Here is a 56,020-nt window from a genome sequence, read left to right as displayed (position 1 = left end):
CACCAAGCGTCGTTGATTTATTTGGGACTGGTGTTGTTCTTCATCACTTTCGTGGTGTTGGCGCTGTCAAAAGTGTTGTTGGCTCGCATGCAGCGCAGCGAAGGGACCAAGTCATGAGCGATCCCCGTTTGGCTAAATTTGCAGCACGTCAGCGTGTCAACCGTGTGGCCTTGTTTTTGTCCATGTCGGCGATGGCGTTTGGCTTGGTGTGGCTGGTTTGGATTTTGTGGGAAACCATCCGCTTGGGTGTGGGCGGTTTGACTTGGGTGGCATTGACCGAGTCCACCCCAGCGCCTAACGATGTGGGCGGCATTGCCAATGCTATTTACGGTTCGTTCTTGATGGTGACATTGGCCACGTTCGTGGGCACGCCCATCGGCATCATGGCTGGCATTTACTTGGCCGAGTATTCACCCAAGAGCCTGCTTGCAAGTGTCACCCGTTTTGTGAACGACATCTTGCTATCAGCGCCATCGATTGTGATTGGCCTGTTTGTCTACACCCTGGTGGTGGCGCGATTCAAGTCTTTTTCGGGTTGGGCCGGTGTGGTGGCCTTGGCGCTGATTGTGATTCCTGTGGTGATTCGCACCACCGAAAACATGTTGCAGCTGGTGCCCTCCGGTTTGCGTGAGGCGGCTTACGCCTTGGGTGCTCCGAAGTGGAAAGTGATCTCCAGCATCACCTTGCGGGCTGCGCGTGCAGGGGTCGTTACAGGTATTTTGTTGGCTGTGGCGCGTATTTCAGGAGAGACGGCGCCCTTGTTGTTCACAGCACTGAGCAACCAGTTCTGGACCTCCAGTTTGTCTGAACCTATGGCCAGTTTGCCCGTGACGATTTTTAAATTTGCCATGAGCCCTTACCAAAACTGGCAAGAGCTGGCTTGGGCTGGCGTGTTTCTCATCACCGTGGCGGTGTTGGGCCTCAATATTTTGGCGCGTGTGCTCACGCGTCAAAAAGACTAATCTTCCAAAGGCGAACCATGGATACCGCAGTTGCGACCAAAGCCAAAATTTCAGTCAAAGACCTGAATTTTTATTACGGCAAATTCCACGCGCTCAAAAACATCAACCTTGAAATTCCCGAAAACCAGGTCACCGCTTTCATCGGTCCTTCGGGGTGTGGCAAGTCCACCTTGTTGCGCACCTTCAACCGCATGTTTGAGCTCTATCCCGAGCAGCGTGCCGAAGGCGTGATTGAACTCGATGGTGAGAACCTGCTCACTTCCAAGCAAGACGTGGCCTTGATCCGTGCCAAAGTCGGCATGGTGTTTCAAAAGCCCACCCCGTTTCCGATGTCGATCTACAACAACATCGCCTTTGGTGTGAAGCTGTTTGAAAACCTCAATGCCAGCGACATGGATGACCGCGTGGAATGGGCGTTGCGCAAAGCGGCCTTGTGGACCGAAGTCAAAGACAAGTTGCAACAAAGCGGCTCGGGTCTCTCGGGTGGTCAGCAACAGCGTTTGTGCATTGCACGTGGTATTGCCATCAAGCCTGAAGTGTTGTTGTTGGATGAGCCTTGCTCTGCCCTGGACCCGATTTCAACCGCCAAAGTAGAAGAGTTGATCATTGAACTCAAGCGTGACTACACCGTGGTCATCGTGACGCACAACATGCAACAAGCGGCGCGTTGCAGTGACAACACGGCGTACATGTACCTGGGGGACTTGGTGGAATTTGGTCAGACCGAACAAATTTTCTTCAAACCCAAGCGCCAAGAGACCGAAGACTACATCACTGGCCGATTCGGCTAATGCTTTTTGGAAGAGATGCACCATGCCTGATAAACACCTGTCCTCCCAGTTCGACAACGACCTCAACAACCTGTCTTCTCGCGTCATGGAGATGGGCGGATTGGTTGAGTCGCAAATTCGACAAGCCATCCATGCCTTGTCACATTTCAGTGCCGAGGTGGCTGAAGATGTGTTGCATCAAGAAGCACGTGTCAATGCACTGGAAGTTGAAATCGACCGCGACATCTCATCCATCATTGGTCGCAGGCAGCCTACTGCGCGCGATTTGCGTTTGCTGATGGCCATGTCAAAAACCACTGCTAACCTGGAGCGTGTGGGTGATGAGGCTTCGAAGATTGCACGCATGGTCAAGTCCATCATCGATGGGGGTACTCCCCGCACCTTGCCTTCGACCGATTTGCGCATGTGTGCAGAGCTGGCGTCGGGCTTGCTGCGCAAAGCACTGGATGCTTTTGCCCGTTTGGATGTGCCTGCTGCTGTCAGCATCTTGCGTGAAGACGATCAGATTGACCAAGAGTTCGATGGCTTTGTTCGCAAGCTCATCACCTACATGATGGAAGACCCGCGCACCATCTCCGCCAGCTTGGATTTGTTGTTCATTGCCAAAGCCATTGAGCGGATTGGCGACCATGCCAAGAACATTGCAGAGTTCATCATTTACATCGTCAAAGGCGAAGATGTGCGCCACACACCATTGGCCGATGTTGAATCGTCCATGGGTTGAGCAGGACTGATCTGACATGAAAATGGCCCGAGTGTTGGTGGTGGAAGATGAGTCGGCCATTGCCGAATTGATTGCAGTCAATTTGCGCCACCAGGGCATGCTGGCTGTGCTGGCGTCCGATGGTGAGGCTGCCCAAAAAGAAATCGATGAGGTGTTGCCCGACGTCATCTTGCTGGATTGGATGCTGCCTGGCCACAGTGGTTTGGTGTTGGCGCGTCGCTGGCGTGCAGACCCACGCACCAAGACCATTCCAATTTTGATGCTGACAGCGCGTGGCGATGAGCCTGACAAGGTGGCGGGCTTGGACGCTGGCGCAGATGACTACATCACCAAGCCGTTCTCGACCCAGGAGCTGTTGGCACGCATCCGTGCGGTTTTGCGTCGGCGTGCACCCGAACAAGCCAGCGATGTGGTCAAGGTCGGTTTGCTGCAACTCGATGGTTCCACGCACCGTGTGAGTTATCAGGATCAGTCCATCAAGCTAGGGCCGACTGAATTCAAGCTGCTCAATTATTTGATGCACCATGCCGAGCGTGTACATAGCCGCAGCCAGTTGCTCGATCGCGTGTGGGGGGATCATGTGTTCATTGAAGAACGCACGGTCGACGTGCACGTCAAGCGCTTGCGTGAGGCTTTGGGTGAGGCCGGTGCCATGGTGGAAACGGTGCGTGGCGTAGGATACCGAATCACAGCCAAGACCTGATAGGTCTCTGAAGGGTCACGTGTTCTGGCGTTTTTTCAGTCTTCTTTTTCTGCTTTCTTTCGGCGCAGCCCTGGGTTATTTCTGGGGTGGTGCCAAAACGGCGCTCACCGCATGGGCCTCTTTGCTCAGTGGGGCCTTGCTGGCCGGATTGTTGTGGTGGCTGCTCGATGCTTTGCGTGGCTTGCGTGTGGTGTCGTGGTTGCGTCAGGGTGACTTAGACCGAGCTCCGCAAACCATAGGTCTATGGGGCGAAGTGGTGGACCGTACCCGCCGCTTGCTGCGCGAGCGTGAACGTGCTTTGCTGGCCAGCGAGCAACGATTGAAAGACTTTTTGTTGGCCATTCAGGCCTCACCCAATGGCGTGATGCTGTTGGATGACCAAACCCAAATCGAGTGGTGCAACCAAACAGCGGCTGCGCAATTGGGCATCAACACTGAGCGTGATTTGATGCAGCGCATTGGTAATTTGGTGCGCGACCCGGTGTTCATGGCGTACATGAGCACTCCTGAGCCCTGCGAACCGGTGGTCATCGCCGGGCGAGATGACCGCGAGGGGCATCCCGTGCGCATTTTTGTGCAGCGTCATCGGTATGGTGAGGGTAAACAACTCCTGATCACACGCGATGTCACCGCACTGGAGCAGGCCGAAGCCATGCGCCGCGATTTCGTGGCCAATGTGTCACACGAAATCCGTACGCCACTCACGGTGTTGTCGGGCTTTGTGGAGACTTTGCAAACGCTACCCTTGAGTGCACACGAGCAGCAGCGTTATCTCGCCTTGATGGCAACACAAGCACATCGCATGCAAAGCTTGGTGGAAGACCTGCTCACCCTGTCACGCTTGGAAGGTAGTCCGAACCCGGGCTACCAATCCAACCTGAGCGTGTCCCAACTGCTGCGCTTTTGCCAGCAAGAAGCACAAGCTTTGTCGTCTTTGTTGGACGCACAAGGCACGCCCCAAAGTTTGACGTTCTCGGCAGATCCCAGTTTGTCGGATGCCGTTTTGCTGGGCGAGCCACGTGAGCTGCAAAGCGCGCTGTCTAACCTGGTGAGCAACGCGGTGCGTTACACGCCAGCCGGGGGACACATTGACGTCAAGGCGCAGGTATTGCCCGACGCAAGCTTGCGCTTCGCGGTTCAAGACACCGGCCCCGGAATCGCGGCCGAACATGTGCCACGCCTGACCGAGCGCTTTTACCGTGTTGACCGCAGCCGTTCACGCGAATCGGGGGGCACGGGTTTGGGGCTGGCCATTGTCAAACACGTGATGCAGCGTCACGGTGGCCATTTGTCAATTCAAAGTGTGCAGGGCCAAGGGTCATGCTTTACCTTGACTTTGCCGCCAGCACGTTGGCGTCAGCACGCGGCTTAAGAGCGCACCATCAGCGTTGCGTGCGGGTTTGGTAAGCAGCACGCCACAACACACTCAACAGCACCGCAGCCGTCAGACATAAGGCGACGCTGCTGGTTTGCCAAAACGCAATGGGCGACTCAGCCACCAACCAGGACAGTGCACTGCTATCTACCTGGCCGTAGGCCACGGCATAACCGCCCGCCAAGCCCAGTCCCCATAGCAGCAAGGTGTAGGTGAGCAGGGGCAGTACGGTGATGCCATAGCTGCGTAAGGTGAACACACAAAACACCTGCAAGGCATCGGCCAAGTGGTACAGCGCGACCCACAGCAGCAGGGTGCTGGCCAGTGTGGCGACTTGTGGGGACACCGTGTAAAGAGCCGCAATGCCGTCCCGTTGCCAGCCCATCAGGGTGGCCAACAAACACGCCATGCCAACCACCCACACCAGGCCTGTGCGCAAGGCGCGGCGTGCGCGTTGGATGTCTCCTGCACCCAACCAGTAGCTCACACGTGCGCTGCTGGCAATCGACAACGCCAGCGGCACCATGTAGAGCACGGCGGCCATGTTGCTGACGATTTGGTGGCTGGCGGTGGCCACCACACCCAGGCGAGAAATGAACAACGACATCAAGGTGAACGAGGTCACTTCCACCCCAATCGCCAAGCCACTGGGCAGGCCCAGTTGAACAAAGCGCTTGAGTTGCGCCCAGTCGGGGCGTTCCAGGCGTGACCAGATGCGATAGGGGCGGTAGAAGTCTTGCGTTTTGAGCAACCACAGGGCCAAGCCCAGCATCAGGTAATTGACCGCCAGGGTGGCCCAGGCACAACCCGCCAAGCCCATGGGATCGAACCAGCCAGGTATGCCAAGTACCAACACGATGGAGAGTGGCACTTTCACGGCCAACGCGCCCACCTGCACCCAGGTCACCAACTTGGGTTTGCCCAGGCTTTGGTTCAGTGTGCCGTACATGCGAAACAACAGGGAGGCGGGCAAACCCACGGCCACGATAGCCAGGTACTCGCGCACCTCGGCTTGCAGCGTTGCGGGCACCTGGGTCCAGTTGAGCAACGGTCCAGGAAAAAACAAAGCCACCATGCCAATGGCCATGGTGAACGCGCACAGGTAAAGCGCCTGCCGCACAGACTGTCCGACCGCCGTTTGACGGCCTGCGCCATGCAATTCAGCCCACACCGGCAGCAGGGCTTGCAACATGCCCATCAATGAGATGTGTACCGTGATATAGGTGGCCGAGCCCACTGACAATGCCGCCAAGGCGGTGTCGGCAAAACGTCCGGCCACCAGGGTGTCGGTGATGCCAAACGCCATGACAGCCAATTGCCCCACCAGCACCGTGCTGGCGTGACGCACGATGGTGGCTCCTTCGCTGCGACTCATGGTTGGCGATGGAACAAGATCACGTCTTCGTCGTTGTCAGACGGACGACGTATGGTTTGAATGCGCGTCCACTCGCTGAGCTTGACCACCTGGGATAAGCCAGGGCGCAAATCGTTGTCGACCAGCAGCCACTCGCAACTGGCGTGTTGTGGGCGTGAGCTGCTATCTAGGGGTTTGATCTCAAAGCCACCGTGGTAGCGAAAGGCCGTCATTTGACCCGCATCCAGCCCGTAGGCCATCAGACAGTTCGGTGCCGTGCTGCTGACGCGCGCCATCACGGTTTGAATTTGTGCCACCCAGGGTTTGTAGCTGCGGGCAAAGTCAAGCAAGGGCAACCACAAGGTCATCAGCAGCAGCCAGCACAAGGCCGCACCGCCGGCTGGCAACACCACGCTTTTCCACAAGGCATGGCGGTGTTTGCCAACCCGCCACAGCACCAGCCAGGCCCAGGCCAGGGTGGCCATGACAGCCACCACGCAGGCCAGCACACCAAAGCTTGGCACAAAGCCAGGTGCCAGGCGTGCCACGTTGGCCGCAGGTTGCGTTGGCCAACCGGTTTGCATGGCAATCCACACCACCCAAATGACCAAGGCGCAACCTGAGAAGAACAGCAGTGTGAACCAGTCAATGAATGCGCTCATGCTGCGTCGCAGGGTAGGCAAGGCAAACGCGGCCAGGGTGGCCAGAGGGGGGAGTGCCAGCAGCAGCGTGCGGTCCGCAGAAGGCGTGAACAGTGCGGTCACCACGGTCAGGGCGGCAAACCACATAGGCAGCACCACATGGCGGCTCCAGTGCAACGACGTCCAATGGCTACGCCAACGCCACAGTGTCCACAAGGCCAGTGGCCAGACAGGCCAGGTGAACCAGGCCAACAAGCGCAACACACTGCGCCACTCAGACCAGTTGTTGTGCGGGGTTTGCAGACGCCATTGCCAGACGTCCAAAGCACTGGCAATGCATGCCACGGCCAGGCCCATGCCCACCAGCCACAAGGCATGACGGCGTCCTGTTGTGGCCGATGTGCTTTCCAGATCCAGCAAGCACAACAGGCCGCTGCCCGCGGCCATCAGCACAGCAAAGCTGGGCGCGCCACTCAAGGAGAGACCTGACAGGCCCAGTCCCAGGGCAACCAAGCTGTAACGCGGGTGGTAGGGCAGGGCTGCCACACCATAAAACGCACAACTGACAAAAGCCAGTTGCGCCAAGATAGGGCTGGCTTCGTGTGACAACTGCGCCAGGCCAAGACAGGCGATCAAGGCCAGCAAAGCCCCGTCGGCCATGGTGCGGGCGTAATCTTTGGGTTGGGCTTCACCCCCGAAGGCAAAAGCCACAGGTTGGGCTTGTGGACTGAGCGCCAGGTAGTAGGCGCCGTGCCAAGTGGCGGCCATGGTCAAGCCCAGCAGCATGGCGAAAGGAATGCGCACAGCCAGTGCTGCGGACATGCCATGCGGGGCCATTTGGATGGCCCATGCGCCGAGCCAATAGGGCAGCAAGGCATCCAGATCCGGAGCCTGACCCCACAGCATGGGGGTGAGCCAACTGCTGGGGCCATCGACCAAAGCCAGCATTTGGCCAAAGGCCGTGATTTCGTTGCCTTTCCACGGCTCGCGACCAAACAAGCCCGGCACTACAAACGCCAGGCAAAACAGCCACATGGCCAAGCGTGGCAAGCGGCGAACGGCGTGTTGGGCGACGATGGCGGGGGTGGTTTCGGTCATAAAAAAAGGCAGCACCTTGTCGGGCTGCCTTCTTGGAAGTGAGCGAGTGGCTTACTTGGCGGCAGTTTTGCCGTACTTGTTGCGGAAACGTTCCACGCGACCACCCATGTTGTCCACAGATTTCTGTGTACCTGTGTAGAAGGGATGTGATTCGCTGGTGGTATCCAGTTTGAACAAGGGCAGCTCGCGGCCATCGTCCATCTTCACCATTTCTTTGGTGTTGGCGCACGAACGGGTCACAAACTTGAAACCGTTGGACATGTCCACGAAGCAAACTTCGCGGTAGTTGGGGTGAATGCCTTCTTTCATGATCTTCCTTGTCAGCTGCGGTAGCCACGTCAACCTATTTCAACGCACTTTCCGCAAAACGCGATATTGTGCCACAAAAGACAGCAGTTTCAGCGCAACACTCCCAAGGCAAACGGTAGGCTGAACATGCCCAACAGGGTGGAAAGCGTCACCAGTCCAGCCACAAAGGCCCCGTTGTAGCCCATGCGCGTTGCCAGCACATAGCAACTGGATGCCGTGGGCAGTGCTGAAAAGGCCAGCAACACACTGGTTTGGGTGGCGTCGAGCGCAAACCAGTTCGCTAAGCCCCATGCCATGAGCGGCGTCAGCAAGTGACGAATCGCGAGTAATGCGAGGCCTAAGGTCTTGGCTTGTGCCAGCGTGGCGAATTGCATGCCCGCACCTGCGGCCATCAGTCCCAAGGCCAGTGAGGCCGCGCCAATGCGTTGCAAGGTGGGTTCGGTCCAATTGGGGATGTGCAAGCCCACGATGTTGGCAAGCAGCCCTGAGGCGGTGGCGATGACGAGCGGGTTACGTGACAGCTCGCGCACAAAGCCCCGCTGCCCGTGCCTGGCCATGGGCCAGATTGCTCCAATGTTGAAGAGGGGCACACAGACGCCAATCAACACCGCAATCAACAGCAAGCCTTGAGGCCCCGCAATGCGGTCGGCCAAAGCCAGCGCCACAAACGAGTTGAAGCGAAAGCCCACCTGAGCACTGGCCGCATGCAGCCGTGTGTCCATGTGTCGTCCAATCAGCGGCAGCCAAGGCAGGGCATAAGACAAACCGATGCTGCCGACACCCAAGGCGAGGCCCGCCATGATCAGGTGAGAGGCGGCATTCAAGTCCAACGGGCTGCGCACGATGGAGTGAAACAACAAGACTGGAAATAGAAAAAAGTACACCAAACTCTCGACCTGCTCCCAGACGGTGCGGTTGAGTGCGGTGTAGCGGCAGACCAGGTAACCGCAAAGAATCAATGAGAAATCGGGGAAGAGCAGTTGAGCGTAATTCACCCGCCAAGAATAACCGCTTGCAGGTCGGTGTCAGGCGCAGTTGCGGATACGATCAGGGCTATGTTTTGGTATTGCTCAAGGAGTACAGATATGCACAAGCGTCATGGGTTCGGGCTCTTACTTGGTTTCGCAGCGTCTGCTGTGATGGCACAGGCGTATCCCAGCCGACCTATTCAGTTGCAGGTGCCATTTGCGCCTGGTGGTACCACCGACATCATTGCCCGTGTCATTGCTGAGCCTTTGGGCAAAGCTTTGGGCCAAACGGTGGTGGTGATCAACAAAGCAGGTGGCGGCGGCGTGGTGGGGGCCAACGAAACGGCCAAGGCGCCTCCAGATGGTTACTCGTTGGGTCTGGCGACTGTGTCGACCACGGCGGCCAACCCCGCCATCAACACCAAGATCCCTTACAACGCATTGACCGATTTCACGGCCATCATCAACATTGCGGCCACGCCCAACATCATTGCGGTGCACCCGAGTTTTCCTGCCAAAGACTACAAGGGGTTTATTGCCGAAGTCAAACGCTCGCCCGGCAAGTACTCGTACTCATCGTCGGGCACGGGTGGCATTGGGCATTTGCAAATGGAGTTGTATAAAAACCTCAGCAACACCTTCATCACCCACATTCCTTACCGCGGTGCAGGCCCGGCGCTCAACGACACCGTAGCGGGTCAAGTGCCGATGATTTTTGACAACTTGCCTTCGGCCTTGCCTTTCATCAAAGACAACCGTTTGGTGCCCATCGTGGTGGCTGCCCCTCAGCGTTTGGCTGTATTACCGAACGTACCCACGTTCAAAGAAGTGGGCTTGGAGCCGGTCAACCGCATGGCTTATTACGGTATTTATGGACCTAAAGGTTTGCCCAAAGACATCGTGGATAAAGTCAGCGCCGGTGTGAAGAAGGCCTTGGAAGACCCCGCTGTGCGCAAGCGCATCGAAGACACGGGTTCGTTGATCGTGGCCAATACGCCTGAGCAATTTGCGGCCCAGATGAAGGCTGAATATGAGGTCTACAAGCGCGTGGTGATTGAGCAAAAGCTCTCGCTCGATTAACTTGGGCGTTTCTCCGTTGGGAGGGCGTTTGTGGCCGCTGTAGATTCGCAGATCGACACCTTCATCGATGCCCTCTGGCTGGAGGACGGCTTAGCGGCCAATTCTCTGGCCGCTTATCGACGTGATTTAAATGCCCTGTCGCATTGGTTGAGCAAGCGCAGCAGGTCTTTGCTGGCTGCTCAAGAGGCAGACTTACACGATTACTTTGCGGCACGCCACAGCCAGACCAAAGCTACCAGTGCCAACCGTCGCCTCACGGTGCTCAAGCGCTTTTACCGTTGGGCTTTGCGTGAGCGCTTGGTGACGGTCGACCCCACACTCAAGCTGCTGGCGGCCAAGCAGCCGCTGCGCGTGCCCAAGAGTTTGAGCGAAGCCCATGTCGAGAGTTTGCTCAACGCACCCGATGTGAACACGCCATTGGGTGTGCGTGACCGGACCATGATGGAGTTGCTCTATGCCAGTGGCTTGCGTGTGAGCGAGTTGGTAGGGCTCAAAACCTTGCATGTCGGGCTCAACGAAGGCGTGTTGCGTGTCATGGGCAAAGGCAGCAAAGAGCGCTTGGTACCGTTTGGTGAAGTGGCCCGCGAATGGCTGCAACGTTACTTGACACAAGCGCGGCCAGCTTTGCTTAAGCTGCACCAGACCGATGCTTTGTTTGTCACGGTGCGTGGCCAGCATGCAGGCGAGGCCATGACGCGGGTCATGTTTTGGCAACTGATCAAACGCTATGCCGTGTTGGCCGGCGTGCAAGTGCCGTTGTCGCCGCACACCCTGCGCCACGCGTTTGCGACCCATTTGCTCAACCACGGTGCTGATTTGCGTGCCGTGCAGCTGTTACTCGGCCATGCCGACATTTCCACCACCACCATCTACACGCACATTGCGCGCGAGCGCCTCAAAACCTTGCATGCGGCACACCACCCGCGTGGCTGACGTTGGGTGTGTTCACCCCAACAGGTCATTCAGTTCGGTATCGGTAAAGCCCGCTTTTTTACGAGCTTCGGTATTGAACGGTGGTTTGAGCCGAGGTGCTTCGTAGCGCAGCACCAATTCGCCATACAGCGTGACAGGGTCTAGTCCGCGTTGTGCGCACAACCAGCGGTACCAGTGGTTGCCAATCGCCACATGTCCGACTTCGTCGCGCAAGATCACGTCCAGAACCTCCACCGCACGCAAAGCGCCAGGACTGTTGGCTTTGCGTAGCTTACTTTGAATCAGGGGTGTGGCGTCGAGCCCGCGTGCCTCAAGCGTACGAGGTACCAAGGCCATGCGGGCCAACACATCGGCCGCTGTTTTCTCGCACATCTGCCACAAGCCATCGTGCGCATCAAAGTCCCCATACTGGTAACCCAAACTTTGCAGCAAGGTGTGAAGCAGCTCAAAGTGTTGTGACTCCTCAAAGGCCACCTGCATCCAGTCGGTGTAGAAGTTCTCGGGCATGTTGTCGAAGCGCCATACGGCATCCAATGCAAGGTTGATGGCGTTGAACTCAATGTGACACACGGCATGGATCAAACCTGCCAATCCTTGAGGGGTAAAGGGCGAACGTGTGACCACCTGCTTAGGAGGCACCAAGCGCGGTGCCGCGGGACGCCCTGGTAGAAGCTCTTCGGGGGGCAATGCGATGCACTGCGTTGGGTCAAGCACCCAGCTGGGGGACTTTTTCCACAAGCTCTGAACGGCATCCACTTTGTCACGTGGGTGTGCCAAACAAAGGGCTTGGAGGGCATGGGATCTGAGCTGCATCCCTACAATTGTAGAAATTACCCAAACATGCAAAGGATGTGTCATGGCTGTTTATGAATTGGATGCGCTCAAGCCTCACGTGGCTGACTCGGCCTGGGTGGCCGACAACGCACAAGTGATGGGTGACGTCGAGATGGGCGCGCACAGCAGCGTCTGGTACAGCAGCGTGGTGCGAGGAGATTCGGACAAGATCACCATCGGTGAAGGCAGCAATGTGCAAGACGGCAGTGTGCTGCATGCCGATGTGGGCATGCCTTTGACCTTGGGCAAGCATGTGACGGTGGGCCACATGGTGCAGTTGCATGGGTGCACGATTGGCGATGAATCGCTGATTGGCATCGGGGCCATCGTGCTCAACGGCGCCAAGATTGGCAAAAACTGTTTGGTGGGTGCTGGCTCGTTGGTGACCGAGGGCAAAGAATTTCCTGATGGATCGATGATCTTGGGCAGCCCCGCCAAGGCGGTCCGCCAGCTCACCCCTGAGCAAATCGCAGGACTGCGCCGCAGTGCGCAGCACTACATTGACAATGCCCAGCGCCATAAGCTGGGACTGAAGAAAATCGCTTGATGACTCAGCTCCATAAATTTTTGTTTGATGGCTTGCCCGTGCGAGGCATGCTGGTGCAACTCACCGATGTCTGGCAAGAGGTGCTCAAGCGCCGCGCTGCCAATGTCGAGACCGGCGCCTATCCTGAGCCCGTGCGCCACTTGCTCGGTGAGATGACCGCTGCCGCTGTGCTGATGCAAGCCAATATCAAATTCAATGGCGCTTTGGTGATGCAAATTTTTGGCGATGGTCCCTTGAAGCTGGCCGTGGTTGAAGTGCAGCCCGATTTGAGCTTTCGTGCCACCGCCAAAGTGGTCGGTGACATTGGGGACGCCAGCAGCTTGCCCGAGATGGTGAACCAGAACAACGAGGGGCGTTGCGCCATTACCCTGGATCCGAAAGACAAGTTGCCTGGACAACAGCCTTATCAAGGTGTGGTTCCGTTGTTTGGGGATCAACGCGAAAAACTCATGCAGTTCAACCAGGTGCTTGAGCATTACATGCTGCAAAGTGAGCAGCTCGACACCACCTTGGTGCTGGCAGCCGATGACAAAACTGCGGCAGGTTTGTTGATCCAGCGCTTGCCTGTCATGGGCGAGGGCAACTTGTCCGCCCGCTCCACCGCTGCCGATGAAGATGAGATTGGTCGCAACGAAGACTACAACCGAATCGCTATTTTGGCCGCCAGTTTGAAGCGCGAGGAGTTGTTGACCTTGGACGCAGACACCATCTTGCGGCGCCTCTTCTGGGAAGAGCCCGTGGTGCGTTTTGAGCCTCAAACCCCGCGTTTTGCTTGCTCATGCAACCGTGAGCGCGTGAGTCAGATGATTCGCAGCCTGGGCGTGGCCGAGGCGGAGAGTATCTTGGCCGAGCGCGGCGACATTGAGGTGGGCTGTGATTTTTGTGGCCAGCAATACCGCTATGACCCGGTGGATGCAGCGCAAATTTTCACCAGCACAGAACAACAAGTGCCAGGCCCTTCGTCGTTGCACTGAGACCGCATCAGCGAGATTTGTTGCTCAGCAAGTCCATGAACAGCCGGTGCTCGCAGTCCCCATCAGCGCAACGCTCGCAGGGACCGGACCAACGGTTCAGGGCTTGCGGGCGCTGTGGTGTGGCGGCCCACCCAGGCGCTTGGCGTGCAATGCAAAACAAAGCGTTCTCCAGCCGCTCGGCACCCACGCCATAGACCACTTGGTAGGCGATCTGCGCGGTATCGAGTTGGTGGCGAATGCGTTGGTCAATGGCTTCGCGTTCAACCGCTGTGCGCTTATGCCCTGTCGCAGCAGGGTCTGGCAAATCCAAGCCACACAACAAAGTGACGTCGAATGCATGCGCCAGCGGGCGTTGCGTGATATCTGGCGCGTCGAACACTTCCACATGCTGTGGCTGCAGATGGCGTGTCAACGCTTGAGCCAGTTGGGTTTTTCCGGTGCGTGGGGCACCGAGCAAGGCGATCTGCATGCCCTGGACAACTCAGTTACTTCGCGATCTGCACAAAAATTTCATTCGGCTTGACCATGCCGATTTCTGTGCGTGCGCGCTCTTCGACCATCTCGAGGCCATCTTTGAGGTCGTGCAGCTCAGCGCCCAACCGGTCATTGGCCAATTGGGCGGCTGCATTGTTTTGTTTTTGTTCGGCCAGTTGCTGGCGCAAACGCATGACATCGGGCACGCTGCCACGTCCAAACCACATCTGGCCTTGCAGTACCAACAGCAAGGCAATCAGAACCAGGTGGAGGGGGCGTAGCACGCGTGTGACCGTTTAACGCAGGTTGTAGAACGCGGCGCGACCTGGGTACTGGGCAATGTCACCCAAGTCTTCTTCGATGCGCAGCAGCTGGTTGTACTTGGCCATGCGGTCTGAACGGCTCATCGAGCCGGTTTTGATTTGTCCCGCGTTCAAGCCCACAGCGATATCGGCGATGGTGCTGTCTTCGGTCTCGCCCGAGCGGTGGCTGATGACCGCTGTGTAGCCTGCACGCTTGGCCATTTCGATGGCGGCGAATGTTTCGGTCAGGGTGCCAATTTGATTGATCTTGATCAGGATGGAGTTGGCGATGTGTTTGTCGATGCCTTCTTGCAAGATCTTGGTGTTGGTGACAAACAGGTCGTCGCCCACCAATTGCACTTTTTTACCCAGACGTTCAGTCAACAGTTTCCAGCCGTCCCAGTCGCCTTCATGCATGCCATCTTCGATGCTGATGATGGGGTATTTGTCGACCCAAGTGGCCAGCATGTCGGTCCATTGCTCAGCGGTGAGCTGCAGACCTTCACCTTCGAGGTGGTATTTGCCGTCTTTGTAGAACTCGCTGGCGGCGCAGTCCAAGCCAATGGCAATTTGCTCACCGGCGGTGTAGCCCGCAGCTGCAATGGCGTCCAAGATCATTTGGATGGCTGCTTCGTGGCTGGGCACGTTCGGGGCAAAGCCGCCTTCGTCGCCCACTGCAATGCTCATGCCTTTGTCGTGGATGATTTTCTTGAGTGCGTGAAACACTTCTGCGCCGTAGCGAACGGCTTCGCGGAAGTTGGGAGCGCCCACGGGAATGATCATGAACTCTTGCAAGTCCAGGTTGTTGTTGGCGTGTGCGCCGCCGTTGATGACGTTCATCATGGGTACGGGCAATTGGCAACCATTCATGCCGCCAAAGTAGCGATAAAGGGGCAGACCAGACTCTTCAGCAGCAGCGCGTGCCACGGCCATGGACACCGCCAGCATGGCGTTCGCGCCCAAGCGGCTTTTGTTTTCGGTGCCGTCGAGGTCGATCAAAGTTTTGTCGAGGAAGGCTTGCTCAGAGGCGTCCAAACCCAGCACGGCTTCGGAGATTTCGGTGTTGATGTGCTCCACAGCTTTGAGCACACCTTTGCCTAGGTAGCGGCTCTTGTCGCCATCGCGCAGCTCAATGGCTTCGCGGCTGCCGGTCGATGCACCTGACGGTACCGCTGCACGACCCATGGTGCCGGACTCCAACAACACATCACATTCCACGGTGGGGTTGCCGCGGCTGTCCAAAATTTCACGACCAACGATGTCAACGATAGCGCTCATGGGTTTTCTCTCAAAGCTTGAAGTTAAAAATCAGAATCAAATACCGAAATTGTTTTCTAGGAATGGGTGCTTCTTGGTCACACGATCCAAGTCCACCAACGTCTCCAGCAAGGCCTTCATGTGTTTCAACGGCACGGCGTTGGGGCCATCGGACCAGGCCTCGTTCGGGCATGGGTGTGTTTCCATGAAAAGCCCGGCGACGCCAGCCGCAACGCCTGCACGCGCCAGTACCGGCACCATGTCACGGGCGCCACCACTGCTGGTGCCTTGACCCCCTGGTTTTTGCACCGAATGGGTCACATCAAACACCACAGGCGCGCCAGACTTGCGCATCTCTGCCAAGCTGGTCATGTCGGCCACCAGGTTGTTGTAGCCAAAGCTCACGCCGCGTTCGCAGGCCAAAAAGTTATCTTCTGGCAAGCCGGCTTCTCGCGCGGCGTCACGCGCTTTGTCGATGACGTTTTTCATATCCCAAGGGGCTAAAAACTGGCCCTTCTTGATGTTGACGGGCTTACCCGATTGCGCCACGGCACGGATGAAATCGGTCTGCCGACACAAAAAAGCAGGCGTTTGCAACACATCCACCACGCTGGCGACAGCGCTGACTTGCGACGTTTCATGCACATCGGTGAGGATGGGCACTTGAATTTGACGGCGTACTTCGTCGAGGATTTTCAAGCCTGCATCCATGCCTAGGCCACGCTTGGTGTTGCCCGAGGAACGGTTGGCTTTGTCAAAGGAACCTTTGTAGATTAGGGGAATACCCAGGGTCGAACAAATTTCTTTGAGTTGACCTGCGACATCGAGCGACATCTCCAAGCCTTCGATGGAGCAGGTGCCTGCAATCAGAAAGAAGGGCTGGTTCAGACCGACGTCAAATCCGCAAAGTTTCATGGCGTGTCCTGTGTTTGAAGTGCTCAGGCATTGGCCTTGTGTTCAAGAGCCGCTTTCACATAAGCGTTGAACAGGGGGTGGCCGTCCCAAGGAGTGGATTTGAATTCAGGGTGGAATTGCACGCCCATGTACCAAGGGTGAACTGTTTGAGGCAACTCCACGATTTCTGTTAATTGTTCGCGCTGGGTCAAGGCGGAAATCACTAACCCTGCCTGGCGCAAGGTGTCGAGGTAATTCACGTTGGCTTCATAGCGATGGCGATGACGCTCAGTCACCACGTCCCCGTAGATTTGGTGGGCGAGCGTGCCCTTGGCCACGTCTGAGCTTTGTGCGCCCAGGCGCATGGTGCCTCCGAGGTCGGAGTTGCTGTCGCGGGTTTGGATGCTGCCATCGGCGTCTTTCCACTCGTTGATCAAGGCGATCACGGGGTAGGGGCTGTTGGGCTCGAACTCAGTGCTGTTGGCGTCTTTGAGCCCCGCGACGTGGCGTGCGTATTCGATGGTGGCGACTTGCATGCCCAAGCAAATACCGAGGTATGGGACTTTGTGTTCACGGGCGAACTGTGCTGCGGAAATTTTGCCTTCAACGCCGCGCACACCAAAACCGCCTGGCACCAACACACCGTCGAACTTGGCCAGTTGCGACACGTTGTCGGGGGTGATGGTTTCGGAGTCGATGTATTCGATCTTCACACGTGCATGGTTTTTCATGCCAGCGTGACGCAGGGCTTCATTGAGCGATTTGTAGCTGTCAGACAAGTCCACGTACTTGCCCACCATGGCAATGGTGACGTCCTTGGCAGGGTGTTCGACTTCATGAACCAAGTCGTCCCAACGCTTGAGGTTGGCTGGCTGAGCGCTGATGCGCAGCTTGTCGCAAATCAGACGATCCAGTCCTTGCTCGTGCAGCATGCGTGGGACTTTGTAGATGGTGTCCACGTCCCACATGGAGATCACACCCCATTCAGGCACGTTGGAGAACAAGCTGATCTTGGCGCGCTCGTCCTCGGGGATGGGACGGTCGGCACGGCACAACAGACAGTCGGCTTGGATGCCAATTTCACGCAGCTTTTGTGCGGTGTGTTGTGTGGGTTTCGTTTTGAGCTCGCCTGCGGCAGCAATCCATGGCACATAGCTCAAGTGAACAAAGGCCGTGTTGTGTGAGCCCAGCTTGAGGCTCATCTGGCGTGCGGCTTCGAGGAAGGGCAGGGACTCGATGTCGCCCACCGTGCCACCGATTTCCACAATGGCCACATCCACCGCTTCAGGTGTTTCAAAACCTGCGCCGCGTTTGATGAAATCTTGGATTTCGTTGGTGATGTGCGGGATGACCTGAACGGTTTTACCCAAGTAGTCACCACGGCGCTCTTTTTCGAGCACGCTCTTGTAAATTTGACCTGTCGTGAAGTTGTTTGCCTTCTTCATGCGTGTCGTGATGAAACGCTCGTAGTGGCCTAAATCCAGGTCGGTTTCAGCGCCATCGTCCGTCACAAACACTTCGCCGTGCTGAAACGGCGACATGGTGCCTGGGTCTACGTTGATGTAGGGGTCGAGCTTGATGAGGGTGACGGAGAGGCCGCGTGATTCAAGGATCGCGGCGAGAGAGGCGGAAGCGATTCCCTTGCCCAGGGAAGACACTACACCGCCGGTGACGAAGACAAATTGGGTCATGCCAGATCGGGAGTTGAATCTCCCGGTAGGTGGAAATCGAAATTATAGGCGCTCTGCTACATTGCGACCCATGTCTGATCTGTCAAACAAACATATTGTGTTGGGCCTGAGTGGCGGCATTGCCTGCTACAAAGCGGCGGAGCTGTGTCGTGCGTTGATCAAGGCGGGCGCCAGCGTTCAGGTGGTGATGACCGAGGCTGCGGCACAGTTCATCACGCCGGTTACGCTACAGGCCTTGAGCAACCGTCCCGTGTATGTGTCGCAATGGGACGGGCGTGAGCCCAACAACATGGCGCACATCAATTTGAGTCGGGAGGCCGATGCCATTGTGGTGGCACCTGCCAGCGCCGATTTCATGGCCAAGTTGCTGCACGGGCGGGCCGATGATTTACTCAGTTTGATGTGCTTGGCGCGACCTATTCAAAGTGTCCCCTTGATATTGGCACCCGCCATGAACCGTGAGATGTGGCAACACCCCGCCACACAACGCAATGTGACGCAGTTGCGAGCCGATGGCGCGCATGTGTTGGATGTCGGGCAGGGTGAGCAGGCGTGCGGTGAAACCGGTGACGGACGCATGTTGGAGCCCGAGGAAATATTAGAAGATTTGGTGGCGTTTTTTCAACCCAAGGTGTTGCAAGGACAGCATGTGCTGGTCACGGCAGGGCCCACGTTCGAAGCCATCGATCCGGTTCGCGGCATCACCAATTTGTCGAGCGGCAAGATGGGCTTTGCGATTGCACGTGCCGCCCGCGAAGCGGGGGCTGAGGTCACGCTGGTCGCTGGCCCTGTTCATCAGGCCACACCACGTGGCGTGCGACGTGTCGATGTGCGATCGGCTTTGGACATGCAAGCAGCTGTTGCGCAGCATGTGGATCAGGCCACGGTGTTTGTGGCAACGGCTGCAGTGGCCGATTGGCGATTGGCTCAGGTGGCGACACAAAAAATCAAGAAAGACGGCTCAGGGCAATTGCCGCAACTGCAGTTCACTGAAAACCCTGACATTTTGGCGGGCGTCGCACAGTCTGAGCGGGCACAAAACGGGACATTGTTTTGCGTGGGTTTTGCAGCTGAGAGCCATGACCTGCTGGAGCACGCAACGGCTAAGCGCGCGCGCAAAGGCGTGCCGTTGCTGGTGGGCAATATTGGCCCTGCGACGTTCGGCTTGGACGACAACGCGTTGCTGTTGGTCGACGCGCAAGGCAGTCAAGCGTTGCCCCATGCGAGCAAACTCAGCCTGGCCCGTCAATTGGTGGCCGAAATTGCGCGTCGCCGCGGCTGAATCTTTTTCTTTTCCGATGCGGCAAGTCCGCGCCTCACCTTGAACTTGAATCTATGAAACTCGATGTCAAAATTTTGGATCCCCGCATGGCAGACCAACTGCCTCAGTACGCCACACCTGGCAGTGCCGGACTGGATTTGCGGGCCTGCTTGGATGCGCCGTTGACACTGGTGCCCAACGCCTGGCAACTGGTGCCTACAGGCATCGCGATCCATTTGGCAGACCCCGCATATGCCGCTTTGATCTTGCCGCGCTCAGGTCTAGGTCACAAGCACGGCATTGTGTTGGGCAATTTGGTGGGGCTCATCGACAGCGACTACCAAGGCCAATTGATGGTCAGTGCCTGGAATCGCAGCGATGTGGCTTTCACGCTGGAGCCGATGGAGCGATTGGCTCAGTTGGTGATCGTGCCGGTGGTGCAGGCGCAATTCAACGTGGTCCATGAGTTCGCCGCACCCAGTGAGCGCGGCGAAGGTGGTTACGGGTCCACCGGTAAAAATTAAATCAATGCAGCAGGTTGCTGCCTGGCGCCTGCGGTTCGATTTTGAAAAAACCAGTGCCAGCTGTGCCACGGTCTTTTTCTTCGTCAGAGGCTTCGCGCACGGACTTCACTTCGAGGTGAATGCGAATGGCAATGCCCGCCAGTGGATGGTTGCCGTCAAGCACCACATGCTCAGGATAAATGTCGGTCACGGTGTAGAGCAAATCGCGCGGTGCGTCGGGGTTGCAGCCATCGGGCAGGGCGTGACCTTCAATCGTGTGGCCTTCTTCTAGCTCTTTCGGGAAACGCGCGCGGTCTTCTAAAAACACGCGTTCTTCGTCATAGTCACCAAATGCCTCTTCAGGCTCAAGATGTAAGTCAATCAGCGCACCCACGCTGTGACCTTGCAGCGCCTCTTCGATTTTGTGCAGCAAATCGTCACCGCCGAGCAAAAACTCAACGGGCTCGTCCAATTCGTCGAGCACCTCGCCCAAGGTGTCTTTCAAGGTCCAGGTCAAGCCGACCACGCAGTGTTGGGTAATTTCCATAGGGCAAAATTGTCGCACGATGAATGTGAAACACCCTTTAACCCTACTTGGCGGCTTGACACCCGCTGAATTCATGCAGCGCCATTGGCAACGCAAACCTTTGCTGGTGCGTCAAGCCATTCCCAATTTCTCCCCTTTTCTGAGCCGCGCCGAGCTGTTCGATCTGGCTGCACAGGACGGCGTGGAGTCCCGCCTGGTGCAAGGAGAAAACAATGGGCGGCGCGCTTGGCAAATGCAGCGCGGCCCTTTCAAGCGTCGCGCTATTCCCAAGCTGAGCGAGCGTGACTGGACCTTGTTGGTTCAAGGCGTGGATTTACACGACGACGCTGTGGCCGATCTGATGCAGAAGTTTCGTTTCGTGCCCGATGCACGCTTGGATGATGTGATGATCAGCTACGCCAGCGATGGCGGAGGCGTTGGGCCCCACTTTGACAGCTATGACGTGTTTCTGTTGCAGGCGCATGGTCAGCGTCGTTGGCGTATTGGGCGGCAAAAAGATTTATCCCTACGCCCCGACTTGCCGCTCAAGGTGCTGGCCCATTTCAAACCTGAGCATGAGTATGTGCTCAACCCCGGGGACATGCTGTATTTGCCACCGAGATATGCCCACGATGGTGTGGCCGAGGGCGAATGCATGACTTACTCCATTGGTTTTCGTGCCCCTCAGATGGGCGAGTTGGCACGTGAGTTGTTGGTCCGGGGGAGCGAGTCTGTTGACGAATTTTTGGGAGACGACTTGTACAAAGATGCCGACCAGCCTGCAGTTCAACGACCTGCTTGTATTCCAGAGGGCTTGCGCGAGTTCGCTAAAACTGCGCTTCAGCGTGCGCTCAAAGACCCCTTGTCGTTGGAGCGTGCCTTGGGTGAGTTGCTGACAGAGCCCAAAGCCAACGTGTGGTTTGAAGCTAGTGCCGTACCACGCAAACTCAAGCGCGTTCGTTTGGACCGTCGCAGTCGCATGATGTACGACAAGCACCACATCTTCTTGAACGGTGAGAGCTGGCGTGCTTCAGGAGCGGATGCCGTATTGATGCGGCGATTGGCCGACGATAGGCAACTGGTTGCGCAAGACTTAGCTGGGGCAAGCGCCGCGGCTTTGGGTTTGCTGATGGATTGGTGTGACGATGGGTGGCTTCACGCCATTACTGAAAAAGACCGCGTATGACACGAAGCTGACAAGAGCGTGTCGATCACATGGGATTTACCCTATAATTTCCTGCTGAGTTGGAGGGGCTCGAGTCCATCAGCTCGGTCGCAGTGTGAACTGCGGCAATTTCTAGAAATTGTTTTCATCCCTATCAAAGGAAAATTGACATGAAAAAATCGCTCCTGCTGGCGACCCTCTTGGCTGCTGCTGCTCTCGTCGCTTGCGGTAAAAAAGAAGCTCCTGCTGCCGCTCCTGCTGCTCCTGCTGAAGTGGCCTCGGCTCCTGCTGCTGACGCATCTGCACCTGCTGCACCCGCTTCTGAAGCCGCCAGCAAGTAATTTTTTTACTGTGCTGACTCAAAAAGCCACCCTTGGGTGGCTTTTTTCATGGGCCATCACACGGTGAACCACGGTGTTCCTGTGTTGGGTGTCGCCACTTCAATGTCATCTGGGTTGCAACCCAGTGCATCGCTCAAACACCGTTGTGCCAGCTCTGGCGTGTTGTTGCGTTCGCTCAGGTGTGCTGCCACCACCCGCGTCAGTTGCGCGTGGGAGATGCGGCGCAATAAGTAGGCAGATGCCTCGTTGGCCAGATGTCCCCAATCGCCCTCAACACGTTGTTTGAGAAAGTGGGGGTAGTTGGAGCGTTCCAGCAACTCTGGGTCGTGGTTGGTTTCAAGGACCAGTGCATGGCTATTTTGCAGAGCTTGCACCACGTGTGTGGTGACATGCCCCAGGTCTGTGACCACACCCAATTGCCGATCGCCATTGCTGCAACGCAACTGCAACGGCTCACGGGCATCGTGTGGCACTGTGAAAGGCGTGAGTTGTAGGTTGTGGATTTCTAGGGTGGTGCTGTCACGAGCTATTCGAATCCAGGGTTCAAGAGCTTGCCAATGGGGATCTCGAATCGCCAGCCATGAGCCTTGACTCATCCAAATTGGGATTGGGTGACGTTTGAGCAGACTGCGGGCGCACCCAATGTGGTCGCCGTGCTCGTGCGTGATAAATATGGCATCGAGCTCAGCCATCGCGGTGCCTGCCTCTTGCAGTCGTACCTCTAAGTCGCGTAGCCGTAGACCGCAATCAATGAGCAGGCGTGTGGTGTGGATGCCTTGTGTTGCCTCCACCAATGTTGCATTGCCCGAGCTACCACTGCCCAGGCTTTTGAAGCGCAGCATCGCGCAAAGCTATCTGCGTTTGCCTTCAGCGCAAGTCGTCGGCAACCAGCTTCAAGATACGTTGGGATATCGGAGAGTTTTCAGCTTGTCCGGCCGCATTGAGGACGCTGACCTCCGACTTGCCATTGACGCTGCGTACCACCACGCGGTACTTCAAAGGTCCCGTGTCAGCTTTGGTGCCACTGAAGAGATTGCTGAAAAAGCCTTTTTCTTCCTTGGTCGTGGTGTCTACGTAACGGACAAAGTAAGTGCCTTGCGTGCGGTCCCGATCTTCTACAGTGAAGCCTGTGCGATCCAGTGCCACACCCACGCGTCGCCAAGTCACATCAAACGAATCAGACATGGTCAGCACGTTGCCGTTGCTCACCAGGTTGGTGTTTGAAGTGACGGTGTTTGAGTTGGCAACAACTGTCGTTGCTTGTTTGCCAGATACGCCTAACTTCACCATCAAGCGGGTCAAAAACTCGGCTTCCAATTCGCTGTCACTGGGGCGTGGCTGCCAAATGGTGGTGCTCTTGATCTGGTCTGCGTAGTCTTCTTTCATGCCACGGTGTGTGATGAAAATGTCGACGCCACCGTTGCTGTTGCGCTCTAGACGCGTGCGAAATTTGTCACGTTCGCCGGATGAATACAGACCATCCAAGACTTTGCCCAATGTTCGACGTATGAAGTCTTGCGGAATTTTGGCGCGGTTCTCGGCCCATTCGGTTTCAAGCAAACCCAATTGCTGCTGGTCAATGACGTACTCGAAGCCGTTTTCTTTCCAGAAGCCATGCACGATAGGCCAGACTTCATCGGCAGAGCGATTGACCACCAGCCAGCGCTGTTTGCCGTCACGTTCAATGCGTACATCATTGACTTCCTTGGCCGCTGTGCTGGCCACGCCCATAGCTGCCGGGCGACTGGCCATGCCGCTTGCCGTGACCACGCCACCAGGCACTGCATAGCGTGTGTCGCGCGTCAACTGGGTCAAATCAGGCGGAATGTCCAATGGAACGATCTTGGCCACACCGTCTGTTTTGTAATTGACCTTGTCGTTGTCCATCACGGAGCCGCAAGCGCTCACAAGGACGGTCATAGCACATGCCACGCAGGCGCGAATGAAAGAGGATGAATGCATCACAGAGATGGCCTTAGTCAGGATCAGATCAAACCGGCAGCGCGCAATGCGCCTTCAACCACAGGTTCGTTGGCTGTTGTCAGCGGCGTCATGGGTAGACGCAATGTCGGGCCACTCAGCCCCATGCGGTGCATCGCCCATTTGACGGGAATTGGATTGGCTTCGACGAACAAATGCTTGTGCACCGGCATGAGCTTGAATTGAATTTCCATGGCGCGCTTCACATCACCGGAAATCGCTGCCATGCACAGCTCATGCATCCAGCGGGGTGCCACGTTTGCTGTGACACTGATGTTGCCTTGGCCACCACACAGCATCAAGGCAACCGCTGTTGGGTCGTCACCCGAATAGACGGCAAAACCTTTGGGTACGTCACGGATCAGCCATTGAGCGCGCTCAACGTTGCCGGTTGCCTCTTTGATGCCGACGATGCCCGGCACTTGGGTCAAGCGCAGCACCGTGTCGTGGGCCATATCAGCCACACTGCGGCCAGGCACGTTGTAGAGCACCACAGGCAGATCAACCGCTTCGGCAATCGCTTTGAAATGCAGGTATTGCCCCTCTTGGGTCGGCTTGTTGTAGTAGGGCACCACTTGCAACTGGCAATCCGCGCCAACACCCTTGGCAAATTTGGCCAATTCGATGGCTTCAGCCGTGGAGTTGGCGCCACAGCCCGCCATGATGGGGACATGACGCTCGGTGTGTTTGGCAGCTTGTTCGACGGAAACGCGGATGATTTCGCAATGTTCCTCGACATTGACAGTCGGCGATTCGCCGGTGGTGCCGACCACGCCAATGCAGTCGGTGCCTTCTGCAATGTGCCAGTCAATCAGCTTGCGCAGGGTGGGGTAATCCACGCTGCCGTCTTCTAACATGGGGGTGGTCAAAGCCACGATGCTGCCGGTGATGGGTGTCATGTCCGCAGGTTCGGTCAAGATAAAACAATCATTCTAGCGAGTGCAGGCTCGGGCTCAGGTGAAAGCGCTGCACAAGACGTTGCGTTGCCAAAGTTTGCACGGCCACGATGCGTTGCACAAAGCGCTCAGGGCTGTTTAAAAAGCCGTCTTCATACGCTACAACGCGTAAACCAGCACAACGTGACAGCAGTTCACCGGGCTGCAACAAAAAATCAGGGCGGGAAGGTTTGCCCACGGTCTCATTACCCGCCGCAAATGTTTCATAAATCAGCACGGCGCCTGGTGCCAGGCTGCTCAAGATGCTTGGCCACACAGGGCGCCACAGGTAGTTGGTCACCACGACAGCACCAAACTGGCGGTTGGGCAGTGGCCAAGCCGCATTTTCAATATCTGCCTCGATCGCCTCTCCAAGGTCCGCCACCGCGGCGATGGCTTGCGCATCACGGTCGACACCCACCACCGCGTGTCCTTGCTGGGACAAATAGCGCATGTGCCGGCCTCGGCCACAGGCCACATCAAGGACAGTGGAGTTTTGGGGGATCAGGTGAGCCCAGCGCTGAACCCACAGCGAAGGTGGCTCTGTGCCGTGTGTGGAGGTAGGGGCCGTCATCTCAAAAGCATCCCCACACTTGGTTGGCCATGTTCATCACAAAACCCGGGCGCAAGTACAAAGACAAAACGGTCAGCAATACCAGGGCACATGCCACTGCAAGCAGCAATTGACGCAGCCAAGGCTTCATCACGCAGCAGCCACCTTGTGCCCGCGCGCAATGGCGTTTTCACGCACAGGCAAATTGATCAGCGCGGCAAACACCCCAAGCGCAATGGAGATGTACCAAACAATGTCGTAGCTCCCCGTCTTGTCATACAGGTAGCCGCCCAGCCAAACCCCCATGAAGCTGCCGATCTGGTGACTGAAAAAGACAAAACCACTCAACATGGACAAGTGGGCCACGCCAAAAATTTGCGCCACCACGGCGTTGGTCGGTGGCACGGTTGAGAGCCACAGCAAGCCCATGGCCGCCGCAAAGACATACACACTCATCGGCGTGAGCGGGGCCAACAAAAACAAGCTGATGGCAATGGCTCGTGAAAAGTAAATGAATGACAAAATTTTGCGTTTGGCCAAACGCTGCCCCAGAGAGCCTGCGATGTAGGTGCCAAACACGTTGAACAAGCCAATCAGTGCCAGCGCCATGCTGGCGACTTCAGGTGACAAGCCCTTGTCTTTCAGGTAACTGGGCATGTGCACACCAATGAAAACTACTTGGAAGCCGCAAACGAAATAACCCGCCATCAGCAGTTGAAAGCTCGGGTAAGCAAACGCTTCGCGCAAGGCGTGCAGGATGGTTTGGTCGCGTTTGGGGGCTGCTCCGCCCGCAAAACCAGGTTCGCGCAGACCAAATGCCAGCGGAATGACCATGATGGCGGCCAAACTCAGCATCACCAAGGCCTGCTGCCAGCCAAAGGTTTGGATCAAAAAGCCTTCGGTGGGGACCATCAAAAACTGACCAAACGAGCCCGCCGCTGCCGCAACCCCCATGGCCCAAGAGCGTTTTTCAGCGCTCACATTGCGGCCAATCACGCCGTAAATCACCGCGTACGTGGTGCCGGCTTGGGCAATGCCAATCAACACACCGGCTGAAGCCGTGAACAAGGCCGGTGTGTCAGAGTAGGCCATGCCGACCAAACCCAGCGCATACAGCACCGAACACACCACGATGACGCGAAACGCGCCAAAGCGATCGGCCAACATGCCTGAGAAGATGCCCGCAAAGCCCCAGGTGAGGTTTTGGATGGCAATGGCGAACGCAAAGTTTTCACGCGTCCAGTCTTGGGCCTGGGTGATGGGTTGCAACCACAAGCCAAAGCCATGGCGTACGCCCATGGACAGGGTCACGATGGCTGCGCCGCAAATCAGCACCTGCCACATGGGCAGGGTTTTGGTAGATGAATGAGTCATAAAGAGCGACTTTAACTAAAACCTACAATGCCCGCCCATGGCTACCAAGCAACCCACTACACCGCCCCAGTACTCCGAAGGTTCAATTCGCGTTCTCAAAGGACTCGAACCCGTCAAGCAGCGTCCGGGCATGTACACCCGCACCGACAACCCGCTGCACATCATCCAAGAAGTGCTGGACAACGCTGCTGACGAGGCGCTGGCTGGGCACGGCAAGAAAATTGGCGTGACCTTGCACGCCGACGGTTCGGTGACGATCGATGACGATGGTCGCGGCATTCCCTTTGGCATGCACCCCGAGGAAAAAGCGCCAGTCATTGAGCTGGTTTTTACCCGGCTGCACGCGGGTGGCAAGTTTGACAAAGGGCAGGGTGGCGCTTACAGCTTTTCAGGTGGCTTGCACGGCGTGGGTGTGAGCGTGACCAATGCACTGGCCAAGCGCATGGAAGTCACGTCGTACCGCGAAGGCCAAGTGGCCCGCTTGGTGTTTTCTGCGGGCGACGTGATTGAAGCCTTGACCCTGCGCCCCCAAGCAGCCGGGGATCGCAAATGGGGTACCTCGGTGCGCGTGTGGCCCGACGCCAAATACTTTGAATCCTCGGCGCTGCCGATGAACGAGTTGGTTCATCTGCTGCGCAGCAAGGCCGTGTTGATGCCAGGTGTTAGCGTGACACTGGCCAACGAAAAAAGCAAAGAAACCCAAAACTGGCTCTACAAAGGTGGCTTGCGCGACTATCTGATGCAGTCGCTCAACGGTGAGTTGGTGATCCCCATGTTCGAGGGCGATGGCTACGCCGACAGCAACCACGACAGCTTTGCAGAAGGCGAGGGCGCTGCTTGGGCGGTGGCTTTCACCGAAGATGGCCAGCCTGTACGCGAGAGCTACGTGAACCTGATTCCCACCAGCGCGGGCGGCACGCATGACAGCGGTTTGCGCGATGGTTTGTTCACGGCGGTCAAGAGCTTCATTGAGTTGCATGCCTTGCTGCCCAAAGGCGTGAAGTTGTTGCCTGAAGACGTGTTTGCCCGTGCCAGCTATGTCCTGAGCGCCAAAGTCTTGGACCCGCAGTTCCAGGGCCAAATCAAAGAGCGCCTCAACTCACGCGATGCGGTGCGCTTGGTGTCGAGCTATGTGCGTCCCACCATGGAGTTGTGGCTCAACCAGCACGTGGAGTACGGCAAAAAGCTCGCGGAGCTGGCTATCAAAGCGGCGCAAAGCCGCCAAAAGGCGGGGCAAAAAGTTGAAAAACGCAAAGGCTCAGGCGTGGCCGTGCTGCCTGGCAAGCTGACCGACTGCGAAAGCAAAGACATCGCCCACAACGAGGTGTTTTTGGTCGAGGGTGACTCTGCCGGCGGCAGCGCCAAGATGGGTCGCAACAAAGAAAACCAAGCCATCCTGCCGCTGCGCGGCAAAGTGCTCAACACCTGGGAGGTCGAGCGTGACCGCTTGTTTGCCAACAACGAAATTCACGACATTTCGGTAGCCATCGGGGTCGACCCACACGGCCCCAACGACAGCCCCGATATGAGCGGCTTGCGCTACGGCAAGGTGTGCATCTTGAGCGATGCAGATGTGGATGGCTCGCACATTCAAGTGCTGCTGCTCACCCTGTTCTTTCGTCATTTCCCTAAGCTCATTGAAGCAGGCCATGTGTACGTGGCGCGCCCCCCCTTGTTCCGCGTCGATGCGCCCGCGCGAGGTAAAAAACCAGCCTCTAAGGTGTATGCCTTGGACGAAGGTGAGCTCACCGCCATTTTGGACAAGCTGCGCAAAGACGGCGTGCGCGAAGGTTCCTGGAGCATCAGCCGCTTCAAGGGCTTGGGCGAAATGAGCGCCGAGCAACTGTGGGACACCACCCTCAACCCAGACACCCGCCGTTTGATGCCAGTGCAACTGGGCGTGCTGGACTTTTTGCAGACCGAAGGTTTGATCACCCAACTCATGGGCAAAGGCGAAGCTGCCGCCCGCCGCGAGCTGATGGAACTGCATGGCGATTCGATTGAGATTGACGTATGACCGATTTGTTGACCCCAGACCTGCCCGCTGCTGACAGCGAGGGCGACATTGCACTGGGCCACTACGCCCAACGTGCTTACCTTGAGTACGCCCTGAGCGTGGTCAAAGGCCGTGCTTTACCGGATGTGTGCGACGGCCAAAAGCCCGTGCAGCGCCGCATTTTGTATTCCATGTCCCGCATGGGCCTGGGCTTCAGTGGCCCCAACAACAACACCGGTGCCAAGCCCGTCAAGTGCGCGCGTGTGGTGGGTGATGTGCTGGGCCGTTACCACCCGCACGGCGACAGCGCAGCGTATGAAGCACTGGTGCGTATGGCGCAAGACTTTGCACAACGCTACCCGCTGATTGACGGGCAAGGCAACTTTGGCTCACGCGATGGCGACGGCGCTGCCGCCATGCGCTACACCGAAGCTCGTTTGGCCAAAATCACCACGCTGCTGCTGGACGAGATTGACGAAGGCACGGTGGACTTTCAGCCCAACTACGACGGCTCGACTGAAGAGCCTAAGCAGTTGCCCGCGCGCCTGCCTTTTAACTTGCTCAATGGCGCGAGCGGTATTGCCGTGGGCATGGCCACCGAAATTCCAAGCCACAACCTGCGTGAAGTGGCCGATGCCTGTGTGGCCCTGATCAAATCCCCCAAGCTGAGCGACGAAGAGCTGTTGCAGATATTGCCTGCCCCCGACTACCCAGGCGGCGGTCAAATCATCAGCAGTGCATCCGATATCGCCGACGCCTACCGCACCGGGCGCGGCTCGCTCAAGGTACGTGCGCGTTGGGTCATCGAAGACTTGGCCCGTGGTCAATGGCAGCTGGTGGTCAATGAGTTGCCACCGGGCGTGAGCAGCCAGCGTGTGCTGGAAGAGATTGAAGAGCTGACCAATCCCAAAGTCAAAGCGGGCAAAAAAGCCCTCAGCGCCGACCAAACCCAACTCAAAGCCACCGTGCTGGCGGTGTTGGATGTGGTGCGTGACGAGTCGAGCAAAGACGCCCCGGTGCGCTTGGTGTTCGAGCCCAAGACGCGCACCGTTGAGCAGCAAGAACTCATCACCACCTTGTTGGCGCACACCAGCCTGGAAACCTCATCGTCGATCAACCTCACCATGGTGGGGCTGGACGGTCGTCCGGTGCAGAAGTCGCTGCGCGACATGCTCACGGAATGGATTGAGTTTCGCCAAACCACCATCCTGCGCCGCTCACAGCATCGCTTGAACAAAGTGCTTGACCGCGTCCACATCTTGGAAGGTCGTCAACTGGTCTTGCTCAACATTGACGAGGTGATTGCCATCATCCGCCAGAGCGACGAGCCCAAGCAGGCCTTGATGGAGCGTTTCAAACTCAGCGAGCGACAAGCCGAAGACATTTTGGAAATTCGCTTGCGCCAGCTGGCTCGTCTTGAGGCGATCAAGATTGAGCAAGAACTCAAAGAGTTGCGCGAGGAACAGGCCAAGCTCGAAGACATCGTGGGCAACCCGGTGGCCCTGCGCCGTTTGATGGTCAAAGAAATCGAAGCCGATGCCAAGCAGTTTGCCGATCCACGTCGCACCCTCATTCAAGAAGAAAAGAAAGCCGTCGCTGAAATCAAGGTCGTTGATGAGCCAGTGACCGTGGTGGTGTCTGAAAAAGGCTGGGTGCGTGCGCGTACCGGCCACGGCCACGACCCTGCCAGCTTTGCGTTCAAGGCGGGGGATGGTTTGTATGGCACGTTCGAATGCCGCACGGTGGACACCTTCATCGCATTTGGCTCGAATGGCCGTATTTACTCGGTCCCCGTCTCAGTGCTGCCGGGAGCGCGTGGCGATGGTCAACCGGTGACCACCTTGGTGGATCTGGAGACGGGCACCCAACTGCTGCATTACGTGGCCGGCCCTGCGGGCGCTACTTATTTGCTCAGCAGCTCAGGAGGCTATGGTTTTATGGCCAACATTGAGCACATGATTTCGCGCAACAAAGGTGGCAAAGCCTTTATCACTGTGGCCGAAGGTGAAACCGTGTGTCGCCCGTCTCCTGCCAGCGGTGGCTCTGGCGCACAGCCTGTGGCACCTGCTACGCATGTGGCGTGCGCCTCAACCGGTGGTCGCTTCCTGACCTTTGAGCTGTCGGAGCTCAAATTGATGGAAAAGGGCGGTCGCGGCTTGATGCTGATTGACCTAGAAGCCAAGGACAACTTGGCTGGTGCAGCGGCGTACACCCGCAGCGTACGCATCGAAGGCATTGGCCGAGGCGGTAAGGTGCGCGAAGAGATTCTGGAAATTCGCAGCTTGAACAATGCCAAGGCTGCACGTGCCAAAAAAGGCAAAGTGGCCGATTTGGGCTTCAAGCCAAATGCAGTGGTGCGGGTCGAGTAACCCACAGTAAAAGTAAAAAGCGGCTCTTTGAGCCGCTTTTTCGTGGAAGTCGAGGGATCAAGCCTTGACTTTGGTTGCCGCGCCAGGTGTTGCGGGGTCTGCTTCTTTCTTGGGTGGGCTGCAATCGAAGCACACAAACATGGACGAGCCCAAGATGCGCTTGAACGAGCCGTTGTTGCGCGGCTTGTGCACGCCGCATTTGATGCAGCTCATGGTGTCGCCGGTGCGGCCGAGGCCTTCAAAAGGTGAACCGCCCTTTTTTGACTTGTAGCGCAGTCCGTCGTTGGAAATCTCTGTTTTTTCTGGGCGTGACATCGTTTTTGTTCTCTGTGACAAAAACGCTATTTTCGCAAATTTATCAAGCCACTTTGGCTGTTGGGCGAAAAAGCTGACTGAATTAACGGAAAAATCGCTTGGAAAATCGTAAAAGTGCCGGCCCGAAGCGTTTTGACAGGGTGTGACGATGTTTGGCGAACAACACATAGGCAGGTCCAAGCACAGGCTGTAGCCAAGGCCGTGAAAGTATCCACGCCAAAACAGGTAGCCGCGCCAACTGATAGGCCTGGGCGAAGACCGGTACACCCACCAACACTTGGCCGTTGGCCAGACGCCCATGAATTTGCGCCATGGCGGCTTCACAGGAAATATGGTGGGCGTTCGCCGCAAAGTTGGCCTCGGTCACATCCACAAAATCGAGCTTGCCTTCGCCGTTGCGTGACTGCAGGAAGTGAATTTCTGCTTGGCACAACGGACATTGCCCGTCGTAATACAAGGTGAGTTCAGGGACGTGTGGCATGCAGTGGTACGGTGCAAAAGCAAACAATAATGAGGTGCCGCAAGGCTAGCACAGGAGTTTTTTGCACGTGACCACACCGTATACCCACCACACCACCAGCGAGGTCTGGATACAAGACATCTTGGCTTTGGCCCAAAGTGCTGCGGCTGAGCATGTCTTTACCCGCCTTGATGCGCAAAGCGCCTTGACACAAGCACGTACGGCCGATGCGGTTCGCGCATCGGGTGCACCCCTTGGCGCTTTGCATGGCTTACCCATCACGCTCAAAGACAACATCGATGTTGCCGGTCAAACCACTTTGGCAGGTACTTTGGTGTGTGAGGGCGAACCTGTCGCAACCCACGATGCCCCTGTGGTGCAGCGTTTGCGCCAAGCGGGTGCCGTGTTGGTGGGCAAAACCAATATGAGTGAGTTTGCGTTTTCGGGGGTGGGCATCAACCCACACTACGGCACGCCGCGCAACCCTTGTGACACAGAGGTGGCCCGTATACCCGGTGGTTCGTCTTCAGGTGCTGCTGTGTCGGTCGCTTTGGGGCTGGCATTTGCAGCGTTGGGGACGGATACCGGTGGCTCCATTCGCATTCCCGCAGCGCTGTGCGGCTTGGTGGGGTTCAAAGGGTCGCAATCACGCATTCCCTTGGCGGGTGTGATGGAGTTGTCGCGCTCACTGGATACCGTGGGCGTGATTGCGCACCATGTGCGCGATAGCCTGCAAGTCGATGCGGTGCTGTCGCAGCAACCGTTACCCAGACAGCCTGCAGACCTGAGGCATCTGCGCTTTGCGGTGCCACACACCCTGCTGTTGGATGACTTGGAGCCTGCGGTGGCCGAGGTATTTCAGCGTGCGCTCTCGCGCATTTCAGCCGCAGGCGCACAAGTTGTGGACATCGCGTTTTCAGGCTTGGGGGATATCGCAGCGCTCAGCATGCCTGGCGGCTTTTCACCCGTCGAGGGTTATGCCGCCCATCACGCCCGTTTGGCCCGGGCGCCCGATCGCATTGACCCACGTGTGATGGCTCGTATGACCCTGGGGCGTGACGTGAGTGCGCGGGAGTACATCGGTTTGCTGGACCGTCGCCGTGCTTGGATGGCTCAAGCCCAAGAGACGCTGAAAGGCTTTGATGCCATGCTCTGTCCCACCGTACCGATGTGCGCACCTGAGATCGCTCCTTTACTGGCCAGCGATGAGGCGTTTTTCAAAGTGAACCGTTTACTGTTGCGCAATCCATCTGCCATCAATTACTTGGATGGGTGCGCTTTCAGTTTGCCTTGTCAGGCGCCAGATGCCTTGCCTGTGGGTCTGATGGTGTCGGCTGTACACGGCTGCGATGCACACTTGGCATGTGTGGCGCTGGCGCTGGAGGCTCTGCTGGCTTGAGTTCAGCCTTTCACCTGTGCGTGAGACCTTTACATGCCAGATATGCTGACTTTCAATGCCTCGTAGAGAATGGAGCTTGTTGTTGCGAAGGAGAAGGTCATGCGCATTCATTCCACATCTCGCTGTTGTGCCATAGGTTTGTTGCTGCTGTTAGCGGCGACATTGGCACAAGCGCATGGCCCACGTGGCGGTTATGGCTACCGACACGGCGGCTGGGGTTACGACCCCTGGATTGCCCCATTGGTGTTTGGTGCAGCGGTGGGTACAACGTTGTACTTTTCGCGCCCTTATCCGCCGGTACCTCCCTCGACCGTGGTCATCACCAACCCACCTGCGGTGATTGTGCAAACACCACCACCGCCGACGACCTGGGTGCAAGGCGCTCCCGTTCCTGCACCTGTCGAGGCGTATTACTGCCGTGACTCGGCACAGTATTTTCCTGTGGTGCAAACCTGTCCCACGCCTTGGTTGGTGGTGAATCCGCAATGAATATTGCCTTTGTCTGTGTCTTAATTGCTGGTTTGTTGCCCTTTGTCTGCGCCATTGCGGCGAAGTGGGGTTTTCGTGAGTTTGATAACCACAATCCGCGCCAGTGGCTGGCTCGGCAAACTGGCTTTCGTGCGCGCGCAAATGCCGCGCAAAGCAACAGCTTTGAAGCCTTTCCGTTGTTCGCCGTCGGCGTGGTCTTGGCGACGCTGGTGCATGCTGACAGCCTACGTGTTGATGCGTGTGCCCTCGTGTTTGTGGGTGCACGTGTAGGCTTTATCGCTTGCTATTTGGCCGATCGAGCGAGTTTGCGTTCGTTGTTTTGGCTGCTCGGTTTGCTAAGTTCTCTAGGTCTTTATGCGGCGGCACTGGCGTATTGAAGATAAGGACTGACTTTACGTCCCGTTTGTCATCCGCCTGCGTTCACCATGCGTTGTAGGTGTGACCTGGTGGTCATTGATCGCAACCTTTCTTAAGCGAGACCTGTCATGAAACGTCTTTCAACTCTTTTGCTTTGTGTCTTGGCCTGTGTGGCGGTGGTGCCTGCCCAAGCGCATGGCGGCGGCTGGCACGGAGGTGGTCATGGCGGTGGCGGCTATGGCTACGCACACCCAGGGGGTGGCTGGCGCAATGATTGGGTGGGCCCTGTGCTGGGCGCGGCCTTGGTTGGTAGCGTGATTTACGCAGCCAGCACACCTCGTTATGTGGTGACGCCCCCTGTGGTGGTGGCTCAGCCCCCGATGTACCCCAATCGGGTGGCCTATTTCTGTAGTACCGCTCAGCAGTACTACCCCAATGTGCCAAGCTGCAACGTGCCTTGGCAAGTGGTGAGTTACTGATTTAAATCGTCACCACTTCTTTGTCACCTTGGCGGCTGGAGTAACGCACCTTGCCGCCCAGTGATTCCACTTCCACGCGAGCGCTGCGCTCGCCGTAGACCTTGCGTTTGAGCCAAGACAACTCTTCTTGTAGTTCTTGGTCACCCGACACCAAACGACTCCAGCACCGCAGCTCTGCCGACCAGCGGTAATTGCGGGCTTTGAGCATGTCTTTGGTCTCAAAGGGCGAGCCCACGGCGTACACCTTTTGCTGTGCTTGGTTGAGCGTCTCTAGCAAGGCCAACAGCGCTGTGCGTTGACTTTGCGGCAGGATGTGACTCAATAAGGCCAGCAATGCCCAACAATCTGCTTCAGCGCGGTGAGCTTCGTAAAAATATCCTTGGGTGCTGAGCAAGTACTCCAGCTTGGCGGATCCGAAGCCTTCTTCGCGCCAATCGATGTCTTTGATGCTGCATGCCCAGTTCAGCTGTTCAAACAAGGGCCAGCGCGCCTCCACAAAAGGGCGGTCAAACGCTGCGTTATGCGCAATCACGACCTCCACACCTTGCATCAGAGATGCGACACGGGCGTCGTCAATACGTTGGCCTTGCACCATCTCGTCGGTGATGTGATGCACGGCTGTGGTGGCAGGTGGAATGGGAAAACCCGGGTCTTCCAACTCGTCGAACACGTCCAGCACCCGATAGACCATGCCTGAGATCGGGTCGAACTCGAACACCAACATTCCGAGTTCAATCACCCGGTCGTTTTGCGCATCAAAGCCTGTGGTTTCGGTATCCAGCACCACGCCCTTGGACAGTCGTTGTCCGGGCACCGGCGTGTTGAACATTGGCGTGGGCGTCAAGCGTCGCAGCACGCGGTAATCAGGGTGTTGTTCCAGTTGCTGTGCCAACTGTTCAAAGTCTTGGGTCATGGTCTGTGTTGTTTGGGTCAGTAAGGTTAGACATGGTCTGCTTGGCTGGCGTTTCGATGGATCAGCGCATAGCCAAAGTACCACGCCAGAGCTGTCACACCCAACGCATCCCAGGCCATGACGTGGGCAGATTGTGCATACGCCATGAGTTTGGCCAGTACCAACACACCAAGCGATTGACCTAGAAACAAAGCGCCCGCGAACAGGGTCACGCTGGTTCCCCTGGCTGTTGGCACCATTTGGGTGGCCTTGGCTTGCATGGTGTTGTGGAACATGGCAAATCCAAAGCCTGCAAAGAAACAAGCCGGTATGGCCAATGGCCACCAAGGGGTGAATGCGATCACCATGAAAGACAGGCCCAGGGTTCCACCGCCATAGCGTGCCAAGCCAATCTCCCCAAAGCGACGGATGGTGTATTTCGCCGTGGCCATGTAGAGCATGCCGCCAAAGCCAAACAAGGCGGTTGTGCCCCCGGCCAGAGTGAGCGAAATTTGATGCGTGTTGTGCAGGTGCGAGGCGGTGACGGCCAACATGCCAAACACAGACGCGCCTTCAAGCAACGCAATGCTCAAGAGTGTGCGTGCCCATGGGTCGCGTGCCACCTGTAGGAGTTGTCCAAAAAAACCGTGGGTCGGTACATAGGGCTCACTGGGTGCTTCGATGCGCTTGGCATGGCGCCACAGCATGACGCTCACCGCACAAAACAACACGGCCATCATGCCAAAGGACCAGCGCCAACCCAGTGTGTCGGTCAGCAAACCGCCAAATAACTGCCCTGCGGTGATGCCCAGCATGGTGCCCAAGCCGACGCGTGCCAGGGTTTCTTGGCGGTGTTCGTAATGCACTTGGTCGCCCACCCAAGCCATAGACAAAGGAATGATGGCCGCAGCAGATACCGCTGTGCCAACACGTGCCATCACCAAAAAGTCGAGTCCTTCGCTAAGCGAAGACAAAACGCATCCGATGCTGCAACCCAAGGTGGCCAGCATCACCACCTTGTACTTGCCCCAACGGTCACCAATGGGGCCAAAGACCAATTGCATCAAGCCGTAGGTGATGGCGAACATAGAAACCACTTGCGCAACGTCCCCTATGGGGGCGTTGAAGACCCGTGATAGCTCGGGCAGCATCGGGTCACAAATACGTTGGATGGCCATGCTGGAAAACGTGGCCAATGACAACAGAAAAATCGCCTTGCGGGTGGCTGGCGAGAGACTGTACGAAGCAGGGTGGGGGGGGTGTTTGGACTTCAAAGCACAGCTACTTTACACGAGGGTTTGTACTCGGTCGTCACAGCCTGTCACCTGCGTCATTTATTGAATTAATCGAATAAATAATAAAAACACAAAATTCAACAATTGACGTTTAGCATCATCGGTATGAGAAAGAAGTTGTCTGTTGGTGCTGTCGTGTGTGGGTTGGTTCTGTTTCAAGTTTTCAGCTTGATGCGGGAGCACAACCACTGGGGCGATGTCAACGCGAGTCCTGCCACACCCACTACGGCTGAGGTGTTGGGCGTTTACTTCACACCGCCAGCGGGTGCTGCTGGCGCAATTGTCAAAGCCATTGACGCCAGTGAGCGCGAGGTGTTGGTGCAGGCTTATGGCTTCACACACAACGCCATCGCGCAGGCCTTGTTGCGCGCACATGCGCGAGGCGTGGTGGTGCGTGTCCTGTTAGATCTGAAAAGTGACCACACCAACCGGTATGTGATTGATTTGCTCAACCAAGGGCATGTGTCGATGCGCGAAGATGGCAAGCATGCGATTGCGCATAACAAGGTGATGGTGATTGATGAGTCTGTCGTCATCACAGGTAGTTTCAATTTCACCAACTCTGCGGAGACACGCAATGCAGAAAACTTTTTGATCCTCAGGTCGCCAGAGGTGGCCAACCAGTACAAGGCGCAATGGCAGACCCATTGGGCACACAGTGTGGAATGAACCAGGATGTGATGGGTAGAGGGATTTAGTCTGCCAGCTCTAAAACGCACGTTTAAAGGCTCAAAATACTTGTCGTTTCTGTTTTTATCCCTAGAATTCAATCCATGCTGCACTGCAACATGATGCAAGCCCACGGGGCAGATTCAGAGCAGTTATTCAGACCTTTTCATTTTTTGGAGAATTGACATGACCCTGACCCCTGAACAAGTGATCGCCGCCAACAAAGCCAATTTGGAAACCTTGGTGGGCCTGACCAACAAGGCGTTTTCTGGCCTAGAGCAATTGATTGAGCTGAACTTGGCGGCTGCCAAGTCCACCTTGGCAGACTCACAACAACAAGCCCAATCGGTTTTGAGCGTGAAAGACGCCCAAGAGCTGTTGGCTCTGCAAGCCAGCTTGTTCCAGCCTTTGGCTGAAAAAGCGGTGTCTTACAACCGTCACCTCTATGAAATTGCAACCGGTACTGGTTCGCACCTCAGCAGCGCGGTTGAAGAAAAAATGGCTGAAGCGCAAAAAGCTTTCGCCTCCATGATTGAAACCGCCACCCAAAATGCACCTGCGGGTTCTGAGGCTGCTGTGGCTGCTTTCAAAACGGCTGTGTCGGCTGGCAACAATGCTCTGGAGTCGGTGCAAAAGGCTGTCAAGCAAGCCACCGATGTGGCTGAAGCCAACTACAAAAACATGGCTTCTACAGCCCTGAATGCTGGCAAGACGGCTGCTAAAAAGCGTTGATTGTTCAAGTCTTCCAAGGCTTTGAAACGGCACCTTCGGGTGCCGTTTTTTTTGGTCAAATAGCCATACTTTCTTGGAGTGCAATTTGGACAAAGTTGATGGGTTGGTGATTGGTGCGGGCGTGGTGGGATTGGCTGTGGCACGGGCTTTGATACAAGCTGCGCCAGAGTCGAGTCGTGAATGGATGGTGCTTGAAGCCGCTGATGCGATTGGAACCGGCACCAGTTCGCGCAACAGTGAGGTGATTCACGCTGGCATTTATTACCCTCAAGGCTCTCTCAAGGCCCAGTTGTGCGTGCAGGGGCGCGACATGCTCTATGCCTATTCGCTTGAGCGCTGCATTGCCCACCAACGCTGTGGCAAGTTGATTGTCGCGACCCACCCCGACCAAGTGCCGACGCTGCATGCCATCATGGCCAAAGCCCAGGCCAACGGAGTGACTGACTTGCGGTTGTTAAATGCTGCTGAGGCTCAAACGATGGAGCCTGCCCTGGCCTGTGTTGCGGCGGTACATTCGCCGAGCACGGGCATTGTGGACAGTCATGGGTTGATGCTCAGCCTGCAAGGTGATTTTGAAAATGCAGGTGGCTTGGTGGCATTGAACTCCCCGGTCGCGGGTGCCGTCTGTACGCCTGAAGGCATCGTGGTGCGCATGGTCGATGGCACTGAGTTGATGGCCCAAACCGTGGTCAATGCCGCTGGATTGACAGCACCTTGGTTGGCTGCCAAGTTTGAAGGACTTGCTCCCGGCCATGTGCCCCAAGCGTTTTTCGCCAAGGGCAATTACTTCACCCTGTCTGGCAAATCGCCGTTTTCACGCTTGATCTACCCGGTGCCACAAGCCGCGGGTTTGGGCGTTCATCTCACGCTCGATTTAGGAGGGCAAGCCAAGTTTGGTCCCGACGTGCAGTGGGTGGACTCGCCCGATGACTTGGTTGTCTCTGCTGAGCACGAGCAGGCTTTTTACCAAGAGGTCCGCAAGTATTGGCCCGCTTTGGCTGATGGGGCCTTGCAGGCGGGCTATGCGGGAATTAGACCCAAGATTTCTGGACCGCATGACGCTGCGGCCGACTTTTGCATCCAAGGTCCTCAGGTACACGGTATCCCTGGCTTGGTCAATCTGTTTGGTATTGAGTCTCCAGGTTTGACCAGCTCGTTGGCCATCGGCACAGCAGTTGTACACACATTGGGTGGGTAACACGTGACGCAGACCATGGAGATGATGAACCGTCGTTTCTTGCTGACGTCAGTGGGGGTCTCTCTTCTGTGGGGCTGCTCAACAGACACAACGTATCTGTTGCCTGCTCCAAGCCGTCAGGAACCATCGCCAAGTCAGGTGCGCTCTTCCAAGCGACAAGACATCGTGATGCATGCCATGGCCATGCTGGATCGGGGGTACACCTATGGCGGTAAAAAGCTGCACACCGGGTTTGATTGCTCAGGCCTGGTGAGCTTTGTCTACCAAGAGTCGGCTGGCATCGCCATCAAAGGCAGTGCCTTTGACATGGCGCGTGCTGCGCGCGTGGTTCCGCCAGAGCAAGCCAGTCCGGGTGACTTGGTTTTTTTCAACACCCTGGGCAGTCCGTTTTCTCATGTGGGCATCTACATCGGATCGGACAAATTCATCCATGCTGCCAACGAAAAAACGGGCGTTACCGCTGAGTTACTGAGTCGGCGTTATTGGGCTCGGCGCTTTCAAGGCTACCGAACCCTATTGGCTTGATCAGGCTTGATCGCGGATGGCCCGTGCGGCCTCTTTCACCAACGCCGGTCCCTTGTAAATCAACCCGGTGTAGATCTGAACCACATTAGCCCCGGCCTTGATTTTTGCCACGGCATCTGTGCCGCTGAAAATTCCGCCCACCCCAATGATGGGGACATCTGGCCCTAAGGCCGCGCGCAATTGACGAATCACTGCATTGCTTTTCTCAAACACCGGCGCACCAGACAGCCCGCCAGTTTCTTCCCCGAAGGGCAGTCCTTGCACCGCATCGCGGGCAATGGTGGTGTTGGTGGCCACCACGCCCCAAGAGGCCGTCGCGGCGGATTGCCCACGGGTCATGCAATGGCGTTGCAGGGTGGCCGCAATCACGGCCACTTGGGCTTCATCCAAATCGGGGGCGATCTTGATGAACACCGGCACTTGCTTGTTGTATTGCTGCGCCAAAGTGTCGCGTCGTTTGGCCAAGGTGCTGATGAGCGCATCCAGGGCCTCATCGCTTTGCAGGGCGCGCAAGTTTTTGGTGTTGGGGCTAGAGATATTGACTGTCACGTAGTCTGCATAGGGGTAGACGCCGTCTAGGCAAGTCAGGTAATCATCGGCGGCACGCTCATTCGGGGTGGCTCCGTTTTTGCCAATGTTCAAACCCAGCAACATGGGCGTGCCACTGTGTTGGCGGAACTTGGCTTGTTGGACGTTGGCAATAAAAGCTTCCAAGCCCTCGTTGTTGAAGCCCAGGCGGTTGATCAGTGCGTTGGCTTGCGGCAAGCGAAACATACGTGGTTTGGGGTTCCCTGGCTGTCCCTTGGGGGTGACCGTTCCCACCTCCACAAAGCCAAACCCAATTGCGGCCAAGCCGTCGATGCAGCGCGCGTTTTTGTCTAGCCCTGCGCCCAAGCCCACACGGTTGGGAAACGTCAAGCCGGCCAGGGTGATGGGGTCGGCGATGCGCGATTGGCCGTAGGCCCATTGCAGCGGTGTGTTTTGCGTGCGCGCCAGCATCGACAAGGTGAGATCGTGTGCGGTTTCTGCATCCATCGAAAACAGAACGGGGCGGGCCAACGAATAGGGGAACAACGACATGGATAATCTCAAGCTTTGAATTGAACCCTGGATTTTCGCCCATGAGCACCCCCACATCTTCTGCCCCCTTGAGCCAAGACGAACTCAAAACCTTGGTTGGCCAAGCTGCCTTGCAATACGTGGTGCCCGGCGAGGTGGTCGGCGTGGGCACGGGGTCGACGGTGAACAAATTCATCGATGCACTGGCGACCATCAAAGACCAAATCAAAGGTGCGGTGTCCAGCTCTGTCGCGTCCACCGAACGTCTCAAGGCTTGTGGCATTGCGGTGTTTGAAGCGTCAGACGTGGACAGTTTGTCGGTCTACATCGACGGTGCCGACGAGATTGATCACCAGGGTTACATGGTCAAAGGCGGGGGTGCGGCATTGACCCGCGAAAAGATTGTGGCGGCTCAGTCCAAGATGTTTGTTTGCATTGCGGATGAGAGCAAATTGGTCGACACCTTGGGTGCTTTTCCATTGCCGGTGGAGGTCATTCCCATGGCCACTGCCCGTGTGATCCGCCAATTCGCAGCCATGGGCGGCATGGCCACGGTGCGTTTGAAAAATGGCCAAGCGCTGGTCACTGACAACGGGCAGCACATCGTCGACGTGACAGGCCTGAAAATTGACGATCCCTTGACCTTTGAAACCGTGGTCAGCCAATGGCCTGGCGTGGTGACGGTCGGGGTCTTTGCCCATCAAAAAGCCCAAGTGTGTTTGCTGGGCACCTTGACAGGCGTCAAGACCTTGAAGTTCTAAGCCTGATGTTTCAAGGTTTTCTCAGGCCATACCTTGGTGGCGCAACAAAGCATCCAGTTTTGGCTCGCGGCCACGAAACGCTTTGAACGACGCCATGGCCGGGCGACTGCCCCCGGCTTCCAAAATTTCCCTGCGATAACGGCGACCCGTCTCCACACTGGGCTCACCGTCGGCACCCACGGTTTCTTCAAAGGCAGCGTAAGCATCGGCGCTCAGCACCTCGGCCCACTTGTAGCTGTAATAGCCAGCGGAATAACCACCCGCAAAGATGTGGCTAAAGGTATGCGGCGTGCGCCCCCAGTTGGGTGAGGGCAGCACGGCCACCTCAGCACGCACCTCGCGCAGCACCTGCATCACGTCTTGGGCGGCAGATGGTTCGGTATGCAAGCGCATGTCGAACAACGAGAACTCAATTTGACGCAAGGTTTGCAAACCACTTTGGAAGTTCTTGGCGGCCAGCATTTTGTCGAACAGTGCGCGTGGCAGGGGTTCGCCCGTGTCCACATGTGCTGTCATGTGGCGCAGCACGCTCCATTCCCAGCAAAAGTTTTCCATGAATTGGCTGGGCAGCTCCACCGCATCCCATTCCACACCGCTGATGCCAGACACATCGCGCTCGTTAATTTGGGTGAGCAGGTGGTGTAAGCCATGCCCACATTCGTGGAACAGGGTGATCACATCGTCGTGTGTGAGCAGGGGTGGTTTGCCACCCACGCCCTCAGCAAAGTTACACACCAAATGCGCCACGGGGGTTTGTAGTTGTTGGTTGTCGGGGCGCAGCCAGCGGGCGCGGACGTCGTCCATCCAAGCGCCGCCGCGTTTGCCTGAGCGCGACCCTGGGTCGAGGTAGAACTGACCGACCAACTGACCTGCACGTTCAATCCGGTAAAACTCGACCGCAGGGTGCCACACCGGTGCGCTGTCGCGACGGATGCTCACTTCAAACAAGGTCTCCACAATTTTGAACAAACCTGCCAATACCTTAGGCGCTGTGAAGTAGGGCTTGACCTCTTGCTCGCTGAAGGCGTAGCGCGCTTCTTTGAGCTTTTCCCCGATGTAGGGCCAGTCCCAGGCTTGAGGTTCTGCCAGGTTCAGGTGCTCGGCGGCAAAGGCGCGCATTTCGGCCACATCTTTTTCAGCAAAGGGACGGGCACGTTGTGCCAGGTCACGCAAGAAGGCCATCACCTCGGCGGGCGATTGGGCCATCTTCGTTGCCAACGAGACTTCGGCGTGGTTGGCGTAACCCAACAGCTGTGCTTCTTCTTGGCGCAGCGTCAAGATGTCTTGGATCCAGGGCGTGTTGTCTTGCTCGGTCTTGCCCGCTTGCACCGCTTCTGATTGGTCAGAGGCCCGCGTGGCGTAGGCGCGGTAGAGCTTTTCGCGCAAGGCGGAGCTGTGGGCAAACTGCATCACCGGCAGATAGCAGGGCATTTTCAAATTCAATTTGTGACCGGCCACGCCGTCTTTGTCAGCGGCGGCGCGTGTGGCCTGCAACACATCGTCAGGCACGCCAGCCAACGCATCGGCATTGACGACGAGCGACCACTGGTCGGTTGCGTCCAGCACGTTCTCGCTGAACTTTTGGCTCACCTCCGCCAGGCGCTCTTGAATGGCGGCAAAGCGCTCTTTGGCTGCGCCTTCAAGCTCTGCACCTGACAGCACAAAGTTGCGCATGGCCAGTGTGTGGGCGCGTTGCTGCTCGGCGTTGAGGCTGCTCAGGGGAACAGCTTTGTACTTGGCGTACAAGCGTTCATCAGCCCCCAGACGGGTCCAAAACTCGGTCACGCATGGCAAGGCTTCGGTATATGCGGCGCGCAACTCGGGTGTGTCGGCCACCGAGTGCAAATGGCTGATGGCGCCCCACGCACGGCTGAGCTTTTCAGTGGCCACATCCAGCACGCCGGCAATCGCTTGCCAATCCGCAGGAAACTCGGCGGCGGTGACTTTTTCGAGGGCCAGGTTGGCATCGGCCAGCAGCGGGTCAAGCGCCGGTGCAATGTGCTCAGGCCGAATGGCGTCAAACAGGGGATGGTCTGTGAAATTGAGCAGCGGGTTGGCGTGTGACATGTAGAAAATTTCTTTGATTCAGTGCTGAGCAGATAAGGCCCGCTTGGCCGATTCCAAGGTGTTCACCAGCAACATGGTGATGGTCATTGGGCCCACACCTCCTGGCACGGGGGTGATGTAGCTGGCCACTTGGCTCACACCGTCAAAGTCGACATCGCCACACAGCTTGCCTTCTGCATTGCGGTTCATGCCCACGTCCAGCACCACGGCACCGGGTTTGACCATGTCTGCCGTCAGCACATTGCGCTTGCCCACCGCCGCCACGATCACGTCGGCCTGCAAGGTGTGCACCTTCAGGTCGGGCGTGGCGCTGTGGCAAATGGTGACTGTGGCGTTTTGTTGCAACAGCATCAGCGCCATGGGTTTGCCCACGATGTTGCTGCGGCCAATCACCACCGCATGCTTGCCGCGCAAGTTGTAGCCAATGCTCTCGAGCATCTTCATACAGCCATAAGGCGTACAGGGCCAAAACCCTGGCATGCCCGTCATCAAAGCACCTGCGCTGGCGATGTGAAAACCGTCCACGTCCTTGGCTGGGCTGATGGCTTCAATCACCTTTTGTGCGTCGATGTGAGCAGGCAAGGGCAGTTGCACCAAGATCCCGTGGATGAGTGGGTCGTTGTTGAGCGCTTCGACACGCGCCAACAAATCAGCCTCGCTCATCGTGGCCTCGTATTTTTCAAGCACCGAATGCAAACCCGCATCTTGACAGGCCTTGACCTTGTTGCGCACATAGACCTGGCTGGCAGGGTTGTCGCCCACCAGTACCACGGCCAAGCCAGGGGTGAGGCCTTGGGCCTTGAGCGCTGCGGTGTCTGCGGCCACTTGGGCGCGCAGTTGTTGAGAGAGGGCGTTGCCGTCGATGCGTTGTGCGGTCATGGTCAAAGAGAAGTGAAAACGCCCGTAGAGAACGGGCGTCATGGTTACGTGAAAGGCCGGGGACTCAGGCTTTGGCGGCAGTTTGACCCAAGGCCGTTTTCAACAAGTCGGCCACGGTGTTGGCATTGAGCTTTTCCATGATGTTGGCGCGGTGCGCTTCCACCGTTTTGATGCTGATGCCCAAATCGTCGGCAATTTGCTTGTTCAGACGTCCGGCCACGATGCGCTCTAGCACTTGGGCTTCACGTCCGGTCAGCTTGGCCATCAAGGCATCACGGCTGGCCGCTTGCTGGAAGTCGGCAAAGGCGTCTTTGGCGTGCTCCAGCATGCGCTCGACCAAGCTGACGAGCTCGTCTTCTTTGAAGGGCTTTTGGATGAAGTCCATGGCCCCTTTTTTCATGGTGTTCACAGCCATGGGCACATCGCCGTGGCCGGTAATGAACACAATGGGCAAAGGAGATTTGCGCTCGATCAGTTTGTCTTGCAGTTCCAGGCCTGTCATGCCACCCATGCGGATGTCAACAATCAAGCAGGCCACTTCACGCGCGTCATAGCGGCTCAAAAAAGTTTCAGCGGAATCAAAGCAGCGGACGCGGTAGTCCTTGCCCTCTAACAACCATTGCAACGAATCGCGCACAGCCTCGTCATCATCAACGACGTAGACCGTACCTTTTTTGGGAATCAAACTCATGCAGATGCTCCGACGGTACGGGCCGGTATCCAGAAGGAAAAGCGGCAGCCCGTAATTTCGTTCGCATTGTAGAGGTTCTCAGCTTTCATCCTGCCCTGGTGAGATTCGACGATGCTGCGGCACAAATTCAGGCCAATGCCCATACCTTCCGGTTTGGTCGAGAAGAAGGCTTCAAACAAGCGCTCCATCACTTCAGGGGCGAGGCCGCGCCCAGTGTCACTGACCGAAAACTCCACCACGGGTTGTCCTTCTTCGACACGGGGCACCACTTTGAGTTCCACATTGCGTCCAGGCATCGGGCGCTGGGCCAGGTCCACCGATTCGGCGGCGTTCTTCATCAAATTGACCAGCACTTGTTCAATCAAGATGGGATCGACGTGGAGTTTTGGCACCCGTGCCGCCACCACCTGGGTCAGGCGCACCTGGCGACGGCGCAATTCAATGTCTGCCAATTCAACCGCTTCCGTCACCATGTGCGCCACATCCGACTCCGTGCGGTTGGGCTCGCTGCGCTTCACAAAGGTGCGGATGCGCTGAATGATCTGCCCCGCGCGTTGCGCCTGATGTGCGGTTTTTTCCAAGGCTTTGAGCAGGTCCTCTTCCATCAAATTGTTTGACTTGATGCGCGAGACCATGCCGTTGCAGTAATTGTTGATGGCTGTCAGCGGCTGATTCAGTTCATGCGCCACGCTGGACGCCATTTCACCCATGGTGATCAAGCGGCTGGCCGACTGTGCGCGTTCCGCCTGTGCCTGAGATTGTTCTTCTGCTTGGCGGCGCGGCGTGATGTCGGTCGCAATCACCATTTGAGCCAAACGTCCATCGACCCAATTCAGGTAGCGTGAACGCACCTCCAGCCATTTGTTCAGCGAGGGCACATAAATTTCGGCGTTCTCACTGGAGCCTTCGGTCAACTCGTCGGTAGGAAAGCCGACCAGAGGGTCATCGGCCTCACCGTTCTGGTTGCCGTTTTCTTCATACGGCACTTGCTTAGGCTGCCCAGCTTGAGCGACCAAGCTGAGGTGCCCTTCGCTAGACACCTGAAACCATTGTCGATACAGCTTGTTGGCAAACAGCAGTTCTTGACTGCCTAGCGGGGCCACCGAGACGGATGCGTCCAAGCCTTCCAGCACGGTGGTGAAGCGGTCATGCGACGCTGACAACTGCTCGCGAATGCGGTTGGGTTCGGTGATGTCGGTCATGGATGTCATCCAGCCCGTTTGCTGCCCCAAGGCATCAATCAGTGGTGACACATACAAACGTGCGTCAAACAAATGGCCGTCTTTGCGCTTGACGCGCACCTGAAACCCACTGGATGTGGTGTTGCCCTGTAGCTCGAGTTGCAGCTTTTGCTCCAGACTCACCCTGTCTTGGTCTGGCCAGTAAGGGAAGGGGGGTGTACACCCCACCAACTCCTCCTCGGTCCACCCCGTCATTTGGCAAAACGCCGTGTTCACATAAGTGATGCGACCTTTGAGGTCCATGGCGCGCATGCCGGTGAGCACCGAGTTTTCCATGGCGCGACGAAAGTTAGTCTCTGCCACCAAGGCTTGCTGAGCTTGCACACGGCGTCGTGTGTGACGCCAGGTGCCAATCAACATCCAGGCCGTCATCAAACTCAAGGCGGTCACCAACCAGAACACGCCATTGCCAATCAGGCCTTGTGAGGTGCGGTAAGCCCGCGCATGCAAGGTGAGCGCATAACCCACGGGCGTGACAGGTACTTCGTAGTCGTTGGTGCGGTTGAGCCAGGGCAGCACCTCGCTGACCTTGGGACCCGGCATGTTGGCTTGCCCCGCCAACACGGTGTTGTTCACATCACGCAGAGACACCGCGTATTTGCTCGTGATCTCGTTGGGCACGACGTAGCGAAAAATGCCATCCAACGGGTACTCCGCCAAGATCACACCTTCAAACTTGGTGTGGTTGACGATGGGTACTTGCAACTGCAATTGGCTGACCTGACCCTGCAAGGCGGTGGCTTGCTTGATCGGCTGTGAATAGACCGGCTGTAGCAATGCATGGGCCAAATCAAAAGTGTCTTTGGTTTCGGTTTGCGTCAGCACATCACCTGTTTGGTGAATCATGGCTGGATTGGCACTTGCGCTGGAGTCGGTGGCACGTACGCGACGGCGTGTGTCGAGCCACGTCAGACTCGATAGCTCGGGGCTTTGGTCTAACAGTGAGTTAGCTTCGCTGACAAACTCTTGTGGATTGGTTTCGCGGTTAGCGACATCACGCGCGATGCGCATGATCTGTTCCTGGCGTTCCAGCAAACGCAAACGCAAGCGCTGCTGGGCGTACTCCACGTCGCGGCGAACGATCTCTTGCTCGCGGTCGAGTTCTTCGTACTTCAAATACCAAAGTGCCGTGGTGATGGCAACCAAAAACAACACCACGGCAGCCAATGGCCCCATCAATGCGAAACGGTCTTGTTTGCTTGGGCTTTGCTGTCGCCACCATCGGTTCCAGCGGGCGACCAAGGGTTGAAATGGGGTGGATAAACGTTGTTTGAACATGTGCCTTGAGTTTAGCGTGTGCTCCGCGTTTTGATTGTTGAATTTCATAATAAGAAATCAATGACCGCAATTTGAAATTTATATTTTTTATGTGACAATTAGTTACAGTCGATCGAAACAAGTGCCAACACTAGGAGACAAGCATGTCAGCACAACCCAACGACCTGCGCACATTTGCCACGAATGATGCAGACACACAAGAGACACGTGAATGGATGGACGCTCTGTCCGCTGTCATCAACGCAGAAGGCCCCGAGCGTGCGCACTTCTTGTTGGAACAGTTGCTAGAACACGCGCGCGAGAGCAGCATCGACATGCCGTTCTCAGCCAACACGGGCTACGTCAACACCATCGAACCCAGCCAAGAGGCGCATTGCCCGGGCAACATCGAAATCGAAGAGCGACTTCGCGCCTACATGCGCTGGAACGCCATGGCCATGGTGGTTAAAGCCAACCGCCACAACCCTGAAGACGGCGGCGACTTAGGTGGCCACATCGGTTCGTTTGCCTCGTTGGCCCACATGTTCGGTGCAGGCTTCAATCACTTTTGGCACGCAGAAAACGAAAACCATGGCGGTGACTGCCTGTACATCCAGGGCCACGTGTCGCCCGGTGTTTACGCCCGTGCTTACCTAGAAGGGCGTTTGACCGAAGAGCAATTGCTCAACTTCCGCCAAGAGGTGGACGGCAACGGCCTCTCCAGCTACCCACACCCCAAACTCATGCCTGAGTTTTGGCAGTTCCCCACCGTCTCTATGGGCCTCGGGCCTTTGATGGCCATTTACCAAGCGCGCTTTTTGAAGTACTTGCATGCCCGTGGTATTGCCAACACAGAAAACCGCAAAGTGTGGGTGTTCTGTGGCGACGGTGAAATGGACGAAGTCGAGTCTTTGGGTGCGATTGGTTTGGCCGCTCGCGAAAAGCTCGACAACCTGATCTTTGTGGTGAACTGCAACTTGCAGCGCCTGGACGGCCCCGTGCGTGGCAACGGCAAGATCGTGCAAGAGCTCGAAGGCGAATTCCGTGGTTCAGGCTGGAACGTGATCAAACTGTTGTGGGGCAGCGAGTGGGACCCACTCTTGGCCCGCGACAAAGACGGTGCCTTGCGCAAACTGATGATGGAAACCTTGGATGGCGACTACCAAGCCTTCAAAGCCAACGATGGCGCTTACGTGCGCAAACATTTCTTTGGTCGTGATCCACGCACCCTGGAGATGGTGGCGCACATGAGCGACGACGAAATTTGGAACCTCAAGCGCGGTGGCCACGACCCCCAAAAGGTGTATGCCGCCTACCACCAGGCGGTGAACCACAAAGGCCAACCCACCGTGTTGTTGATCAAAACCGTCAAAGGTTTTGGCATGGGTAAAGCGGGCGAGGGCAAGAACAACGTTCACCAAACCAAGAAGCTCACGGACGAAGACATCAAGTACATGCGTGACCGCTTCAACATTCCGGTCCCCGACAGCGAGTTGTCCAAGATTCCTTTCTACAAGCCCGCTGACGACACGCCTGAAATGCGTTACCTGCACGAACGCCGTAAGGCCTTGGGTGGGTACTTGCCGCACCGCCGCACCAAAGCCGAAGAAAGCTTCACGGTTCCCTCGTTGGACATTTTCAAATCGGTGATGGAGCCCACCGCCGAAGGCCGTGAAATCTCGACCACCCAAGCCTATGTGCGCTTTCTCACGCAGTTGCTGCGTGACCAAGCTTTGGGTCCACGTGTGGTGCCTATTTTGGTGGACGAGGCCCGTACCTTTGGTATGGAAGGCTTGTTCCGTCAAATCGGTATTTACAACCCTGCCGGCCAGCAGTACACCCCGGTCGATAAAGACCAGGTCATGTATTACAAGGAAGACGTGGCGGGCCAGATCTTGCAAGAAGGCATCAACGAAGCCGGCGGCATGTCGAGCTGGATTGCAGCGGCCACCAGCTACTCCACCAGTAACCGCATCATGGTGCCGTTCTACGTGTACTACTCGATGTTTGGCTTCCAGCGCATTGGCGACTTGGCCTGGGCAGCTGGCGACATGCAAGCACGTGGCTTCTTGTTGGGCGGCACCTCGGGCCGTACCACCTTGAACGGCGAAGGCTTGCAGCACGAAGACGGTCACAGCCACATCATGGCCAACACCATTCCGAACTGCGTGTCGTATGACCCGACCTTCGCACACGAAGTGGGCATCATCCTGCACCACGGTTTGAAGCGCATGGTCGAGAAGCAAGACAACGTCTTCTACTACCTGACCTTGTTGAACGAGAACTACGCCATGCCAGGCCTCAAGGCTGGTACCGAAGAGCAAATCATCAAAGGCATGTACTTGTTGCAACAAGGTGAAGGCGCCAAGAAAGCGCCTCGCGTCAACCTGTTGGGCTCGGGCACCATCTTGCGCGAATCCATTGCAGCCCGCGACTTGCTGGCCGCCGACTGGGGCGTGGCAGCCAACGTGTGGAGCTGCCCGAGCTTCAACGAATTGACCCGCGACGGTCAAGACGCCGAGCGTTACAACCTGTTGCACCCGACAGACGCACCGAAAGTGCCGTTTGTGACCGCACAGCTCGACCCGTACACCGGGCCAGTGGTGGCATCGACCGACTACATGAAGGCCTATGCCGAGCAAATTCGCCCGTTCATTCCAAAGGGTCGCACCTACAAAGTGTTGGGCACCGATGGTTTTGGCCGCAGCGACTTCCGCAGCAAACTGCGCGAGCACTTTGAAATCAACCGTCACTACATCGTCGTGGCGGCACTCAAGGCGCTGAGCGAAGACGGCACCGTGCCGGTGAGCCAAGTGGCTGAAGCGATCAAAAAGTACGGCATCAAAGTCGACAAAATCAACCCGCTTTACGCTTAATGAATAACTTTGTGGGACTGTCCAAAGCTGCAAGCTTTGCTCTGTCCTCAACATACTAAGTGAGACAAACATGGCATTGGTAGAAGTAAAAGTCCCAGACATTGGGGATTTCGATGAAGTCGCAGTCATTGAACTGCTGGTCAAGGTGGGCGACACCGTCAAGGCTGAGCAGTCCTTGATCACGGTGGAGTCCGACAAGGCCTCGATGGAAATTCCATCCAGCACCGCCGGTGTGGTCAAAGAACTGCGCGTGAAGTTGGGTGACAAGGTCAAAGAAGGCTCGGTGGTCTTGGTGGTGGAGGCTGCAGGTGCTGCCGCAGCCGCCGCAGCCGTGGCGTCGGCACTGCCCGCAGCCGCCGCCGCCCCTGTGGCTGTCGTGGCTCCCGCCGCAGCCCCAACAGCCTCAGGCTTGATTGAAATTCATGTGCCAGACATTGGCGACTTCAAAGACGTGGCCGTCATTGAAGTGTTCGTCAAACCGGGTGACACCATCAAGGTTGAGCAATCGCTCATCACGGTGGAGTCTGACAAAGCTTCGATGGAAATTCCATCCTCACACGCCGGTGTGCTCAAAGAGCTCAAAGTCAAAGTGGGTGACAAGGTCAACATCGGTGACTTGCTGGCCATTTTGGAAGGCAGTGTGGCTGTTGCTACTGCCGCTGTGGCAGCCCCTGTGGCTGCTGCGGTCGCCGCTGCGCCCGCTGCCGTCTCTGCGCCCACCGCAGTGGCTGTGGCCGCAGCCGTCGTGGCCGCCCCAGCGCACGCACCCGGTGCCTCGACGCTGGGCTTGCCCCATGCCTCGCCTTCGGTGCGCAAGTTTGCGCGTGAACTGGGTGTGCCACTGGAAGAGGTCAAGGGCCAAGGCCCCAAAGGCCGCATCACCCAAGACGACGTGCAAGCCTTCACCAAGGCCGTCATGTCGGGTGCCACCCAAACCAAAGCACAGGCTGCCAAAGCACCTGCTGGCGGTGGCGATGGTGCTGGTTTGGGCCTCATTCCTTGGCCCAAGGTTGACTTTGCCAAGTTCGGTCCCATTGAGCGCAAGGAGATGGGGCGCATCAAGAAGATCAGCGGAGCCAACCTGTTGCGCAACGCGGTGATGATTCCTGCTGTCACCAACCATGACGACGCAGACATCACCGACCTCGAAGCCTTCCGCGTCTCGACCAACAAAGAAAACGAGAAGTCGGGCGTCAAAGTCACCATGCTGGCTTTCTTGATCAAGGCCTGTGTGGCTGCACTCAAGAAGTACCCTGAATTCAACAGCAGCTTGGATGGTGATGCACTGGTTTACAAAAACTACTGGCACATCGGCTTTGCCGCTGACACGCCCAATGGGTTGATGGTTCCCGTCATCCGCGATTGCGACAAAAAAGGCGTGCTGCAAATCAGCCAAGAAATGTCTGAGCTGGCCAAGAAAGCGCGCGACGGCAAACTCGGCCCCGCTGAAATGACCGGTGCCACCTTCACCATCTCAAGCTTGGGCGGCATTGGCGGCAAGTACTTCACCCCCATCATCAATGCGCCTGAAGTGGCCATCTTGGGTGTGTGCAAGAGCACCATGGAACCGGTGTGGGACGGCAAGGCTTTCCAGCCCCGTTTGATGTTGCCACTGAGCTTGACCTGGGATCACCGCGTGATCGACGGCGCGGCTGCTGCACGCTTCAATGCCTTCTTGGGCCAAATCCTCAGCGACTTCCGTCGCGTGTTGCTCTAAGGCGAAGGAACAGACATGGCATCCATTGACATTCAAGTTCCAGACATTGGCGACTTCGACGAAGTGGCTGTGATCGAGTTGCTGGTCAAACCCGGCGACACCGTCAAGGCCGAGCAATCGCTCATCACCGTCGAGTCCGACAAAGCTTCGATGGAAATTCCATCGTCACACGCGGGTGTGGTCAAAGAGCTGCGCGTGAAACTCGGTGACAAAGTCAAACAAGGCTCAGTGGTCTTGGTGCTCGAAGGCGAGGGCGCTTCAGCGGCCCCTGCTGCTGCACCCTCGCCCGCGCCAGCTGCAACAACAGCCGCTGCACCTGTGGCTGCCGTGCCAGCACCCACTGCCTCGTCGTTTGGCGGCTCCGCCGACATCGAGTGCGATGTGCTTGTGCTAGGTGGTGGCCCTGGCGGTTACTCGGCAGCATTTCGTGCCGCAGACTTAGGGCTCAATGTGGTCATCGTTGAGCGCTATGCCACCCTGGGTGGCGTGTGCCTGAACGTGGGTTGCATTCCTTCCAAAGCCCTGTTGCACGTGGCCGCCGTGATGGACGAAGTCAGCCATATGGCTGACCTCGGCGTGGACTTTGGCGCACCGGTGGTCAACATCGACAAGCTGCGCGGCCACAAAGAAAAAGTCATTGGCAAATTGACGGGCGGCCTGGCTGCCATGGCCAAGATGCGCAAGGTCACCACCGTGCGTGGTTACGGCGCATTCGTTGGCGCCAACCACCTGGAAGTGGAAGAAACCAGCGGCACGGCGCAAGAAAAAACCGGCACCAAAAAAGTGGTGGCGTTCAAGCGCGCCATCATTGCGGCAGGCTCGCAAGCCGTGCGTCTACCTTTCATGCCCAACGACCCCCGCGTGGTCGATAGCACGGGTGCCTTGGCCCTCAAAGAAGTGCCCAAGCGCATGCTTATTTTGGGCGGCGGCATCATTGGCCTGGAGATGGGCACCGTTTACAGCACGCTGGGCGCACGCCTGGACGTGGTGGAAATGATGGACGGCCTCATGCAAGGCGCTGACCGGGACTTGGTGAAGATCTGGCAAAAGATGAATGCCAAGCGTTTTGACAACATCATGCTCAAAACCAAGACCGTGTCAGCACGCGCCTTGCCCGAAGGCATTGAAGTCACGTTTGCACCAGCAGAAGAGGGCGAGAACGGAAGCAACGCAAGCGTTGCGGCCCCCGCGCCGCAGGTGTACGACCTCGTGTTGCAAGCCGTGGGACGCACGCCCAATGGCAAGAAGATTGCGGCGGACAAAGCCGGCGTGGCCGTGACCGACCGTGGCTTCATCAACGTCGACATTCAGATGCGCACCAACGTGCCGCACATCTTTGCCATTGGCGACATCGTCGGCCAGCCCATGTTGGCGCACAAGGCTGTGCACGAAGCCCACGTGGCGGCTGAAGTCATTGCCGGTGAAATTCAAGGCAACAAAGAATTGGCCGCAAGCGCTTTCAATGCTCGCGTCATTCCGAGCGTGGCCTACACCGACCCTGAAGTGGCATGGGTGGGCTTGACCGAAGACCAGGCCAAGGCCCAAGGCATCAAGGTCAAAAAAGGCCTGTTCCCTTGGACGGCCTCAGGCCGCGCCATTGCCAATGGCCGCGACGAAGGCGTGACCAAACTGCTGTTTGACGATTCTCCTGAGGCCCACGGCCACGGCAAGATCTTGGGCGGCGGCATGGTGGGTACGCACGCCGGCGACATGATTGGCGAAATCGCCCTGGCGATTGAGATGGGCGCAGACGCAGTGGACATCGGCAAAACCATTCACCCACACCCCACGCTGGGCGAAAGCATTGGCATGGCGGCAGAAGTGGCGCATGGGAGTTGCACGGATTTGCCGCCGAGCAAGAAGTAAACCGCTTCACAGTGCAAAAATACAAGCCGCCTCGCTGCAAAGCCAGGCGGCTTTTCCATCACTTATGCCAGCTCCGCTTCTCTACACCTACCGCCGCTGCCCCTACGCCATGCGTGCCCGCATGGCCTTGCTGCAAGCGGGTGTGACATACCAGCCGCGTGAGGTGTCTTTGCGTGACAAGCCGTCCGCCATGCTGGCCGTGTCGCCCAAAGGCACCGTGCCCGTGCTGGTGCTGCCAAATGGCGCGGTACTGGAGCAAAGCTTGGACATCATGCGCTGGGCTTTTGAGCAAAGTGGCGACCTAGACCAGTGGTGGGCGAGGGCCCAAATTTCGTCGAGCGTAGCCTTGCAGCAGGCGTGTGACGGACCCTTCAAACACCACCTCGACCGCTACAAATACCCGCAGCGCTTTGCCGATGCCATGATGCGCGAACATCACTTTCAGCAAGCTGTGGCCGTGCTGCTTGAACCTCTGGAGCAAGAACTGCACAGCCAACCGCAGCTGGGCGGAGCCAGCCCCTGTGCGGCAGACATCGGAATCTTTCCCTTTGTGCGTCAGTTCGCCGCCGTTGACCCCGAGTGGTTCGAGGCCTTGCCTCTGCCAGCGGTGAAGGCATGGCTGGCGGGTTGGTTGGGGAGTGGGTTATTTGCCGAGGCGATGAAAAAGCCGGTGCTTTAGCTGAACGAGTCTGCCATCTCAACCCAGCGGCGAAACGCCGACCACCCGAGCATGCAAAACAAAGGTGATCAGCCCCCAAAGAACAACACCAACGCCGACTGTGATGAGCGTGGCAGATGTTTTGGGGAGAGCAGGTTGCGCAGATTCATCTGACACCTGCGCTTGTGTTTCGGCTTGGATGCGGTCACGTGCACGTGCAGATTTGAAGTTCATGACGGACCACGCCAAAAACGCACCGAACAAAATCAGATCAGCCAAATTCCCGTTTGACAACAAATGCGCCAAGGCCCACACCTTGACCGACAGCACCATTGGGTGGCGCAGGCGCACTTTGAAATGGTTGGCAGGGATGTACGCTGCAACCAGCAAGATACTTGCAAACAACATCAGCAACACACTGATATGGCGAGTCGCGATGGGGGGCTGCCAGATGACAACCGGCTCAAGACGCACTTGGGCATAGCCAACGATCAGGGCATAAAAACCCAACAAAGACACCAAAGCGTAGACCCCTTTGAACGGCTTTTCACCCCAGGCCTCGATGGATTTGGTTCGCCATCCTTCAGCAAAAATGCGCGTTGAATGCGCGCCTAAAAAAAGAACCAAACCCAAGATCAACCACGTCATACAAACTCCAGATGAAGGAAAGAAAAGACATTCTCTAGGAGTTTGAGGCCATTCTGTGGTGAATGTTCTGGTAACAACACCTGCATCTCAATGCGCCCCAAGGTAACACCCCTCAGCCCGCTCCCCATCCTCTTCATCACCGTCCTCACTGCACAGCGCCGCAATCAAGGCTTGATCCACCACTTGGCCGGGTAGCAGCAGCTCTTCATTCGTCCAGTTCTTGACCAAGGTCCAAGGTTCAAAGTAGGCACCATACACACCCTACGCTGGGCGAAAGCATTGGCATGGTGGCGCATGGTTCTTGTACCGACTTGCCATCATCAAAGAAGTAAAACACTTTGCTATCGACATACCTAGCATTCAAAATATTTCAAAATAAAAATTGATCTTGATCTAAGAAGATTATCGGGGCAATCCCATAATATGATTTTGCGAACTTTAGTGGGCATTTGGTCTTGACCCTGTAATCCAGTACCGTCGGTATATTCAAGTTACCGATTGTTTTTCCCTGAACACGGTCGGTGGCAAATATCCCAACGCACTGTGCGGGTGATAAGAATTGTAGTCATCGAACCA

At 56.9% G+C, this 56,020-nt stretch carries 57 protein-coding genes (1 of these 57 cut by a window edge); 29 read left to right on the top strand and 28 right to left on the bottom strand.

The genetic code is table 11. From position 1 onward, the window contains the following. The 6 genes in view from pstC to phoR are tightly spaced (at most 22 nt apart) and all read left to right on the top strand, a layout consistent with a single transcriptional unit that may run on beyond the window. A protein-coding gene (pstC, locus tag B9Z41_RS09105; protein ID WP_100146756.1) for a phosphate ABC transporter permease subunit PstC crosses the window boundary here: on the top strand, positions 1-117 show its 3' end. The gene continues 849 nt to the left of window position 1, outside the view; only the last 117 of its 966 coding nucleotides appear in the window; its start codon lies beyond the left edge, outside the window; the stop codon is at positions 115-117. Then, positions 114-962, top strand: a complete 849-nt coding sequence (pstA, locus tag B9Z41_RS09100; RefSeq protein WP_100146755.1) for a phosphate ABC transporter permease PstA — start codon at positions 114-116, stop codon at positions 960-962. The genes pstC and pstA overlap by 4 nt, the downstream gene beginning before the upstream one ends. Before the next feature lie 17 nt (positions 963-979). Continuing rightward, positions 980-1,753 (top strand): phosphate ABC transporter ATP-binding protein PstB, encoded by a 774-nt coding sequence (pstB, locus tag B9Z41_RS09095; protein ID WP_100146754.1) that lies wholly within the window; start codon positions 980-982, stop codon positions 1,751-1,753. A 22-nt stretch (positions 1,754-1,775) separates the two neighbouring features. Then, a complete protein-coding gene (gene phoU / locus B9Z41_RS09090; protein ID WP_100146753.1) occupies positions 1,776-2,477 on the top strand; it encodes a phosphate signaling complex protein PhoU in 702 nt (233 codons plus the stop codon). Positions 2,478-2,493: 16 nt separating this feature from the next. Continuing rightward, a complete protein-coding gene (gene phoB, locus B9Z41_RS09085) occupies positions 2,494-3,180 on the top strand; it encodes a phosphate regulon transcriptional regulator PhoB (RefSeq protein ID WP_100146752.1) in 687 nt (228 codons plus the stop codon). A 19-nt stretch (positions 3,181-3,199) separates the two neighbouring features. Further along, positions 3,200-4,552, top strand: coding sequence for a phosphate regulon sensor histidine kinase PhoR (gene phoR, locus B9Z41_RS09080; protein ID WP_100146751.1), 1,353 nt, complete (start codon positions 3,200-3,202; stop codon positions 4,550-4,552). Positions 4,553-4,562: 10 nt separating this feature from the next. Here the strand turns inward: phoR and B9Z41_RS09075 are convergent, their stop codons facing one another. The 4 genes from B9Z41_RS09075 to B9Z41_RS09060 form a co-directional block, all read right to left on the bottom strand. Continuing rightward, positions 4,563-5,930: an MATE family efflux transporter gene (locus tag B9Z41_RS09075; protein WP_100146750.1), complete on the bottom strand. Its 1,368-nt coding sequence runs from the start codon at positions 5,928-5,930 to the stop codon at positions 4,563-4,565. Beyond that, positions 5,927-7,648, bottom strand: a complete 1,722-nt coding sequence (locus tag B9Z41_RS09070) for a hypothetical protein (RefSeq protein ID WP_100146749.1) — start codon at positions 7,646-7,648, stop codon at positions 5,927-5,929. The genes B9Z41_RS09075 and B9Z41_RS09070 overlap by 4 nt, the downstream gene beginning before the upstream one ends. Positions 7,649-7,699: 51 nt before the next feature. After that, the gene (locus tag B9Z41_RS09065) at positions 7,700-7,957 is read right to left on the bottom strand and encodes a type B 50S ribosomal protein L31 (RefSeq protein WP_100146748.1); all 258 of its coding nucleotides are present in this window, start codon (positions 7,955-7,957) and stop codon (positions 7,700-7,702) included. A gap of 89 nt (positions 7,958-8,046) precedes the next feature. After that, complete coding sequence (locus B9Z41_RS09060) at positions 8,047-8,952, bottom strand: AEC family transporter (RefSeq protein ID WP_100146747.1); 906 nt, start codon at positions 8,950-8,952, stop codon at positions 8,047-8,049. Between the two features lie 90 nt (positions 8,953-9,042). Here B9Z41_RS09060 and B9Z41_RS09055 point away from each other — a divergent pair, with 90 nt between their 5' ends. Further along, positions 9,043-10,005 (top strand): tripartite tricarboxylate transporter substrate binding protein BugE, encoded by a 963-nt coding sequence (locus B9Z41_RS09055; protein WP_100146746.1) that lies wholly within the window; start codon positions 9,043-9,045, stop codon positions 10,003-10,005. 30 nt (positions 10,006-10,035) lie between these two features. Then, a complete protein-coding gene (gene xerD, locus B9Z41_RS09050; RefSeq protein ID WP_100146745.1) occupies positions 10,036-10,938 on the top strand; it encodes a site-specific tyrosine recombinase XerD in 903 nt (300 codons plus the stop codon). 12 nt (positions 10,939-10,950) lie between these two features. Here the strand turns inward: xerD and B9Z41_RS09045 are convergent, their stop codons facing one another. Continuing rightward, complete coding sequence (locus B9Z41_RS09045) at positions 10,951-11,751, bottom strand: ferritin-like domain-containing protein (protein ID WP_100146744.1); 801 nt, start codon at positions 11,749-11,751, stop codon at positions 10,951-10,953. A 43-nt stretch (positions 11,752-11,794) separates the two neighbouring features. Here B9Z41_RS09045 and B9Z41_RS09040 point away from each other — a divergent pair, with 43 nt between their 5' ends. Together B9Z41_RS09040 and B9Z41_RS09035 are read left to right on the top strand one after the other, a co-directional pair. Next, complete coding sequence (locus B9Z41_RS09040) at positions 11,795-12,319, top strand: gamma carbonic anhydrase family protein (RefSeq protein WP_100146743.1); 525 nt, start codon at positions 11,795-11,797, stop codon at positions 12,317-12,319. Beyond that, positions 12,319-13,293 (top strand): Hsp33 family molecular chaperone HslO, encoded by a 975-nt coding sequence (locus B9Z41_RS09035; protein WP_100146742.1) that lies wholly within the window; start codon positions 12,319-12,321, stop codon positions 13,291-13,293. The genes B9Z41_RS09040 and B9Z41_RS09035 overlap by 1 nt, the downstream gene beginning before the upstream one ends. 7 nt (positions 13,294-13,300) lie before the next feature. Here the strand turns inward: B9Z41_RS09035 and B9Z41_RS09030 are convergent, their stop codons facing one another. From B9Z41_RS09030 to B9Z41_RS09010, 5 genes are read right to left on the bottom strand one after another with little or no spacing between them, the layout of a single operon-like run. Further along, the gene (locus tag B9Z41_RS09030) at positions 13,301-13,762 is read right to left on the bottom strand and encodes a hypothetical protein (protein WP_100146741.1); all 462 of its coding nucleotides are present in this window, start codon (positions 13,760-13,762) and stop codon (positions 13,301-13,303) included. A gap of 16 nt (positions 13,763-13,778) precedes the next feature. After that, a complete protein-coding gene (ftsB, locus tag B9Z41_RS09025; protein WP_100146740.1) occupies positions 13,779-14,051 on the bottom strand; it encodes a cell division protein FtsB in 273 nt (90 codons plus the stop codon). Between the two features lie 12 nt (positions 14,052-14,063). Continuing rightward, positions 14,064-15,347, bottom strand: coding sequence for a phosphopyruvate hydratase (eno, locus tag B9Z41_RS09020; protein ID WP_100146739.1), 1,284 nt, complete (start codon positions 15,345-15,347; stop codon positions 14,064-14,066). A 36-nt stretch (positions 15,348-15,383) separates the two neighbouring features. Continuing rightward, the gene (gene kdsA / locus B9Z41_RS09015) at positions 15,384-16,241 is read right to left on the bottom strand and encodes a 3-deoxy-8-phosphooctulonate synthase (RefSeq protein WP_100146738.1); all 858 of its coding nucleotides are present in this window, start codon (positions 16,239-16,241) and stop codon (positions 15,384-15,386) included. Positions 16,242-16,264: 23 nt separating this feature from the next. Beyond that, the gene (locus B9Z41_RS09010) at positions 16,265-17,911 is read right to left on the bottom strand and encodes a CTP synthase (RefSeq protein WP_100146737.1); all 1,647 of its coding nucleotides are present in this window, start codon (positions 17,909-17,911) and stop codon (positions 16,265-16,267) included. Positions 17,912-17,981: 70 nt separating this feature from the next. On the opposite strand from B9Z41_RS09010, the gene coaBC reads away from it, so the two are divergent. Both coaBC and dut read left to right on the top strand, forming a co-directional pair. After that, positions 17,982-19,193, top strand: coding sequence for a bifunctional phosphopantothenoylcysteine decarboxylase/phosphopantothenate--cysteine ligase CoaBC (gene coaBC / locus B9Z41_RS09005; RefSeq protein WP_100146736.1), 1,212 nt, complete (start codon positions 17,982-17,984; stop codon positions 19,191-19,193). Between the two features lie 53 nt (positions 19,194-19,246). After that, positions 19,247-19,696, top strand: coding sequence for a dUTP diphosphatase (dut, locus tag B9Z41_RS09000; RefSeq protein WP_100146735.1), 450 nt, complete (start codon positions 19,247-19,249; stop codon positions 19,694-19,696). A gap of 1 nt (position 19,697) precedes the next feature. Here dut and B9Z41_RS08995 read toward each other — a convergent pair whose 3' ends face one another. Next, positions 19,698-20,222 (bottom strand): peptidylprolyl isomerase, encoded by a 525-nt coding sequence (locus tag B9Z41_RS08995; RefSeq protein ID WP_100146734.1) that lies wholly within the window; start codon positions 20,220-20,222, stop codon positions 19,698-19,700. Positions 20,223-20,241: 19 nt separating this feature from the next. Between B9Z41_RS08995 and B9Z41_RS08990 the strand changes: the two genes are divergently transcribed. Next, positions 20,242-21,387, top strand: coding sequence for a cupin domain-containing protein (locus tag B9Z41_RS08990; protein ID WP_100146733.1), 1,146 nt, complete (start codon positions 20,242-20,244; stop codon positions 21,385-21,387). 149 nt (positions 21,388-21,536) lie between these two features. Continuing rightward, positions 21,537-21,707, top strand: a complete 171-nt coding sequence (locus B9Z41_RS17140) for a hypothetical protein (protein ID WP_199172964.1) — start codon at positions 21,537-21,539, stop codon at positions 21,705-21,707. A 56-nt stretch (positions 21,708-21,763) separates the two neighbouring features. On the opposite strand, the gene B9Z41_RS08985 is transcribed toward B9Z41_RS17140, so the two are convergent. From B9Z41_RS08985 to B9Z41_RS08965, 6 genes are all read right to left on the bottom strand, one after another. Beyond that, positions 21,764-22,549 carry an MBL fold metallo-hydrolase gene (locus tag B9Z41_RS08985; protein ID WP_100146732.1) on the bottom strand — a complete coding sequence of 262 codons (786 nt, stop codon included), beginning with the start codon at positions 22,547-22,549 and terminating at the stop codon, positions 21,764-21,766. Between the two features lie 25 nt (positions 22,550-22,574). Beyond that, complete coding sequence (bamC, locus tag B9Z41_RS08980; protein WP_369823311.1) at positions 22,575-23,627, bottom strand: outer membrane protein assembly factor BamC; 1,053 nt, start codon at positions 23,625-23,627, stop codon at positions 22,575-22,577. 65 nt (positions 23,628-23,692) lie between these two features. Continuing rightward, positions 23,693-24,586, bottom strand: coding sequence for a 4-hydroxy-tetrahydrodipicolinate synthase (gene dapA, locus B9Z41_RS08975; protein WP_369823310.1), 894 nt, complete (start codon positions 24,584-24,586; stop codon positions 23,693-23,695). A gap of 28 nt (positions 24,587-24,614) precedes the next feature. Continuing rightward, on the bottom strand, positions 24,615-25,196 hold the full coding sequence (locus B9Z41_RS08970; RefSeq protein WP_100146729.1) for a bifunctional 2-polyprenyl-6-hydroxyphenol methylase/3-demethylubiquinol 3-O-methyltransferase UbiG: 582 nt from the start codon (positions 25,194-25,196) through the stop codon (positions 24,615-24,617). Position 25,197: 1 nt separating this feature from the next. Continuing rightward, positions 25,198-25,326: a hypothetical protein gene (locus B9Z41_RS17290; RefSeq protein ID WP_255408413.1), complete on the bottom strand. Its 129-nt coding sequence runs from the start codon at positions 25,324-25,326 to the stop codon at positions 25,198-25,200. Beyond that, positions 25,326-26,549, bottom strand: coding sequence for an MFS transporter (locus tag B9Z41_RS08965; RefSeq protein ID WP_100146728.1), 1,224 nt, complete (start codon positions 26,547-26,549; stop codon positions 25,326-25,328). The genes B9Z41_RS17290 and B9Z41_RS08965 overlap by 1 nt, the downstream gene beginning before the upstream one ends. A 37-nt stretch (positions 26,550-26,586) precedes the next feature. Here B9Z41_RS08965 and B9Z41_RS08960 point away from each other — a divergent pair, with 37 nt between their 5' ends. Together B9Z41_RS08960 and parC are read left to right on the top strand one after the other, a co-directional pair. Continuing rightward, entirely contained in the window at positions 26,587-28,566 is a 1,980-nt protein-coding gene (locus B9Z41_RS08960; protein WP_100146727.1) for a DNA topoisomerase IV subunit B, read from the top strand. Next, positions 28,563-30,914, top strand: a complete 2,352-nt coding sequence (gene parC / locus B9Z41_RS08955) for a DNA topoisomerase IV subunit A (protein ID WP_100146726.1) — start codon at positions 28,563-28,565, stop codon at positions 30,912-30,914. Before B9Z41_RS08960 ends, parC begins: the two co-directional genes overlap by 4 nt. A gap of 57 nt (positions 30,915-30,971) precedes the next feature. Here the strand turns inward: parC and B9Z41_RS08950 are convergent, their stop codons facing one another. Continuing rightward, positions 30,972-31,229, bottom strand: a complete 258-nt coding sequence (locus B9Z41_RS08950) for a hypothetical protein (protein WP_100146725.1) — start codon at positions 31,227-31,229, stop codon at positions 30,972-30,974. An 82-nt stretch (positions 31,230-31,311) separates the two neighbouring features. Next, positions 31,312-31,710, bottom strand: a complete 399-nt coding sequence (locus B9Z41_RS08945; protein WP_100146724.1) for a thiol-disulfide oxidoreductase DCC family protein — start codon at positions 31,708-31,710, stop codon at positions 31,312-31,314. A 67-nt stretch (positions 31,711-31,777) separates the two neighbouring features. On the opposite strand from B9Z41_RS08945, the gene B9Z41_RS08940 reads away from it, so the two are divergent. The 4 genes from B9Z41_RS08940 to B9Z41_RS08925 all read left to right on the top strand — a co-directional run bounded on the left by B9Z41_RS08940 (position 31,778) and on the right by B9Z41_RS08925 (position 34,413). Further along, entirely contained in the window at positions 31,778-33,088 is a 1,311-nt protein-coding gene (locus tag B9Z41_RS08940) for an amidase (RefSeq protein WP_233202606.1), read from the top strand. A 99-nt stretch (positions 33,089-33,187) separates the two neighbouring features. Next, positions 33,188-33,577: a hypothetical protein gene (locus B9Z41_RS08935; RefSeq protein ID WP_143474178.1), complete on the top strand. Its 390-nt coding sequence runs from the start codon at positions 33,188-33,190 to the stop codon at positions 33,575-33,577. Continuing rightward, positions 33,574-33,954: an MAPEG family protein gene (locus B9Z41_RS08930; RefSeq protein ID WP_100146721.1), complete on the top strand. Its 381-nt coding sequence runs from the start codon at positions 33,574-33,576 to the stop codon at positions 33,952-33,954. The genes B9Z41_RS08935 and B9Z41_RS08930 overlap by 4 nt, the downstream gene beginning before the upstream one ends. A gap of 108 nt (positions 33,955-34,062) precedes the next feature. Beyond that, positions 34,063-34,413 (top strand): hypothetical protein, encoded by a 351-nt coding sequence (locus tag B9Z41_RS08925; protein WP_143474177.1) that lies wholly within the window; start codon positions 34,063-34,065, stop codon positions 34,411-34,413. A 1-nt stretch (position 34,414) separates the two neighbouring features. Here the strand turns inward: B9Z41_RS08925 and B9Z41_RS08920 are convergent, their stop codons facing one another. Both B9Z41_RS08920 and B9Z41_RS08915 read right to left on the bottom strand, forming a co-directional pair. Then, positions 34,415-35,410, bottom strand: a complete 996-nt coding sequence (locus tag B9Z41_RS08920; RefSeq protein ID WP_255408412.1) for a 3'-5' exonuclease — start codon at positions 35,408-35,410, stop codon at positions 34,415-34,417. Continuing rightward, complete coding sequence (locus tag B9Z41_RS08915) at positions 35,353-36,501, bottom strand: MFS transporter (RefSeq protein WP_255408414.1); 1,149 nt, start codon at positions 36,499-36,501, stop codon at positions 35,353-35,355. Before B9Z41_RS08915 ends, B9Z41_RS08920 begins: the two co-directional genes overlap by 58 nt. 216 nt (positions 36,502-36,717) lie before the next feature. On the opposite strand from B9Z41_RS08915, the gene B9Z41_RS08910 reads away from it, so the two are divergent. The 4 genes from B9Z41_RS08910 to B9Z41_RS08895 all read left to right on the top strand — a co-directional run bounded on the left by B9Z41_RS08910 (position 36,718) and on the right by B9Z41_RS08895 (position 39,724). Next, positions 36,718-37,269 (top strand): phospholipase D family protein, encoded by a 552-nt coding sequence (locus B9Z41_RS08910; RefSeq protein ID WP_158236162.1) that lies wholly within the window; start codon positions 36,718-36,720, stop codon positions 37,267-37,269. 186 nt (positions 37,270-37,455) lie between these two features. Next, on the top strand, positions 37,456-38,001 hold the full coding sequence (phaP, locus tag B9Z41_RS08905; RefSeq protein WP_100146716.1) for a TIGR01841 family phasin: 546 nt from the start codon (positions 37,456-37,458) through the stop codon (positions 37,999-38,001). Positions 38,002-38,086: 85 nt separating this feature from the next. Then, positions 38,087-39,199, top strand: a complete 1,113-nt coding sequence (locus B9Z41_RS08900) for an NAD(P)/FAD-dependent oxidoreductase (protein WP_100146885.1) — start codon at positions 38,087-38,089, stop codon at positions 39,197-39,199. Positions 39,200-39,337: 138 nt separating this feature from the next. After that, on the top strand, positions 39,338-39,724 hold the full coding sequence (locus B9Z41_RS08895; RefSeq protein ID WP_158236161.1) for a C40 family peptidase: 387 nt from the start codon (positions 39,338-39,340) through the stop codon (positions 39,722-39,724). Here the strand turns inward: B9Z41_RS08895 and B9Z41_RS08890 are convergent, their stop codons facing one another. Continuing rightward, the gene (locus B9Z41_RS08890; RefSeq protein ID WP_100146714.1) at positions 39,725-40,804 is read right to left on the bottom strand and encodes a quinone-dependent dihydroorotate dehydrogenase; all 1,080 of its coding nucleotides are present in this window, start codon (positions 40,802-40,804) and stop codon (positions 39,725-39,727) included. Positions 40,805-40,845: 41 nt separating this feature from the next. On the opposite strand from B9Z41_RS08890, the gene rpiA reads away from it, so the two are divergent. Continuing rightward, complete coding sequence (gene rpiA, locus B9Z41_RS08885) at positions 40,846-41,544, top strand: ribose-5-phosphate isomerase RpiA (RefSeq protein ID WP_100146713.1); 699 nt, start codon at positions 40,846-40,848, stop codon at positions 41,542-41,544. Positions 41,545-41,565: 21 nt separating this feature from the next. Here rpiA and B9Z41_RS08880 read toward each other — a convergent pair whose 3' ends face one another. The 4 genes from B9Z41_RS08880 to B9Z41_RS08865 form a co-directional block, all read right to left on the bottom strand. After that, positions 41,566-43,611 carry a M3 family metallopeptidase gene (locus B9Z41_RS08880; protein ID WP_100146712.1) on the bottom strand — a complete coding sequence of 682 codons (2,046 nt, stop codon included), beginning with the start codon at positions 43,609-43,611 and terminating at the stop codon, positions 41,566-41,568. Positions 43,612-43,629: 18 nt separating this feature from the next. Then, positions 43,630-44,490, bottom strand: a complete 861-nt coding sequence (gene folD / locus B9Z41_RS08875; RefSeq protein WP_100146884.1) for a bifunctional methylenetetrahydrofolate dehydrogenase/methenyltetrahydrofolate cyclohydrolase FolD — start codon at positions 44,488-44,490, stop codon at positions 43,630-43,632. Positions 44,491-44,554: 64 nt separating this feature from the next. Then, positions 44,555-45,181, bottom strand: a complete 627-nt coding sequence (locus B9Z41_RS08870) for a response regulator transcription factor (RefSeq protein WP_100146711.1) — start codon at positions 45,179-45,181, stop codon at positions 44,555-44,557. Beyond that, positions 45,178-47,700 carry a PAS domain-containing sensor histidine kinase gene (locus B9Z41_RS08865; protein WP_100146883.1) on the bottom strand — a complete coding sequence of 841 codons (2,523 nt, stop codon included), beginning with the start codon at positions 47,698-47,700 and terminating at the stop codon, positions 45,178-45,180. The genes B9Z41_RS08870 and B9Z41_RS08865 overlap by 4 nt, the downstream gene beginning before the upstream one ends. A gap of 143 nt (positions 47,701-47,843) precedes the next feature. Between B9Z41_RS08865 and aceE the strand changes: the two genes are divergently transcribed. From aceE to B9Z41_RS08845, 4 genes are all read left to right on the top strand, one after another. After that, positions 47,844-50,555, top strand: a complete 2,712-nt coding sequence (gene aceE, locus B9Z41_RS08860) for a pyruvate dehydrogenase (acetyl-transferring), homodimeric type (RefSeq protein ID WP_100146710.1) — start codon at positions 47,844-47,846, stop codon at positions 50,553-50,555. Between the two features lie 70 nt (positions 50,556-50,625). Continuing rightward, positions 50,626-52,272 carry a dihydrolipoyllysine-residue acetyltransferase gene (gene aceF, locus B9Z41_RS08855; RefSeq protein WP_100146709.1) on the top strand — a complete coding sequence of 549 codons (1,647 nt, stop codon included), beginning with the start codon at positions 50,626-50,628 and terminating at the stop codon, positions 52,270-52,272. A 15-nt stretch (positions 52,273-52,287) separates the two neighbouring features. Continuing rightward, the gene (gene lpdA / locus B9Z41_RS08850) at positions 52,288-54,138 is read left to right on the top strand and encodes a dihydrolipoyl dehydrogenase (RefSeq protein WP_100146708.1); all 1,851 of its coding nucleotides are present in this window, start codon (positions 52,288-52,290) and stop codon (positions 54,136-54,138) included. A gap of 64 nt (positions 54,139-54,202) precedes the next feature. Further along, positions 54,203-54,817 (top strand): glutathione S-transferase, encoded by a 615-nt coding sequence (locus B9Z41_RS08845; protein WP_100146707.1) that lies wholly within the window; start codon positions 54,203-54,205, stop codon positions 54,815-54,817. 18 nt (positions 54,818-54,835) lie between these two features. On the opposite strand, the gene B9Z41_RS08840 is transcribed toward B9Z41_RS08845, so the two are convergent. After that, positions 54,836-55,444 (bottom strand): NnrU family protein, encoded by a 609-nt coding sequence (locus B9Z41_RS08840; RefSeq protein WP_100146706.1) that lies wholly within the window; start codon positions 55,442-55,444, stop codon positions 54,836-54,838. Between the two features lie 486 nt (positions 55,445-55,930). Beyond that, positions 55,931-56,020, bottom strand: a 90-nt coding sequence (locus tag B9Z41_RS17330; protein ID WP_143474155.1) for an integrase core domain-containing protein, incomplete at its 5' end; no start/stop codon positions are given.

This window comes from Limnohabitans sp. JirII-31, from assembly GCF_002778315.1.
In the GTDB taxonomy this organism is placed as follows: domain Bacteria; phylum Pseudomonadota; class Gammaproteobacteria; order Burkholderiales; family Burkholderiaceae_C; genus Limnohabitans.
The sequence above is the reverse complement of the archived record's forward strand: the minus strand, read 5'-3'. Positions and strand labels throughout refer to the sequence as shown.

Bases quoted from the DNA above. Each gene is read 5' to 3' on its own strand.
- B9Z41_RS08970 (WP_100146729.1), bottom strand. From the start codon at position 25,196: ATGACGGCCCCTACCTCCACACACGGCACAGAGCCACCTTCGCTGTGG.
- B9Z41_RS09075 (WP_100146750.1), bottom strand. From the start codon at position 5,930: ATGAGTCGCAGCGAAGGAGCCACCATCGTGCGTCACGCCAGCACGGTG.
- bamC (WP_369823311.1), bottom strand. From the start codon at position 23,627: ATGACCGTCCTTGTGAGCGCTTGCGGCTCCGTGATGGACAACGACAAG.
- B9Z41_RS08880 (WP_100146712.1), bottom strand. From the start codon at position 43,611: ATGTCACACGCCAACCCGCTGCTCAATTTCACAGACCATCCCCTGTTT.
- dut (WP_100146735.1), top strand. From the start codon at position 19,247: ATGAAACTCGATGTCAAAATTTTGGATCCCCGCATGGCAGACCAACTG.
- B9Z41_RS08870 (WP_100146711.1), bottom strand. From the start codon at position 45,181: ATGAGTTTGATTCCCAAAAAAGGTACGGTCTACGTCGTTGATGATGAC.
- B9Z41_RS09040 (WP_100146743.1), top strand. From the start codon at position 11,795: ATGGCTGTTTATGAATTGGATGCGCTCAAGCCTCACGTGGCTGACTCG.
- B9Z41_RS08925 (WP_143474177.1), top strand. From the start codon at position 34,063: ATGAAACGTCTTTCAACTCTTTTGCTTTGTGTCTTGGCCTGTGTGGCG.
- pstB (WP_100146754.1), top strand. From the start codon at position 980: ATGGATACCGCAGTTGCGACCAAAGCCAAAATTTCAGTCAAAGACCTG.
- B9Z41_RS08845 (WP_100146707.1), top strand. From the start codon at position 54,203: ATGCCAGCTCCGCTTCTCTACACCTACCGCCGCTGCCCCTACGCCATG.
- B9Z41_RS08960 (WP_100146727.1), top strand. From the start codon at position 26,587: ATGGCTACCAAGCAACCCACTACACCGCCCCAGTACTCCGAAGGTTCA.
- B9Z41_RS17140 (WP_199172964.1), top strand. From the start codon at position 21,537: ATGAAAAAATCGCTCCTGCTGGCGACCCTCTTGGCTGCTGCTGCTCTC.
- parC (WP_100146726.1), top strand. From the start codon at position 28,563: ATGACCGATTTGTTGACCCCAGACCTGCCCGCTGCTGACAGCGAGGGC.
- rpiA (WP_100146713.1), top strand. From the start codon at position 40,846: ATGAGCACCCCCACATCTTCTGCCCCCTTGAGCCAAGACGAACTCAAA.
- B9Z41_RS09035 (WP_100146742.1), top strand. From the start codon at position 12,319: ATGACTCAGCTCCATAAATTTTTGTTTGATGGCTTGCCCGTGCGAGGC.
- B9Z41_RS09030 (WP_100146741.1), bottom strand. From the start codon at position 13,762: ATGCAGATCGCCTTGCTCGGTGCCCCACGCACCGGAAAAACCCAACTG.
- B9Z41_RS08935 (WP_143474178.1), top strand. From the start codon at position 33,188: ATGCGCATTCATTCCACATCTCGCTGTTGTGCCATAGGTTTGTTGCTG.
- lpdA (WP_100146708.1), top strand. From the start codon at position 52,288: ATGGCATCCATTGACATTCAAGTTCCAGACATTGGCGACTTCGACGAA.
- dapA (WP_369823310.1), bottom strand. From the start codon at position 24,586: ATGACACCCATCACCGGCAGCATCGTGGCTTTGACCACCCCCATGTTA.
- eno (WP_100146739.1), bottom strand. From the start codon at position 15,347: ATGAGCGCTATCGTTGACATCGTTGGTCGTGAAATTTTGGACAGCCGC.
- B9Z41_RS09070 (WP_100146749.1), bottom strand. From the start codon at position 7,648: ATGACCGAAACCACCCCCGCCATCGTCGCCCAACACGCCGTTCGCCGC.
- B9Z41_RS08890 (WP_100146714.1), bottom strand. From the start codon at position 40,804: ATGTCGTTGTTCCCCTATTCGTTGGCCCGCCCCGTTCTGTTTTCGATG.
- coaBC (WP_100146736.1), top strand. From the start codon at position 17,982: ATGTCTGATCTGTCAAACAAACATATTGTGTTGGGCCTGAGTGGCGGC.
- B9Z41_RS09065 (WP_100146748.1), bottom strand. From the start codon at position 7,957: ATGAAAGAAGGCATTCACCCCAACTACCGCGAAGTTTGCTTCGTGGAC.
- B9Z41_RS17290 (WP_255408413.1), bottom strand. From the start codon at position 25,326: ATGAAGCCTTGGCTGCGTCAATTGCTGCTTGCAGTGGCATGTGCCCTG.
- aceE (WP_100146710.1), top strand. From the start codon at position 47,844: ATGTCAGCACAACCCAACGACCTGCGCACATTTGCCACGAATGATGCA.
- phoU (WP_100146753.1), top strand. From the start codon at position 1,776: ATGCCTGATAAACACCTGTCCTCCCAGTTCGACAACGACCTCAACAAC.
- B9Z41_RS09055 (WP_100146746.1), top strand. From the start codon at position 9,043: ATGCACAAGCGTCATGGGTTCGGGCTCTTACTTGGTTTCGCAGCGTCT.
- B9Z41_RS08990 (WP_100146733.1), top strand. From the start codon at position 20,242: ATGAATGTGAAACACCCTTTAACCCTACTTGGCGGCTTGACACCCGCT.
- B9Z41_RS08985 (WP_100146732.1), bottom strand. From the start codon at position 22,549: ATGCTGCGCTTCAAAAGCCTGGGCAGTGGTAGCTCGGGCAATGCAACA.
- phoB (WP_100146752.1), top strand. From the start codon at position 2,494: ATGAAAATGGCCCGAGTGTTGGTGGTGGAAGATGAGTCGGCCATTGCC.
- B9Z41_RS09010 (WP_100146737.1), bottom strand. From the start codon at position 17,911: ATGACCCAATTTGTCTTCGTCACCGGCGGTGTAGTGTCTTCCCTGGGC.
- B9Z41_RS08840 (WP_100146706.1), bottom strand. From the start codon at position 55,444: ATGACGTGGTTGATCTTGGGTTTGGTTCTTTTTTTAGGCGCGCATTCA.
- aceF (WP_100146709.1), top strand. From the start codon at position 50,626: ATGGCATTGGTAGAAGTAAAAGTCCCAGACATTGGGGATTTCGATGAA.
- B9Z41_RS08965 (WP_100146728.1), bottom strand. From the start codon at position 26,549: ATGACTCATTCATCTACCAAAACCCTGCCCATGTGGCAGGTGCTGATT.
- B9Z41_RS08950 (WP_100146725.1), bottom strand. From the start codon at position 31,229: ATGTCACGCCCAGAAAAAACAGAGATTTCCAACGACGGACTGCGCTAC.
- B9Z41_RS08865 (WP_100146883.1), bottom strand. From the start codon at position 47,700: ATGTTCAAACAACGTTTATCCACCCCATTTCAACCCTTGGTCGCCCGC.
- B9Z41_RS08930 (WP_100146721.1), top strand. From the start codon at position 33,574: ATGAATATTGCCTTTGTCTGTGTCTTAATTGCTGGTTTGTTGCCCTTT.
- phaP (WP_100146716.1), top strand. From the start codon at position 37,456: ATGACCCTGACCCCTGAACAAGTGATCGCCGCCAACAAAGCCAATTTG.
- B9Z41_RS09045 (WP_100146744.1), bottom strand. From the start codon at position 11,751: ATGCAGCTCAGATCCCATGCCCTCCAAGCCCTTTGTTTGGCACACCCA.
- B9Z41_RS08995 (WP_100146734.1), bottom strand. From the start codon at position 20,222: ATGGAAATTACCCAACACTGCGTGGTCGGCTTGACCTGGACCTTGAAA.
- B9Z41_RS08945 (WP_100146724.1), bottom strand. From the start codon at position 31,710: ATGCCACACGTCCCTGAACTCACCTTGTATTACGACGGGCAATGTCCG.
- folD (WP_100146884.1), bottom strand. From the start codon at position 44,490: ATGACCGCACAACGCATCGACGGCAACGCCCTCTCTCAACAACTGCGC.
- kdsA (WP_100146738.1), bottom strand. From the start codon at position 16,241: ATGAAACTTTGCGGATTTGACGTCGGTCTGAACCAGCCCTTCTTTCTG.
- pstA (WP_100146755.1), top strand. From the start codon at position 114: ATGAGCGATCCCCGTTTGGCTAAATTTGCAGCACGTCAGCGTGTCAAC.